Source organism: Bradyrhizobium sp. 6(2017), assembly GCF_011058295.2.
GTDB lineage: Bacteria > Pseudomonadota > Alphaproteobacteria > Rhizobiales > Xanthobacteraceae > Bradyrhizobium > Bradyrhizobium septentrionale.
Map to the genome: position 1 here is coordinate 6368377 of NZ_CP049289.2, position 57139 is coordinate 6425515.

Consider the following 57139-nt stretch of genomic DNA (forward strand, 5'->3'; position numbering starts at 1 on the left):
GGCATGTCGTTCGTGCTGACCAACTTCTCGCAGGTGTCGCAGGGCGCGCGGGTGAAGCCGGTGCCGCCGATCATCACCGGCGGCTACACGCTGCACGAAGGCCCGGCCGGCTTTGCCGTGCAGCTCTCCAACGTCCAGATCATGGTCGTGCTCGCCACCATCGTGGTGCTCGCGCTGTTCACCTGGCTGGTCTCGCGCACCCGGCTCGGACGCGACATGCGCGCCTGTGAGCAGGACCAGACCATGGCCGCGCTGCTCGGCGTCGACGTCGACCGCACCATCTCGATGACCTTCGTGATCGGCGCCGCGCTCGCCGCCGTCGCCGGCATGATGTACCTGCTCTATTACGGCCTGGTCGATTTCTTCATGGGCTTCGTCGCCGGCATCAAGGCGTTCACCGCCGCCGTGCTCGGCGGCATCGGCTCGCTGCCGGGCGCGATGCTCGGCGGGCTCGCGATCGGCCTGATCGAGACGATGTGGTCGGCCTATTTCTCGGTGGAGTACAAGGACGTCGCTGCGTTCTCGATCCTGATCGTGGTGCTGATCTTCATGCCGACCGGCCTGCTTGGCCGTCCCGAAGTCGAAAAAGTCTGACAGGCACTTCGTGAGCGCGACCTCAGCCCGCCCATCGCCCGCCGCGCAGCCCTCGGGCAGCGCCTTCATTCTCAAGAAAGCCCTGATCAGCGCCGCCGTCGCGCTGGTGCTGTTCTCGCTGATGATCGGCGTGCGCACCGAGGCCGGACCGCAAGGCGGCCTGATCTACTGGACACGGTTCGGCGACCTCGCCGCCATGGTCGGCACCGTGTTCGGCGGCAGCATCATCGTCGAGCTGCTGCGGCAATGGTGGGGGCCGATCGACAAGGACCGCATCGTGCCGAAACCGGTGCAGAGCGCGATGGCGTTCGCCGGACGATGGCTCGCCCCGGCGCTGCTGGTGTTCGCCTTCCTGGTGCCCGTCATCTTCTACAACCAGCGCTACATTCTCGACCTTTCGATCCTGGTCCTGACCTATGTGATGCTGGGATGGGGATTGAACGTCGTGGTCGGCCTCGCCGGCCTGCTCGATCTCGGCTATGTCGCCTTCTATGCGGTCGGCGCCTATTCCTACGCCCTGCTGGCCACCAATTTCGGATTGTCGTTCTGGGTCTGCCTGCCGCTTGCCGGCATCCTGGCGGCCTTCTGGGGCGTGCTGCTCGGCTTCCCGGTGCTGCGGCTGCGCGGCGATTATCTCGCGATTGTGACGCTCGCCTTCGGCGAGATCATCCGGCTGGTCATCATCAACTGGCAGAGCCTGACCGGCGGCCCCAACGGCGTCTCGGGGATTCCGCGCCCGACCATGTTCGGCATTCCGCTGACGCCGGGCGATGACGGGCTCGCCGCCAGGCTCGGCATCGAGTTCTCGCCGACCCACCGCCTCGTCTTCCTGTTCTATCTGATCCTGGCGATGGCACTGCTCACCAACTGGGTGACGATCCGGCTGCGACGGCTGCCGATCGGCCGCGCCTGGGAGGCGCTGCGCGAGGACGAGGTCGCCTGCCGCGCGCTCGGCATCAACACCACGACCACCAAGCTGACGGCTTTCGCAACGGGAGCGATGTTCGGCGGCCTCGCCGGCGCGTTCTTCGCCACGCGGCAGGGCTTCATCAGTCCCGAATCCTTCACCTTCCAGGAATCGGCGCTGGTGCTGGCGATCGTCGTGCTCGGCGGCATGGGCTCGCAGCTCGGCGTCGCGCTCGCCGCGCTGACCATGATCGGCGGCTTCGAGCTGTTCCGCGGGTTCGATCAATACCGCATGCTGGTGTTCGGCATCGCCATGGTGGTGCTGATGATCTGGCGACCGCGCGGGCTGATCGGCCACCGCGCGCCGACCGTGTTCCTGGAGCGCAACCAGGCGATCTCGTCCGACCTCGTCAAGGAGGGCCACGGATGAGCGCCGACCACATCCTCACCGTCGACCGCCTGATGATGCGCTTCGGCGGCATCGTCGCGGTCAACGAACTCTCCTTCTCGGCCGAGCGGCGCAAGATCACCGCGCTGATCGGGCCGAACGGCGCCGGCAAGACCACCGTGTTCAACTGCATCACCGGTTTCTACCGGCCGAGCGGCGGCACAATCCGCCTCACCCATGACGACGGCCGCACCATCCAGCTCGAGCGGCTGAACGATTTCCGCATCTCCAAGCAGGCCAAGGTGGCGCGCACCTTCCAGAACATCCGGCTGTTTCCCGGCATGACCGCGCTGGAAAACCTGATGGTCGCCCAGCACAACGCGCTGATGCGCGCCTCGGGCCTGACCCTGCTCGGCCTGCTCGGCCTGCCGTCCTGGCGCGAGGCCGAGCAGCGCGCCATCGAACTGGCGCGGACCTGGCTCGACCGCGTCGGGCTGCTCGACCGCGCCGACGATGCCGCGGGCAATTTGCCGTATGGCGACCAGCGGCGGCTCGAGATCGCGCGCGCGATGTGCACCGAGCCTGCGCTGCTCTGCCTCGACGAGCCGGCGGCGGGACTGAACGCGCGCGAGAGCGGCGGGCTCAACGAGCTCCTGCTGTCGATCCGCAACGAACAGGGCACCTCGATCCTCCTGATCGAGCACGACATGTCGGTGGTGATGGAGATCTCCGACCACGTCGTGGTCATGGACTACGGCGTCAAGATCGCCGAGGGCACGCCGCAGGCCGTGCGCGACGACCCCAAGGTGATCGCCGCCTACCTCGGCGCCGACGAGGAAGAGGCGATCGCCGTGATGGAGAGCGGCACGTGAGCGCGGCACCGGCAACCACACCCCTGCTCGCGGTGCGCGGTGTGCGTGCGGCGTACGGCAAGATCGAGGCGCTGAAGGGCGTCGACATCGAGATCAATGCCGGCGAGATCGTCGCGCTGATCGGTGCCAATGGCGCCGGCAAGTCGACGCTAATGATGACGATCTTCGGCCGGCCGCGCGCCCGCGCCGGGCGGATCGAATTCGACGGCCACGACATCACCGGCGTGCCGACCCACGAGATCGCGCGGCTGCGCATCGCGCAATCGCCCGAGGGCCGGCGAATCTTTCCGCGCATGAGCGTCGCGGAAAACCTGCAGATGGGCGCCGATGCCACCGAATGCAGCGACGCCGAACGCGCGGGCGGCCTGGAGCGCGTGTTTGCGCTGTTCCCGCGGCTGAAGGAGCGCGTCGCGCAGCGCGGCGGCACGCTGTCGGGCGGCGAGCAGCAGATGCTGGCGATCGGCCGCGCCCTGATGAGCCGGCCGCGGCTGTTGATGCTGGACGAGCCCTCGCTCGGCCTCGCGCCGCTGATCGCGCGGCAAATCTTCGACGCGATCCGCACGCTGAACCGGCAGGACGGCCTCACCGTGCTGATCGTCGAGCAGAACGCCAACCATGCGCTGAAGCTCGCCCATCGCGGCTATGTCATGGTCAACGGCCTGATCACGCTGGCCGGAACCGGCGCCGAATTGCTGCAGCGCCCGGAAATCCGCGCCGCCTATCTGGAAGGCGGCCGCCGCAGCTAGCGCCGCCCCGAGCAGCAAGATGCGGCGGATGCAGCGTCGATTTGCCTGAAAATTGCCGGTGACTTCGCCGCGAAATCAGCCGAGAATGCCCGCGGTTTTGAGGCCCGGCGTGCCGGGCTCTTCCGCTAGAGGCAACGACCACGAGGGACGTCTCATGAAATCACTGAAGCTGATCGGCCTGGCATTGGGCGCTTCGTTCGCATTATCAGCGAGCGCGTTCGCGCAAGACATCACGATCGCAGTCGCGGGCCCGATGACGGGCTCCGAATCCGCTTTCGGCCGGCAGATGAAGAACGGCGCCGAGCAGGCGGTCGCCGACATCAACGCCGCCGGCGGCGTGCTCGGCAAGAAGCTCGCGCTGGAAACCGACGACGACGCCTGCGATCCGAAGCAGGCGCGCTCGATCGCGGAAAAGATCGGCTCTTCGAAGATCCCGTTCGTGGCCGGCCACTTCTGCTCGTCGTCCTCGATCCCGGCCTCCGAGGCTTATGCCGACGCCAACGTGCTGCAGATCACCCCGGCCTCGACCAACCCGCTGTTCACCGAGCGCAAGCTCTGGAACGTGGCGCGCGTCTGCGGGCGTGACGACCAGCAGGGCATCGTCGCCGCCGAGTACATCGCGAAGGCCTACAAGGGCAAGAACATCGCGATCCTGAACGACAAGACCACCTACGGCAAAGGCCTCGCCGACGAGACCAAGAAGGCGCTCAACAAGGCCGGCATCACCGAGAAGGTCAACGAGTCCTACAACAAGGGCGACAAGGACTTCAACGCGATCGTCTCGCGACTGAAGCGCGACAACATCGATCTGGTCTATGTCGGCGGCTACCATCAGGAAGCCGGCCTGATCCTGCGCCAGATGCGTGACCAGGGCCTGCAGGCGGTGCTGATGGCGGGCGACGCCATGAACGACAAGGAGTTCGCCTCGATCGCCGGCCCGGCCGCTGAAGGCACGCTGTTCACCTTCGGTCCCGACCCGCGCAACAAGCCGACCGCGAAGGCGATCGTCGAGAAGTTCAAGGCCAAGAACATCGATCCCGAAGGCTACACGCTCTACACCTACGCGGCGATGCAGGTCTGGACCCAGGCTGCGGCCAAGGCCAAGACCACCGACGCCAAGAAGGTGATGGAGACCATCAAGGCCGGCGAGTGGGACACCGTGCTCGGCAAGATGGCCTTCGACGCCAAGGGCGACATCAAGGCGATCGACTACGTCGTCTACAAGTGGGACGCCAAGGGCAACTATACCGAGATCAATCCGAAAGGCTCCTGAGCTTCTCGGATCTGATTTGAATCCGAGAACAACGCCCCGGTTCGCCGGGGCGTTTTTTTTGACCTGAGGCCTGCAAGTCTTACCGCAAGTCGCCGCTAGCGCGTGCACCGACGCGGTTGATGCATCCGCGGCGGCTGCTATACCGGATCGATCGGACAGCAGGCGGACGGACCTATCGTGAAAAACCTTCTCACCGATATTGCCGGCGTCAGCGTCGGCCATGCCGACGACGCGGTGATCGCTTCCGGCGTCACCGCCATCCTGTTCGAACGGCCGGCGGTGGCCTCGATCGATGTCCGCGGCGGCGGGCCCGGCACCCGAGAGGACGCCCTCCTTTCGCCCCATAACGTCGTCGAGGCGATCGACGCCATCACGCTGTCGGGCGGCTCCGCGCTCGGGCTCGATGCCGCCGGCGGCGTGCAGGCCTGGCTCGCCGAGCGCGGCCGCGGCTTTCGCGTCCGCGACGCGGCGATCCCGATCGTGCCCGGCGCGATCTGCTTCGATCTGCTCAACGGCGGCAACAAGGCGTGGGGACGCTTTCCGCCCTATCGCGATCTCGGCTACGCGGCGGCGAACGCCGCCTCTGACACCTTCGAGCTCGGCAGCGTCGGCGCCGGCATGGGCGCGACCACCGCCAATCTAAAGGGCGGCCTCGGCTCGGCGTCTGACGTGACCGACGACGGCGTCAAGGTCGCGGCGCTCGCGGTGGTCAACGCGGTCGGCAGCGTGACGGTCGGCGGCGGCCCGTGGTTCTGGGCGGCGCCGTTCGAGATCGACGGCGAGTTCGGCGGGCGCGGCCTGCCGTCCTCGTTCACGCAGGACATGCTGAAGGTGCGGCTGAAAGGCGGCGCGGACGCGACCGCTGCCGAGAACACCACACTGGTCGTGGTCGTGACCGATGCGCAGCTGACCAAGCCGCAGGCGCGGCGCCTTGCGATGATCGCGCAGACCGGCATGGCGCGCGCGATCTATCCGGTGCACGCCCCGCTCGATGGCGATGTGGTGTTTGCCGCCGCGACCGGCGCCAAGCCGATCGATCCGCTGTTCGGGCTGACCAAGCTCGGCGCGATCGCGGCCAACACGGTGGCGCGCGCGATCGCCCGCGGTATCCATTCAGCCACCGCCCTGCCCTTCCCCGGCGCGTTGCCGAGCTGGCGGAACCGGTTCGGTTAGGCGCTGACCGACACGCTCGAGGAAGCCTGCGCGGAGATCGCCTGCGACTGGCGCTGGATCAGCTGCTCGATGAAATTGTAGGACGAGGTCGCGCTGCTGCTGGCGGAGGACGAGGTCGTGCTGCTGGTGCTGGAGGCCGCCGCCGGCGATGTCATCGACACCTTCGAGCCGTCGGCATAGGTCATTGTGGTGGTGGTCGAGCCGTCGCTGTTGGTCACCGACGTCGAGGTTGCGCCGTCGAGCGCCTGCATCAAGGGATCGGAGCTCGATCCGCTGCTGGAGCCGGATCCGTCGGTCGCGCCGCCGGCCGCGTGATGGTGATGATGGCCGCCGCCCTTGTGGCCCTGCAACGCCTGCGACATCTCGTCGAGGCTGACGCTGCCGTCGCCATTGGCATCGAGCTTGGCGAACACGTCGTCGGCCTGTGCGGTGTTGGTGCCGCCGGCGCCGAGCGCATTTTCGAATTCCGTCTTGGTGATCTGGCCGTTGCCGTCGGCATCGATCTGCGAGAACAGGTCCTGCAGCGCGTCCGACCGGCTGGTCGGGGTCGTGCTGGTGGAGGACGTGGTCTGCGACTGGCTCTGCGCGGCGAGCAGCGCGCTCATCGTCTCCGCCGAAATCTGCGTCGAGCCGGAGCCCGATGCGGTGCTGGTACTCGTGCTGGTCGAAGTCGAGGTGCTGGTCGCGGGCGCGAACAGGCCGGTCGACGGACTTCCCGGACTCGTGCTGCCCGTCTGCGTCGTCGATTTCGACGACATCAGCGAGCTCAAAAGATCGAGGGCCGACGATGCAGCCCCAATGGCAAACAGCATGGCAATACTCCAACAAAGCCGCGCATGGCGCGTTCGAACGCTTAATCAGTCGGTGAGCAAGGGGCGTGCCATGGCAAAAACCCAATAAAACCAGGCCTTGGCGCACCGATGCGGGTTCCGCGCACCCGGCAAGAGCTGCCGCCTGGGGCAGATTTTTCCGGCTGGCGAACGCCGACCGCTCGCATTGCCCGCCACGCGTCCGCATGTTAGGCGGGATCACCCGTCGCCCCCTGAAGTCTTTCGGAACTGCGCTATGACTCAGTCATTCACCCCGCGTCCCCTCGTTATCGCGCCGTCGATCCTGGCGTCGGATTTCTCAAAGCTCGGCGAGGAGGTCCGCGCCGTCGACCAGGCCGGCGCCGACTGGATCCATCTCGACGTGATGGACGGGCACTTTGTTCCCAACATCTCGTATGGCCCCGACGTCATCAAGGCGATGCGGCCGCACACCAAGAAGATCTTCGACGCCCATCTGATGATCTCGCCCTGCGACCCCTATCTCGAGGCCTTCGCCAAGGCGGGCTGCGACCACATCACCGTCCATGCCGAGGCCGGCCCGCATCTGCATCGCTCGCTGCAGGCGATCCGCGCGCTGGGCAAGAAGGCCGGCGTCTCGCTCAATCCGGGCACGCCGCCGAGCGCGATCGAATATGTGCTCGACCTGATCGACCTCGTGCTTGTCATGTCGGTCAATCCCGGCTTCGGCGGCCAGGCCTTCATCCGCTCGGCGATCGGCAAGATCTCTGACGTCAGGGCGATGACGGCCGGCCGGCCGATCGACATCGAGGTCGATGGCGGCGTTGCGCCCGACGTCGCGGGTCAGCTCGCCGCCGCCGGCGCCAACGCCTTTGTCGCGGGCTCCGCGGTGTTCAAGGGCGGCACGGTCGAGGCCTACAAGACCAACATCGCCGCGATCCGCAACGCCGCAGCAGCGGCGCGCGGCGAAGCGATCTGATCAGCTGCGGCCGCGACTTCGCTTCACCTCTCCCCATCGGGGAGAGGTCGGATTGCGCCTGGCGATGCGAAGCATCGTCCAATGCAATCCGGGTGAGGGCTCTTGTTCTCTCGATAGACCGTAACTCCTCACCCGATTTGCTGCGCAAATCGACCTCTCCCAAGGGAGAGGTAAGCCTTCGATGCCGTTCCAGCTCAGCCTAATCGCAACGCGATTAGAACAACGCGGGCGGCGTGACCGCGGCATCCGCCGCGTCGTCGCCCGCATCCGTCGCCGGCGCCAGCCGCGACGGCCGCACCACCGTCACAGTGCACGGCGCTTCGGCGGCGACCTTGGCGGAGACGCTGCCGAGCAGCGCGCGCCGCATCGAGGTCTGCCGCGCGCCGATGATGATGTGATCGACCAGATTGACATCAGCGAATTCCAGGATGGCGGCCGCCGGATCGATCGCCTCCAGCACATGCACGGTCAGCCTGTTGTCCTCGAGCCCGAACGGCCGCGCCCAGTGCTGTAGCGCCACCAGGCGGTCGATATGCTTGTTCTGGCCCTGCTCGTCATGGGTGCGGTCGATCGCGAGGCGATTGAGCTTCAGCACGTTGACGCAGGCGAGCCGCGCCGACGGCGACGTCGACAGCACCCGCTCGGCGGTGACCCGGATGGTGTCGTTCAGCGTCTCCGCCCCCTCCCCGAGATCGAGCGCGACGGCAACGATCGGGCTCGAGGCGAGTTGCGCTGCGACATCGGACTTCGGCTGCGGCGGCACCGCGCCGAGATTGAAGCGGCGGCGCCAGACCGTGCTAAGTGGATCGCGGTTCAACCGCTGCGCCCGCGCCGTCAGCTTGACCTGCTCGGGATGGCCGAGATCGAAGGCAAGCTGCGCCGCAGTCGGATTGCGCGCGGCCGGGTCGATCTCGAGACAGCGCAGCACGATCTCCTGCAGCCACGGCGGATAATCGGGCCGGAGCTTGCGCGGCGGCGTGGGATCGCGCCACAGCCGACGGCGCATGCCGCGCAGGCTCTCGGTCTCGCCGAACGGGCGGACGCCGGTGGTGAAGAAATAGAGCAGCACGCCGAGCGAAAACAGGTCGCTGCGCGGATCGTCGCGCACCCCGAGCAAACGCTCCGGCGCCATGTAGGGCGCGGTGCCGTAAGGCAGCCGAAACTCCTCCTGCAGCAGGTCGGGCAGATGGTTGTGATGCGAGAGACCGAAATCGATCAGCACCGCCTCGCCGCGCTCGCGGAACATGATGCTGCTCGGCTTGATGTCGTGATGGATGACGTTCTGCCGGTGCAGGCTGGCGAGTGCGGTCGCGACCTTGACGCCGATCACCCTCGCCTCCTCATACGGCAGCGGCAGATCGCCGAGCCGCTTGTAGAGCGTTTGCCCTGGGATGCGCTCCATCACCACATAGGCTTGGCGCTCGAAGTCGCCGGTGCCGAAACAGGCCGGCACGTGCAGCCCGGACAGCCGCGGCAGGATCATCTGCTCCATCTCGAAGCTGACGATTGCGGCCGGATCCTCGCCCTCCGAGGTGAGCGGCACCTTCATCAGGAGCGGCACGTTGATGCCGGGATGGGTCACGCTCCACAGCGTCGCCATGCCGCCGCGGTGCACGCGCTCGCCGATGGTGAAGCCATCGATCTCGGCGCCCGGCCGCATCATCCGCGCCGCCATGTCAGTCACCGGCCGATCGGCAGACGGTCGGCCAGCCAGTGCGGCAGGCCGCTCGCCTTGATCCGCGCGGAGGCGGTCGCGACGTCGTAGGGCACCCGCAGATAGGTGAGCTCGCGGCTCGCGGTGTCGAACATCGCAAACGCCGCCGCGGGATCACCGTCGCGGGGCTGGCCGACCGAGCCGAGCACCGCGAGCCAGCGCCGCCCGGTCAGCAATTGCACCGGGACGCCCGAGGTCGGGACGAAGCTCGTCATCTTCGCGGTCGACGACATCGAGTAGAGGCCGGGACGATGGATGTGGCCGCAGAAGGTGATCTGCAGCTCGGTCGCCATCATGCTGCGCGCGGCATCCGAGGTGTCGCGGACATAGCGCCACTTCGCGGGGTCGGAGGCTTCCGAGTGCACGTAGAGGTGGTTGTCCTCCTCGCGGCTGATCGGCAGGCCCGCCAGGAAGGCCTTCTGGGAGGCGCTGAGCCGCTCGCGGGTCCAGTCGATGGCGGCCTGCGCATCGGCATTCATGCTGTCGCTCGGGGTGCCGATCGCATTGTCATGATTGCCGCGCACCGCGATCGCGCCGCGGGCCGCGAGGTCCATCACGGTGTCGACGGCCCATTCGGGGTCGGCGCCATAGCCGACGATATCGCCGAGGCAGATCAGCCGCTCGGCGCCGCGCGCACGCGCGGCCTCCAGGCAGGCCGCGAAGGCCTGCCGGTTGGCATGAATATCGGCAAACAGTGCAAGCCGCATTGTTGATCCTCGTCCGATATCAAGCACATGCGGCCCCGGGCTCGCAATCGGGCCGAAGGCATCTGACGTTCAGGGGATATGGGAAGAAGCGCTGGCTAGTGCTTGCAGGCCTGAAGGCCCTTCAGCAGCAAGCTGATCAGGGCGTCGATCCGCGACGGGCATTCGGGCTTGGCCCATTCCTCGGCATGCGCCGGGTGATGGTAGCGGACGGTGGCGTCGAACACGGCACGCGCCGTGGCCTTGACGTCGTCGATCTCGAACACGCCCTGCGCGACGCCGTCGGACAGGATTTTTGCGACCAGATCGACCTGCTTGTCTTTGTAAGACTCAACCACCTCGCGCGCCTCCTGGGCGAGCGCGAGATAGGTCGCAAACATCTCGGGATCGTCGCAGACCTTCTTCTGCTTGATCGCGAACATGGTGCGCAGCCACTGCTCCAGCCGCTCCGGCGCCGGGCCTGAGGCGGCCGCGAGCTTGCAGAGGGGTTCGTTGGCGCGGTCGAGCCAGCGTTTGGCGACCGCGTCGCGGAGCGAGGCTTTGCTGGGGAAATGGCGGTAGACGCTGCCGTGGCTGACATCCAGCGCACGGGCAACGTCGACAACGGTGGCCTTGGCGAGCCCGAAGCGTCTCAAAACATCCTCGGTTGCTTCGAGGATCCGCTCGGGGGTCAAAACCACCGCCTCGGTCATGCGTTTACCGTCTGGTTATCGCTGTCCTGGCCGCGGCTGAACTTGGCGGCCTGGGCGGCCAAGTGGCGGGCGACGCGAAGATTGAGCCACTGTTGAATCTGGGCGGTCAATTGAAAGATTTCTATCGTCATGGAGGTAGTCCTTCGAGGTAGTCAAATTACGAACGGCTCTCCCGGCCAAACGCCGGAACAACCACTGGGCGCCCTCCTCCCTTGGGCTGTTGAGTATATACACCATCCCGCTGACAGATTTCAATATCTGTCAGACAGTATCCTGAGGATGACAGCTATGCGCAGGACGCGCCCGCTGCGGGACATGCTGGTCGGACCTGGGGGCGGACTTGGGGGCAGGAATCGAAAGGGGCCGCTTCACGCAGCGGCCCCTTTGCCGGGAAAAATGGCTTCGGGATAAAATCTAGCCCCGGTTATCCACAGACTACACGGTTCAGGGAATTGAGGAATTCCGGATGATTACTGTCCACCCCGCTGACTGATTATTGGCGATCCCTATTTTTGTGCCACTCCTCCGAATGGTGCGCGTCCGCCTATTGCTGCTCGTCCTTGGCCGGCATCCGGGGCGGCGGCAGTGGCGTAAAGACCGCCCCCTGCGCGCCCGCCGGCGGCGGCACGAAGGTCCCCGTCGTGGAATCGCCGCCCGTGGTCTCCAGGATCGTCTTCGGCGTGATGTACTCCCTGACGAGGTCCATGATGGTGCCGTCGCCGCCGCCGAAATCGGCCGCCCGTCCGCCCTGCGGATGACCAGCCTTGATCTCGTTCTCGGCGGTGTGGGTCTGCTCGGCCAATGCATCGCTGTAGGGAATGCGGAAGGCGCGCGGCACCGCGCTCGGCCGGTTGTCCTCGTCGAGCTCCTCGACCCAGAGATAGATCGAGCCCGGGTCGCCCTCCAGCGAATGCGGCTCCACGATCCGCGAATACAGCAGCTTGAAGTTTGCCGGCAATCTTTCGGCAGACGCCCAGCCGAGCAGGCCGCGCATGCCGCCGAAGCAGACGAAATAGAACGCGCTGGTCACGACGATGACGAACGCCTTCAGCGACCAGTGCAGCCGCGCATAGACCAGCACGATCAAGAGCAGCGCGCCGATCACCGCATAGGCGACCGCAAGCGTGAGGATGATTGACTGCAGGCTATTCACGGCCGATCACCCTGACGCCGGTTTTCGGATCGACATCGGCGCCGTTGCGCCAGCTGCTGCGGAAGGTCTCGAGCAACGATTTCGGCCGCCGGTCGACGTTGATCACCTTGCCTTCGGCATCGAGACGAAACCGCACCGCGGTCTTCTCGTCGCCGGTGTGATCGACGGTCAGCTTGTCGTCGAAGATCACCTGCGCGGTCGGATTGAGCTTCTGCACCTTGACATTGGCCTGCACCGGCTCGCCGGTCGTCGCCACGAAATGCGAGATGTTGACGGTGTATTCGCCGGCGACGATGCCGCGCAGCGTGACGATCTCCTCGCGGATCGGCGAGGCGATCTTCTTGCCGTTGACGATGATGAAATCGTTGGCGCCGCCGCGATCGTCGCGGTCGAGCGTCAGGAAACCGGCCTCGCGATGCCGGTACCAGGCGATGTTGCCGGCCGGGTCCTGTACGAACAGGTCGAGATCGTCAGGATGATTGTCCGGCCAGTCCATCGTGATGATGAACTCGGCCTTGGATTCGATCTTGCCTTCCTTGGAGTCCGGCGACACTGCGAGCAGCGCCAGGAAGAACAGGAAGGCGATCACCTGCAGCGCCTTGAACAGCATGACGCCGAGCGGATCGAACGGCTCCTCACGCGGATAGAGGCCGAACTCATCCATCATGTCGGCGTTCCAAGGCGACGCTCCAGGGCCGGGGTGACGTGCGTCTCGGTCAGCACGACGGCATCGGAAAACACCCGCTGGGTCGCGGAATCGAGCATGTAGTACTGGATCCGGACCAGGATCGATCCGATCAGCCCGGCCAGCGTCGTGTACATCGCGACCGCCATGCCGTCGCTCATCAGGCCCATCGAGGATTTCATCGCGACCTTGTCGGCAGCATCGAGCGAGGCGATCGGCGCCAGCATGATGATGAAGCCGATGATGGTGCCGAGCAGGCCGAGCTTCATCAGCGTGTCGGAGACAAAGGCGCCGAAGCCGTTGGAACCGCGCAGGCGGTCGGCCAGCGTCCGCAGCAGCAGGGTCTGGTCGATGCGGCCTTTGGCTTGGGCCTCGGCCTTCTGCACCAGGCTTTTGATGTGATCGGTGACGAGGCCACCGGGCAGGCCGCGCGCGTCTGACACAAGCGCCCTGGCGCCGTCGGGCGCCGCGAGGATCGCGCGGCAGCCGCGCGCCACCTCGCCTTCCCGCGCGATCGCCCGTGTCCGCCAGAAGCAATGGATGCAGGTGAGGATGTAGAGCACGGCGATGACGCTGGAAATGTAGGTGCGGTCGGACGACACCATCAGGCGGATCAGCCCGTAGCGCCACAGCAGGAAGGCGGCGAACACCGAAAGGCCGGTGAAGATCATCCAGAGCAGCAGGACGCTGCGCTCCGCGGCGTCCGTGCCGGCCGACGCGGCCGCAGCTTCGACCTTGGCATCCATGCTGCGCTCGCTCCCTGTGGCGACTGTTCCATGAGGCTCTGCGGCGGCCTCATTTGCCGTTAGAGCAGAGCCGGCCGGTGCCGTCCAAAGACATCTGCCCAAGTTTCGTCGGGCAAATTTCCCGACCTGCATAGCTTCGCATGCTTGCGATTGGCGGGGAATACCGGTGCTGTTAGCATCACTCTCTCGTTTGAGCATGACCTCCGCGCAAACGCGTTCCGCGTTTGTCGCGAGGGAAACCGGCTCACGCTTTTCCGGATCATGTTCCGGCCGTGGAGTGATCGCATGCGCCTCGTGCTTCAACTGGTCGCCCGCCTGCTCGTCATCGTCGCGCTGTGCCTCGGCGCCGCGACCGTCTGGGCCACGATCGACGCCTATCGCAGCGTCGATCGCGCCACCGTGGCGTCCGCCGAGCGGGTCTCGCAGGCGCTCGAAGCGCTGTATTGGCGCGAATTGCTGCTGCGCAGCAACCGGATGCGCGAACAATTGCTGCCGGCGCCGGACTGGCGCACCATCGAAACCATGGGCCTGATCGCGCCCGGGATCTGCGTGCAATTCGAACCGGCCGGCGCCTTCGAGAAGCCGCTCTGCGGCCAGAGCAAGGGGATCGGCAAGGCGCCGCCGCGCTGGTTCGCAGCCACGGTGCAGACGGTGCTCGGCGATCACGCCACCATCGAGCGGCCGATCAGCGCCCGCACCGCGACCGCGGGAACCGTCCGCGCGACCTCCGATCCGGACGCCGCCACCGCCCTCGCCTGGCAGCACATCCTCGACAACATCCATGTCGCGCTCTTGATGGCGCTCGCCATCGCGCTGCTCGCCTCGCTTGCGATCGCGCACACGCTGGCGCCCGCCCACGCGATCGTGTCAGCGCTGCGGCGCATGGCGGATGGCGAGTACCGCACCCCGCTGCCGCGCGTCCGCTCGATGGATCTCGCGATGATCGGACGCGCCGTCGGCGATCTCGGCGACCGCCTCGCAGAGGCCGAGGAGGAACGCACGGTGCTGACGCGGCGGCTGCTCGAAATCCGCAACGACGAACGCCGCACGCTGGCGCGCGAGCTGCACGACGAGTTCGGCCAGAACCTCACCGCGATCCTGGCCTTCGCCAACACGATCGAGGCAAGCGCCGGGGACAAGTACGCCGCCGGCACCGAAATTGCGCAGGACGCGCGGATGATCTCGCAGGCGACGCGGCGCATCATGGCCTGCCTGCGCGACACGCTGAACCGGTTGCGCCATCCGCCGGCCGAGGAGCTTGGGCTGGAGGCAAGCCTGGTCGATCTGGTTGACAGCTGGCGGTCGCGCGCCGCGACGCAGCCGCTGATCCAGCTCGACATGCAGGGCGACCTTGGCGATATCAGCAGCACGGTCGCGGCCACCGCCTATCGGGTCGCGCAGGAATGCCTGACCAATGCGCTGCGCCACAGCGACGCGCGCGAGATCGTGTTGCGGATCGAGCGGCGGACCGGAACCGAGAATGCGCTGCTGGTGCGGGTCGAGGACGATGGCGGCGGCGATGCCGCCAAGGTGGCGCAGTCGGCGGGCTTCGGCCTCACCGGCGTCAGCGAGCGCGTCGCAGCGCTCGGCGGTTCGCTGTCGATCGCGCGCGCCAGCCGCGGCCTCTCCGTCGCCGCCACAATCCCGCTTGCCGCCTGAGATGACGACCACGAAGACGATAGAAGCGAAGACTAGGGGCATCTCGATCCTCTTGGTCGACGATCACCCTGTCGTCCGCCAGGGCTACCGGCGCGTGCTCGAGCATCAGGACGATTTCCGCGTGGTCGCCGAGGCCGACAACGCCGCCAATGCCTACCGAGAGTTCAAGTCGCACACGCCCGACGTCGTGGTGATGGACATCTCGATGCCGGGCGCCAGCGGGCTGGAAGCGATCCGCAACATCCGCGCCCGCGACGCTGATGCCCGCATCCTCGTCTTCAGCATGCACAGCGAGGCGGCGCAGGTGAAGGCGGCATTCGGCGCCGGCGCCAGCGGCTTCGTCACCAAGGGCAGCGAGCCGGCCGAGCTGATCGCGGCGATCCGCTCGGTGGCGCGCGGCGAGCACGCCATGAGCGACGACGTCGCGCGGGTGCTGGCGCTGGAAAGCCTGGTGCCGACCAGATCCGCGCTCGACCAGCTCGGCGAGCGGGAGATCGAGATCCTCCGGCAGCTCGCGGCCGGCAACACCAAGGAGCAGATCGCGGCCAACCTCAACCTCAGCACCAAGACCGTGCAGAACTACCACTACCTGATCAAGGCCAAGACCGGCCTGCGGACCGACGCCCAGCTGGTCCGCCTCGCCGTCGAGTGCGGCCTGGCGAACCTGTAGCGGGCCGCTCCCTCGCCAGATTCGCTGCGTATCTCCCGCTTGCAGAGGGAGGGAAGGCAGGTCCGTCGCGGCAACCACTTCGCCAGCAGCCGTTTCGGCCCGGTTTTCCCCTCCAAAGGCCCGAACGGGTGGCCTCCTGGGGCCCGATTTGCTAAAGCACGGCGTAAAAAACAATTCGGCCGGGAGCAGCCTTTGCCCCCCGCCCCGCTTCGGAGTTTTCGATGATCCCCCGCTATACCCGCCCGGAAATGGCCTCCATCTGGGAGCCGCAGACGCGTTTCAAGATCTGGTTCGAGATCGAGGCGCATGCCGCGGACGCCCTGGCCGAGCTCGGCGTGATCCCCCGGGAGGCCGCCAGGACGATCTGGGCCAAGGGCAAGGACGCCACCTTTGACGTCGCGCGGATCGACGAGATCGAGCGTGAGACCAAGCACGACGTCATCGCCTTCCTGACCCATCTCGCCGAGATCGTCGGTCCCGAGGCCCGCTTCGTGCACCAGGGCATGACCTCCTCCGACGTGCTCGACACCTGCCTCAACGTCCAGCTCAAGCGCGCCGCCGACCTCTTGATCGCCGATCTCGACCGCGTACTGGCGGCGCTGAAGACCCGCGCCTTCGAGCACAAGATGACGCCGACCATCGGCCGCTCCCACGGCATCCATGCCGAGCCGGTCACCTTCGGCCTCAAGCTCGCCTATGCCCATGCCGAGTTCGCACGCGCCCGCGCCCGCCTGGTCGCCGCGCGCGACGAGATCTCGACCTGCGCAATTTCGGGCGCGGTCGGCACCTTCGCCCAGATCGATCCGCGGGTCGAACAGCACGTTGCGAAGGCGATGGGCCTGCGGCCGGAGCCGGTCTCGACGCAAGTCATCCCGCGCGACCGCCACGCGATGTATTTTGCCACCCTCGGCGTGATCGCCGCCTCGGTCGAGCGGCTCGCGGTGGAGGTGCGCCATCTGCAGCGCACCGAGGTGCTGGAAGCGGAGGAATTCTTCTCCGAGGGCCAGAAGGGCTCCTCGGCGATGCCGCACAAGCGCAACCCGGTGCTGTCGGAAAACCTCTCCGGCCTGTCGCGCATGGTGCGCGCCTATGTGACGCCGGCGCTGGAGAACGTCGCGCTGTGGCACGAGCGCGATATCTCGCATTCCTCGGCCGAGCGCATGATGGGACCCGATGCCACCGTCACGCTCGACTTCGCGCTGGTCCGTCTTGCCGGCCTGATCGAGAAGCTCCTGGTCTATCCGCAGAACATGCAGAAGAACCTCGACCGGCTCGGCGGCCTCGTGCATTCGCAGCGCGTGCTGATCGCGCTGACCCAGAAGGGCGCCAGCCGCGAGGACGCCTACAAATTCGTGCAGCGCAACGCGATGCCGGTGTGGCGCGGCGAAGGCGATTTCCAGACGCTGCTGAAGCAAGACCCCGACGTGAAGAAATACATGACCGATGCCGAGATCGAGGAGAAGTTCGACCTCGGCTATCACCTCAAGCATGTCGACACGATCTTCAGGCGGGTGTTCGGCGAGAGCTGAAGACCTTCTCCGTCATTCCGGGGCACGCGCACCGCGCGTGAAATCTCGCGCCCCAATCTCGAGATTCCGGGTTCGATGCTGCGCATCGCCCCGGAATGACAGTCGCTTTTGCGTGACAAAGCGGCGGGTTACGCTACGCTGACCCCGCCCTACGAATGACAAGAAACGGACGGTCCCCATGCCCATCGTCAACCGCGTTGCCGCCCTCTCGGATGAAATGGCCGCCTGGCGCCATGACTTCCACGAGAACCCTGAACTGCTTTACGAGGTCCACCGCACCGCCGGCATCGTCGCCGACAGACTGCGCGAGTTCGGCTGCGACGAGGTGGTGACGGGGATCGGGCGCACCGGCGTGGTCGGCGTGATCCGCGGCCGCAAGTCCAATTCGGGCAAGACCATCGGGCTGCGCGCCGACATGGACGCGCTGCCGATCGCGGAGGCCTCGGGCGTCGCCTACGCCTCGAAGATTCCCGGCAAGATGCACGCCTGCGGCCATGACGGCCACACCGCGATGCTGCTGGGCGCCGCAAAATATCTCACCGAGACGCGCAATTTCGACGGCACCGCGGTCGTGATCTTCCAGCCCGCCGAGGAAGGCGGCGCCGGCGGCAAGGCAATGGTCGACGACGGGCTGATGACCCGCTGGGGCATCCAGGAGGTCTATGGCCTGCACAACATGCCCGGCCTGCCCGAGGGTTATTTCGCGACCACGCCGGGCCCGATGCTGGCCTCGTCGGACACGCTGAAAATCGTCGTGCACGGCAAGGGCGGCCACGCCGGCGCCGCGCCGCACGAGGCGGTCGACAGCGTGCTGATCGGCGCCCAGATCATCAATGCGCTGCAGTCGATCGTGTCGCGCAATGTCGATCCGCTGAAATCCGCGGTCATCTCGATCACGATGTTCGAAGCCGGCACCGCATTCAACGTGATCCCGGAGACCGTGACGCTGGGCGGCACCGTGCGCACGCTCGATCCGGGAGTGCGCGATCTGGTCGAGCGCCGGATCGGCGAGGTCGCCTCCAGCATCGCCCGCGCCTATGGCGGATCGGCCGAGACCGACTATGGGCGCATGTATCCGGTGACGCTGAACCATGCGCGCGAGGCCGGCGTCGCCGCCGAGGTCGCCCGCGACGTGGTCGGCGCCGACCGCGTCAACGACAATCTGGTGCCGGTGATGGGCGCCGAGGATTTTGCCTTCATGCTGGAGGCGCGCCCCGGCGCGTTCATGTTCCTCGGCATGGGCGATGGCCCGATGTGCCACCACCCGGCCTACAAGTTCAACGACAACATTCTCGGCCACGGCGCGTCCTACTGGGTCCGGCTGGTCGAGAAGCAGATGCCGGCGGGATGAGGTCGCCCGCCGATCGTTACTCGCGCGACTTGATCTGGGGATGCTCGATCGTCACCGACGCGCTGCCGCCGTTGTTGGCGTAGAACGTGCCGTAGACCGACGGCAAGCCCCAAACCGCGTCGTTGACGAAGATGAAAACCTCGCCATCGCTGCGCGGCCTGAACCTGGCCTCGTAGAGCGAGCTCCGCCCGGGATCGACCGGCTTGATATCGAGGACATGCTCCTCTCCGCCCTTGGCCCCGATCCGGATCACCGGAGCGAACCAGCTTGCAAAGACGACCCGGCGGAACGGCAGCCCGAAATACATCGGCCAGGACATCTTGCTGAAGCCGAAGCCGCGAGGATCGGTCGCGATCGTCTGGTCGCTCCAGCCCTCCTTCACGTCGATCGTGATGCGGTAATCCTCGTCCCGCACCACCGCGACCTTCGTCGGCATGCAGATCTCGCTGGTCGCAAAGTTGACCTGGCCGGAGCCCGCCCCGGCGCCTCCGCTGCCGACGCAAAATGCTCCAAAGGAATCGGCCACGCGGAACGCGGTCTGGCTGGCCAATGCCAGCAAGATCAGCAGGATCAGGGCGGCGAACAGCGACGGCAGGCCCTGGTGTTTGGACCAATAGAAGAAGATCCTGTAGGCTGGCTGGGTGCGTATCGCGTAAGCGACCGTATCGAAAGCGCCGGGAGTCACGGAGCGCGACATCCAGATCATCCGCATGACGTCGCGAATTCTTGTTTGCAGCCAACCGCTGACGAATAGCAGAACCGCCACAGTGACCCCGCCCAGTACGAGAAAGCCTGGTGCGGCGTTGTAGGCTGTCAGCCACGGAGCGACCATCGACGGCAAAAACGCGCCTGCAAGCGCAATCAGCGGCCGCAGCAGAACCAGCGGCGTATCCGCGCCGAGCGTCGGATGATCGAGCAACGGCACGGCCGCCAGGGCCACGGATGCGAACACTGTCAGGAAATAGACGATGCGCCGCAGCCAAACCATATTCCAGACCGTGTGGGTCTGCAGCTGATGACGCGGCGGCTCCGGATCGCCCGGATCATTCGCTGCGAAGAGATCACCCGCCTTGTCAGTGACCTGATAGGCGGCGGGCAGCATGACCGGCACGTAGCCGTCGGTCCCGACGCTGAATGGCGGCGCGGGAGTCGGCTTTGCGGTCGCCTCGATCCGTTGAAACACGGCTTTGTGGATGATGGGGTCCGGCTGCCACAGATAGGGCGTGCCCGGCTCCAGATCCTTCATGACCGCCTTCTGTTCGACGCGGCGCTCCGGATCACGGTTGATCAATTCACCGAGCATGTACTCGATATCGCCGCTGAACGACGGCTTGTACGGCAAGGCGGTGCTGAGTTCGTGCACGTTGCGCGGCTTGTAGCGATAATAGCCGGCGAGCCCGTGGCGTGAATCGTTCAGCTTGTCGAAACGGTCGGCCATCGATCGCACAAGCTCGAGCTGAGGCGGATTGTACAGCAGCCCGAACGGCGCGGCGCGGTCCAGCATCCAGCTGAGCGTGAAATACGACAGGCCATCTTGCGGATACCCGCCGCCGATATCGGCGTGAACGCCGACGAACCAGACCTGGCTGAGCCGGCGATTGTCGATCGGCGTCAACCTGCCGCGCCATTCGTCCGTAACGTCCGCGCTCCACCCCTGCTGCATGTCACGCAGCTTTTGGGTGTCGAAATTGCGCACATAACGCTCGTCCCAAAGCACAGGCCTGAATGCGTCTCGCTCATCCTCGAGCGCAAGCGCGTGACAGGCGCGGTGGATCTTCGAGCTCATGAAGCGATCGGGCATCGACAGTGGCCAGTACCAATAGTCGATCGCACTGACGATCTCCTCGATCGGCCCGCCATATGCATCGACCGTGTCCCACAGACCCAGGAAGTGGATTTGCGGGACACCGACCTGATCATCTTTTTCGTATTGCGGAATGCCCCGCAGATGACGATAGATCCTGATGCAGCCGTCGCGCAGGTTGCGCAGCGGCGTGACCAGCCCCTTCGTGATGCTGAACCGCCTCCGGTAACCCCGGTAGGCGTCGGTCGCGTAACGCGCGAGCGCAATCTCGTCGCCATGATACGGGACAAGACCTTCATTCGCGATCAGGCCTGCGACAACGCGCATGGTGAAGGCGCCCCGGCTGAAGCCGAAGCCGTAGATGCGGTCACCCGGCACATAGTTGCGGCAGCAGAAGCTGTAGATATCGATGACGTTCCGCTTCAACCCGAAGCCGAAAATGCCGCCCAGGATCGCGAACAGCTTGAACGAGGATGTCCCGATGCCGTTGTCGTAATAGGCAATCTGCCGCTGCGCGTCCGACAGGTCGAGCGTCTGGAACATTCGCCAGACATTGGTCTTCAGGACTTTGGCGGAGCTGTTTCCCGTTCCGTCGGAAAGGAGGACAATATTCTTTGGCATGGATGCCTTGCCTGAAAAACTGGAAAAGCAGCATGCTTGCCTGAAATTGCTTTTCAGGCAAGGTACAATCACAGAGAGCAGATAGGGAAATCCGCTGGAAAATCTCTCCAGCGTGGCAAACCAGGCGATCGCCGAGCAAGACTGCGGCGTCTCTCGTCAGCGCGGCTGCTGTTGCGTTGTGCAGTGAATTCCGCCGCCGCCGGCGGCGATGCCGTCGATGTTGAGCTGGATGATCTCCCGGTCCGGAAACAGCGCGCGCAACGTGTCGCGCGCGTTGCGGTCCGCGGTCGCGTCACCGAATTCGGGAGCGATCACGGCGCCGTTGCAAACGTAGAAATTGATGTATCCGGCGGCGAAGTCCTTGTTGACCTTTGGCCGCACGGTCGACGGCCCCTGCAGCACCACGACCTCCAGGCGCCGGCCGTTCGCATCAACAGCGCCGCGCAGGAGTTCGAGGTGCCGCCTCGTCACCGCATGGTCAAACGACGACGGGTCGATCTCCAGTCCGGCCACGACAACGCCGGGACTGGCAAAACGTGCGTAGAAATCGGTATGCCCGTCGGTGATGTCCTTGCCGGCAATGCCGGGCAGCCAGATGATCTTCTCCAGCCCCAGCAGGCGAGACAATTCGGCCTCGCATTCGTCCCGGGATACACCCGGATTGCGATTTGGATTGAGGACGCAGCTCTCGGTGATGATGGCCGTCCCCTCGCCGTCGACTTCGATCCCGCCGCCTTCCAGCACCAGGCCGGCCTTGATGAACACAGCCTTTGCGGCCCGGGCCACGTTCGCGGCGACCTCGGCATCGAGCGCATGGCGTTGCTTGTTGCCCCAGCCGTTGAAGTTGAAACCGACGGCGCCGAGTTGGCCCGACGGATCCCTGACAAAAGCCGGCCCGGTATCGCGCATCCACACGTCATCGATCGCTTGAACGACGAGGCTGACCGAGGGGCCGCACAGCCGCGCGGCGATCTCCTGGTCCTCCTCGCGCACCAGCATGTTGACGCGTTCATAGGCCGCGATCGCCTTGGCAATGCCAGCGAGATTTTCCCGCGCGACCGGCAGCAGCTTGCCGCCCCAGATCGCGGCGCTGGCGCCAAAAGCCATCCAGGTCGCGGCATGCGGAGCGCCCTCGTCCGGCATCCGCCAGTTCGCATGATCCCGCGCCAATTGATCCACGAGCGTTCAGGCCGCGATGGCCATCCCTGTTTATCACAAGGTAGCGCAGTTAGCCCCGCACGCGTGGCCAATTTGGGACGCCCGGAGCCGCGGGGCTCTAGCGAGCGCCGTCCGCCTCACCCGCCCCCACCATCCGCGCCACGACGCGGTCGCGCCTGACGAAATGATGGAAAGCGACCGCCGCGAGGTGCAGCACGATCAGTGCGAGCAGCACATAGGCAAAGAAGATGTGGCGATCCTCATAGGCATCCGCCGCCGCCTTGTCGGGCGAGGTGATCTGGGGCACGTGAAACAGGCCGAAGAAATCAGAATAATTCTGCGCGCGGGCGCCGGAATGCGCCCAACCCAGCATCGCCACCAGGATGGTGACGGCATAGAGCGCGCCGTGACTGACGCGGGCGGCGATCCGCTGCCAGGAGGGCGTGTCGGCCGGCAGCGACGGCGACGGGTTGACGCCGCGCCAGACCAGCCTGAGCACCGTCAGCAGCAGCACCAGATAGCCGATGTCGGCATGGATCGACCGGTAGAAGAACTTGTCCGCCCGCGCCGGGATGTGGTTCATCCACCAGCCATAGGCCAGCATGCCGATGATGGTGATGCCCAGCACCCAGTGGAACGCGCGGGCAAGCGAGCCCCAGCTCGCTGTGGTATTGCGGATCATGGTGGATTGGTCCCCAGGCGGCCCCGTTTGGATTTCGCACGTCGCAGCAATAGCTTGCCGTGATACTTGCAGGTATCTGCCAAAGCCATATGAAATTCCCGCCCTTCACCGCCTTTTGTCGGCCCAACTCGCCGGATAGCCAAAAACAACTGAATGGTAACCCCGGTTCGGATAGAATTTCCGCGTGTCCAATCCCCCAACCATCCTTGTCTTCGATTCCGGCCTCGGCGGCCTCACCGTGCTGCGCGAGGTCGTCCGCGCCCGGCCCGACGCACATTACGTCTATGTCGCCGACGACGCGTTCTTCCCCTATGGCCACCACAGCGAGGACGAGATCGTCGCCCGCGTGGTGCCGCTGGTCGGCGAGCTGATCGAGGCCCATGCGCCCGATCTGGTCGTGATCGCCTGCAACACCGCGTCGACGCTGGTCATGTCGCATCTGCGCGATGCTTATCCCCTGCCCTTCGTCGGCACGGTGCCGGCGATCAAGCCGGCCTGCGCCTCGTCGAAAACCAGGCGCGTCTCGGTGCTCGGCACCAGGGGCACCGTGAAGCGGGAATATACCCGCAAGCTGATCTCGGACTTCGCGCAGGGCTGCGAGGTGACGCTGGTCGGCTCCGGCGAGCTCGCCTCGTTGGCGGAGGCTGCGCTGAGCGGCGAGAGGGTGCGCGACGAGGACATCGCGGCCGAGCTTGCGCCCTGCTTCGTCGGCGATGGAGGTAATGACCCCGCCCGCACCGACACTGTCGTGCTCGCCTGCACGCATTACCCGCTGCTGCTGGAGCGGCTGACCAGGCTCGCGCCCTGGCCCGTCGACTGGATCGATCCGGCGCCGGCGATCGCCCGCCGCGTCGCCGACCTGCTCGGCCCGGCCGGCTCGGAGAGCGACGAAGCCGGTGCCGAGATGATCTTCACCTCAAAGCGCCCGCACAGGCTGACAGAGGCGCTGACGCCATTCTTCGGCGGCCGCGTCCCGGCCTGATCCTTTTCGCGGTCACCATGTGCTGCTAGCTTCCCCTCGCCTCATCGAGGGAGCACTGCATTGACCTCAGCACCGCTGCCGCCGCTCAACCGCCTGCGCAAGGCGTGGCGCGACAAGCGCCCGACCTTCGGCGCGATCGCGACCATACCGAGCATCCAGACCGTACAGATCATGGCGCAGTCGCTGGACTGGATCATCGTCGATCTCGAGCACGGTCCGATCGATCTCGGCACCGCCCATGCGATGATCGTCGCCACCTCGGGCACACCCTGCGTGCCGATGGTGCGGATCGCCGCCAATGAGCCCTATCTCGCCAAGGCGCCGATGGACATCGGCGCGCTCGGCATCAATTTCCCGATGATCTGCAACCGCGGCGACGCCGACAAAGCCGTGCGCAGCGTGCGCTATCCGCCGAACGGCGACCGGCTCTGGGGGCCGTTCCATGCGCCGTTCCGCTGGGGCGTCTCGATGATCGACTACATGGCGACCGCCGACGACGACATGATCTGCATGATCACGATCGAGCATGTCGAGGCCGTCAACCGCATCGACGAGATCATGGCGACGCCGGGCGTCGACCTCGCGGTGATCGGCCCCGGTGATCTCGCCACCTCGATCAACAAGCGCGGCCAGATTGACGATCCCGAGGTGCAGGAGTTGATCAAACGCGCCGAGGCGGGCATCATGAAGAGCGGCGTGCCGATCGGCGGCGTCGCGCGCACCGCCGAGCAGGCCAATGCGATGATCGACCGCGGCTACCTCGCGCTCGCGCTCGGCTTTGACTGGTCGCTGTTCCAGCGCGGCATCGCCGCCGCGTTCGCCGGGATCAAGCGGTAAGAAAACGCTAGACTGTCGCGAGGTAAAGGCTCGGATCGAAATATTGCGTGGCCGGCGTTGCAGGCGCGATCGAGACCTCGGTCAGGAAGAAGTCGCTGACCTGCTGCAGCCATCGGGCCACGGAGCCGTCGGCATAGAGCCGTTTCCACTCCCGCGACGAGAACATCTTCTGCGCGGCCAGCGCCTCCTCGATATCGGCGATCGTGGCCTGCGGATAATGCTTCTTCTGCAACGCGCCGGCCACCGCCTTGCCGTTGCGCAGCATGTGGTCGTTGGCGTCGGCCCAGCCGCGGATGATCCGGGCGAACACGTCGCGGTTGGCGGCAAAATAATCCTGGCGGGCGACCCAGCCGCCGACGACGGCGGATTGCGGATAGTAGGCGGATGCGTCGACCAGCTTGACGGCGCCGGGCGCCTTTTCGCGCACCGTGATATTGAACGGAACCCACAGCGCGACGGCGGGCACTTCGCCTGCGATGAACGCGTTCACCGCCGCGGACATGCTGCTGTTTGCGATTTCGACGTCGGCCGGCGCGAGGCCGTTGGCGCGCAGCGCGCGATCGAGGAAAATGTGGGCGGTGGTCATCCTGGTAGTCGCAATGCGCTTGCCGCGCAGGTCGGCGAATGTCGTGACGCCCTTGTCCGGCCGCACCCAGAGCTGAGCGGTCGCGATCTCGATATCGTTGACAAGGAACGCGGTGTAACCGCCGCGCGGCAGCAGGCTCGAGATGACGCCGCCGGCCGAGAGCACGTCGAGCTTGCCGGCAGCCATCGCCTCTACCACCTCGAAACCGGTGTTGAACTCGACCAGATCGAAATCGATCCCTTCCCGGTCGAACGAGCCGCGGTCGAGCCCGGTGAGGATCTGGCCGTCGACGGCGACGACGTGGAGATAGCCGAGCCGCAGCCGGGCTCGCTCGCGCGCGATCGCAGGCGTCCCGAGCGCCGCGGCACCGAGCGCTGATCCGATGAGAAAGAGCCGTCGACTGGTCCTGCGAGACAATAGCCTGGCCCCGACCCGCATCTCAGTGCACCGGATGATCGAGCAGCGGTTGCGGGAAGATCCCACGCAGCCGTTCGGCGTGGTATTGCGCGACGCCGTCCCCGGGATATTCGGCCAGGAAGTCGGCAATGTGCAGCAGCGCGGTGGCGGGCTCGGCGCCGCGGATCGCAGCGTAGACGGCCTCCCAGCACGCGCAGAACGTCAGCTCGGAATCGCCGCGCGCGCCGCGGAGCTCGTAGACGGTGATCGCCTCGGCAAAGCCCTTCGGCCGGATCTGGTCGACGCTGCGGAACGCGAATTTGTGTTCGGCACGCGCCCGCACCGCGGCGCTGACCAGCACCTGCGTGCCATAATTCTTGTTGAGGCCTTCAAGCCGCGAGGCGAGATTGATGGTGGCGCCGAGCGCGGTGTAGTTCATGCGGTCGGCGGAGCCGACATTGCCGACCACGGCGTCGCCGAGATGCAGGCCGAACCGTGTGGTGTAGGCCGGCCAGCCCTCGCTGCGGAACGCCCGGTTGAGCTCGGCGTTGCGCTGCAGGCAGTCCAGCACGGCCTCGCAGGCGTGAATGACGTGATCTGGATCCTGGTCGGGCGCGTTCCACAGTGCCATCACGGCGTCGCCGATAAATTTGTCGATGGTGCCATGGTGTTTCATGATCGCCTCCGACATCGCGGCGAAATAGCGCGAGGTGAAGATCATGACCTGCGACGGATCGGCTTTCTCCGTCTTCGCGGTGAAGTCGGCGACGTCGGTGAACAGCACCGTGACCTCGCGCCTGACGCCGCCGAGCTGCAGCGAGGCGCCGGACGCCATCAGCTGGCGCACGATCGGCTGCGGAATGAAGCTGGAGAAATTTCGCACGACGGTGCGCATCGTGAACACCGAACGGCCGAGCTCGTCGAGCTCGCCGATCGCCGATCGCATCCGCGGCCGGTCGGCGAGCTGAAAGCGCTGGATCTCGTCGGTCTGCCGCGCCAGCTCGCGCAGCGAGCGGGCGAGCAGCGAGCCGAGCCAGAATGCGAACGGCAGCATCGCGGCCACAAAGCCGAGCGCGATGGCGAACAGCGCGCGTCGCTCCGAGATGATCTGGGCAAAGAATTCATCGAGCGGGGCGACCACCGCAAGGCGGATGTTGGCCGTCCCGGCGGTCTCGATGCGGTGGAAGGCCGCCACCAAAGTCCGCCCGTCGGCGTCGGTGAAGAACTGCTGCGCGCGTCCGTCGCTGCGCCAGGACTGGATCGCCGCGGACAGGCCGGGAAGCTTGAGGGCGTCGATCCGCGGCAGCGCGTCGCGGCGTTCGGCCATCAGATCGCGCATCTCGGGATGGCCTACGATCCGGTCGGCGTCGTTGAACAGAAAGGCCAGCCCGGATTTGCCGAGCTTTTGCCGGCTCAGCATCTCCTCGAGCCGGTTGAGCAGGAGGTCGGCGGCCACCACGCCGCGGCGGCCCTCCTTGAGCGGAATGCGCAGCGTGTAGCCGGGCTCGCCGGTCGCATAGAACACATACGGCCCGGTGAGCAGCGTCTTGCGATCCTTGAAGGCCTCGACATACCAGGGCCGCTGCCGCGGGTCATAGCTGTCCGGCCCCGCCACCTCGCCGACCTGGATCAGGTTCTCCGACAGGAACAGCGTCACCGGCGCGGCCGCAGCAGCACCGGTGCGGGCGATCACCACGACGCGATAGACCGCGTCGGCGTCGACATTCAGCGCCGCGCGGAATTGCGGTTTGGCGCGGTCGATGACGTCCATCTCCAGGAACGAGCCGTCTTCGTAGCCGACATAGAGATTGAAGATCTGCGGATTGTTGCGCAGCATCGAGGCCAGCAGGGCGTAGAGCCGGCTGTTGTCGGCGATGTCGGCCTCCTGGATCGCCGGCAGCCCGGCCAGGATATCGAGATTGTCGCGCACATTCTTGAACTGCGCGTCGATGCGGTCGGCGCCGAGCTGCCCCACCTTGTCGATGAAGGTGCTCGCGGCCATCTGCGTGATCGACGAGACCCGCCTGAAGCTGAGATAGACCAGCGTCAAGCCGACGACCAGCACGGCGGCGATGAACACCGCGATGATCGAGGTACGGAAACCGATCCGAACCGGCCTCCGGCTGGTCGCACGCACGTCACTCATCGGGCTTGTTGTCCGCCTCCCCTAGTACTTCCGAACGATCGGCTTCGCCGGCGCGGTTTCGGGTGGCGCTGGCGAGATCGCGAAGGTGACCCATGTGCTCCAGCCGCTCGGCCGGTTCTCCGTCGCGAGATCCTTGTAGCCCTTGAGGTTCAAGTAGCCTTGGTAGCCTTCGGACAGGTTCGGAAACAGGAATCCAACTTGCGGGCCGATGCCGACCGTCATGCCTCTGAAGCCTCCGAGGACCGCGCCTGGACCACTGTCGTCGGTCAGCTGCTGGAAGTAGTAGCCGACAGCGCCGATCTGGAACGTCTTGGTGAGGAATTTCGAGGCCGCCCAATCGATATGGAAGTCGATGCCGTTCTGGTACTGCAGATCCCGGTTAGAGGCGCTGTAGGTCAGGCCGGCGACGACGGAGAACTCGTTGCCGGCCTTGGGGTCGAAATAGGTGTAGCCGGCGCCGGCATCGATGGCGGCGAAGCCGAGACTCAGGTTGGCAAGGCGATTCGCATCGTAGGTGCCGCTCGGGATGTTGCCGGTGACGTAGACCATCTCGTTGTGGACGCCCTGGTTCCATTTGAGCGTCCCCTGATAAAACACGTCGGCGAAGGTGGTGCGGTTGTCGGTCCGGACGCCCGAGACGGTGTTGCCGAGCGGGCCCGTCAGCGTGGCGCCGACGCCGACGCCGACGTTGCCCGGCGCGCCGAGGATCGTGAGCGCCGCCTGGCCACCGAGCACCGGCAACGCCGAGGTGTAGGTGATGCCCTGGACCAGGGCGTCGGCATGATCGGTGAGGCCGACGGCCACCGCGCCACGGCCGCCGCCGGGAAGCACGAAGTTGGCCCCTCGGCCGCCGCTCGACTGCAGATGCAGGTAGATCGTGGCATAGGACCATCCCGGCACCGCTGGCGCGGCGGCAAGACTTCCGAATGCGCCGGGAAGCCAGAAGCTCAATCCACCGGCATCGGCCAACGCTGTGCGCGGCATCGTCGCCAGCGCCAGTGTGCCAACAATGCCGAGTACGGCGCACCCGTGATGTTTGACCATCGTCATCCCGACCTCCCCACTTCGTTCACCACAGCGTAGCGGATTCGCGTGCGCCTCAGCTCACCGCCTTCGCCTCCGGGAATTTCCACTTCCCATTCAGGATCTCCGGGTGCGGCCGGTAGAGCCGGACCGTGTAGTTCCATCCCTTCATGATCGGCAGGCAGTTCGGCAGCTTGCCGTCGCAGCCGCCGAACTGAATCGCGATCGAACCATCAGCGGATTTCTTCGCCGTGATGTTGTTCAGCGTATACGCATCGTAGGGATTCTTCTCGAAGTATCCTTTCGCGTTGTAGACGCTGATCGACCAGAACGCGTCGACGGGAACGTCCCTGACGGTCAGCTTGTAGACCGTGGTGCCGTCGTTCCTGGCCGGCGTGATGCTGAGATAGGACGCGTCCTTGTCGGGGTTGCCGCCCCAGCCGGCAGCGGTTGCGATCAAGTGCCTGACAGGGTCGACCTGCCCCTTGGGTCCGAACGCGTGCGCAAAGCCGCCCGTATAGTCGTTCAACGCCAGAAGCGCATCGCGGATGCCCTTCTGGCTGGCCTGGTCCCAGCTCGGCAGTTCGAGCTTGCCGGGTGCCTTCTGGTCGACCTTGATGGCATCCTGCAGCGCATGCACTTGCGCGAGGTCCTTCGGATCGTTCGGATCGACCAGCGTACGAATCCCGGCCACCACGTAGCGCGTGCCGACATTCTCGCGCGTCAATTTGCGTTTTCCGGCGCCGTAATACACCGCGGGCACGTAGTGATCCTCGTTGATCACTTGCAGCGACATGAAGCGTTTGCCGGGATCCGGCATCGTGACCGTCACCGGACCTGCGTCGAGGTCGAACACGCCAGATGTATAGAGCGTGTCGCGATTGAGCCGGATGACGGACTGCTTGTCGATGCTGGCCGGCTCGCGGCGGTGGCTGAGCTTGCCAAGGCCGGCGTCCTTGACGAGGTTGTTCATGTAGAGATCGGACTCGGCACGGGCGAAATTATCAACTGTCACCGGGACCGGCGCTTGTGCGAATGCAGACGAAACCGCAAGGCAGGAACCGGCAACCATCGTAAGCAAGAAACTGACCTTCATGGGAATGCTCCGTTGCTGATTCTGACGCGTCATCGCGTTGACCCGCCAACCGTGGCGGCGAGACGCTCGACGTCAGGCAGTTTCCAGCTGTGATCAAACAGCGCTTTCGTTGGCGCATAGGCACGGAACATCAGCTCGAACTTGCGCGCCGGATCGGTCGGCACCCAGTTGGCCTCCTTGCCCACCGGCGCGGCCGGGGCGAAATAGACATCGACCGAACCGTCGGCGTTCCTCTGCATGTCGGCGATCTGGGACGAGCGGCTGGCGCGTGACATATTCTTGATCAGCGCGTGGGTCTGCCGATCGTACGCGGTGACGGACCAGTATTGCTCGACCGGCGCATTGGGCGGCACCGTCAGGCGGTAGGTCCCGCCCCCCTCGAACGCCCGCCCATCCTTATCCCTGATCGAGATCAGGTAGAACTGGCCGGCCCCAAGCCGCTTGATCCCTATGTAGGCATAGCTGTAGGCCATACCGCGACTATCGATCGGATATACGTCTGGATCGGCGTAACCTTCTTGAGCCGCCTTGACGATGTCGGCCGGAGCCGGGAGTGTCCAGCGGCTCGTCTCGGAGAAGAACGGCGGGAGTCCGGCGTCGTACTTCGCCTCGAGCAGAGCACCAGCTTCGCGCGCAGCCGACGTCAGCAAGGCCCTGGTAGCGTCGCTTGGACTGAACGGCTTGCCCTTTTCGATGCCGACCGTCTTGAGCGGATCGATCATCGCCCGGTCGCGCTGCAGCCACGGCTCGTTCTGCACGATCCGATCGAGATGCTCGAAGAAGCTCGCGTCATAGCGGATCGTCGAGTCGTAACCAATGTCCTTGACGTCGGTGAACACGGTCGGCGGAGGGTTGTCCGCCTGCGCCAACGGATAGATCTTCAGCTGCTTGCCGTATGCGATCGACCTGACGACGTCGTCGGCGCCATGGCTCCGAAGGTTCGAGCGCAGCAACATGTAACCACCGAACGTGTCGGATTGCAGCGCGATGTAGCCGTCGGGCGCCTTGCCCGTGTATCCCGGCGGCAGGATCAGATATTTTCCACCTTTGCCCTTGTCCGCACCAAGCAGCCCGGCGTCTTCCAGCGGCATTTGCCAGACTGTGACGATATTGCCGTTGAACGAGCCATTGGCATCACCCGATGGCAGATCGAGCACGACCGGACCATCCTTGGTGTTGAAGAACACCATGAAATAGAGGGCATCGGGATTGGGCGTCAGTGTCTGATTGTGCCAATCCAGCGGTCGCCCCCAATAGATGGCTTGTCCGACCTTCCCGGCAGTCTTGCTTAGCATTTCCTGAAGCATGAGATCGTAGTTCACTGCAGGCATCGCCCAGATCACAGCTTCAACTGCGCGGCGGTGAACATTGCGTGCAGCGATATCGTCGCCCGTTTGGGCTTGCGCGGCCACGATCGAGAGCATGAGCGCAACTCCTGCCGTGAGCAAACGTCTCATGATGATCTCCCTCTCAAAACGGATTGACGTAGTTGACGATCGCGACCTGGCGCAGGATCACGCGGCGCACGACGTGGGTCGGCTTCAAATGGTCGGTGTAGATTGCGGCCGTGCCGGCCGATCCGGCCGGCAAGCGGTTGGCGAACGCGGCATCGTCGAGCTTGACGCGCACTACGAAGGGAACGGCCTCGATTGCTTTCGGCGTAACGGCGGTGCCCGAGGTCTGGACCTGACCGGTCGCCACCGCCTGCAGCACGCTCTCGACCTTCCCCGCGTAAATCTGCCCGGGCGCGAACTTGAAGGTCGCCTCGACCTCCTGCCCCGGCGCGACGTAGCGCGCGTCGATCTGGTTGATCTCGACGCCGATGATCGTGTCCGAGGTGTCGATGAACGCCATCACGGGCGACAGCGGCAGGTTCGCCACCCGCGCGCCCTTGCGCAGCGCGAGGTTGGTGACGTAGCCGTCGGCCGGCGCGCGGACCACCGTCTTGTCGCTGTTCCACTGCGCGGCCTCGAGCTGGCCGCCGAGCTGGTCGACCTCGGACTGGCGCTGCTCGACATCGAAGCCACGCCCGGCGTCGCGCTCGTAGAGCGTCGTCATCTGGGCGAGCCGCGTCCTGGATAGCTTGAGCTGCGCCTCGATCGCCTTGACCTGTGCGTCGTACGGCGTCGGATCGATCTTGAAGAGAATGTCGCCCGCCTTCAGCGGTGTGTTGGCGACGACGGGCACCTCGGTCACCTCACCCGCGACGTTGGGCACGATCGACACCGCGTTGCGCACGACCAGAACCGAACCCTGCGGCGCGCCCCAGCCCATCGGCACCAGCAGGCCGAACAGCAGGAGCACCAGCACGATGAAGGGCGACGCCTTCCAGAACAGGTTGAAGCGCACGATCCTGAAGTGCACCAGCAGGAACAGCAGCACCAGATAGGTGTTGAAGATCGCGACACCCATCACGCGTCTCCCGCCCGGCGCGGCGCCGGCACGTCGACATAGGCCCAGACGAAAGCCACCGGCCACAGTGCAAAGCCGCAGGTCAAGGTGATCCAGCCGGCGACGGTCACGGCCTGCGCATAAGGGTGATTGCGGGATTTCGCGATATGCCCGGGCAGCCAGCCCGCGATGCAGAACACGCCGATCGCACTCGCGACAAGGATAAGCAGCACGATCCAGGCGAAGATGTCGTAGCCGCTCATGGTTCGATCCTATTGCATCTTCACCAGAGGCGGCGGGAAGTAAGTCCCGTTCGCCACGCCACCGATCGGTCCATAGAAGCGGAATGTCAGACGATAACCTGAGCCTTTCGGCGTCGGCAGCCAGTTGCCATCGGGTGCGTTGGCAGGCTTCTCGGCGGCAAAATACAGCGTGAGCGAGCCGTCGTCGGCGTATTCCGGCTTGGTCTCGCGGTTCAGCAGGTAGCGCTCTCTCGGATTCGGCAGCACGCGGTAATGCACGGGATCGACTGCGATCACCGACCAGAAGTATTTCGCAAGGGACTGCGGCAACTCGCCCTTCGGAAAGGTCATGGTATAGCTGCTGTTGCCGGAGAGCGTTGCGCCGGTGCCGTCCGTGCCGGCGCGGTAATAAAGGACCTCGGGCATCACGTTGGCCCAGATGCCGCCAAAGGTGACCAGCGTACGAGCGATGAAGTCGATGTTGTAATTGCCGACCACCGCGGGGCGCGCCCAGCCGTTGTAGATCACGCCGTGCCCGATGGTGTTGCCGAACTTTGCGTATTCAGGATAGGTCTGCTCGCGCACGACCTTGGCGACTCTCTCGCGCTCGGCCTGGTCCTTGATCGCCTTGCCGATCGCCCGCGCATCCGCGGCCTGTTTCTCCAGGCCCGGGTTGAGGTCGGGTTCGCTGTCGAGCGCGATATCGGCATAGTCGAAGAGTTCGACGCCGGGCAGCTTGTCGAGGTCGAAGATCGGCGTCTTCGGAATGTCGGGCAGTTTCGGTGAACCGGTGGCGCGGAACGCAAAGGCGTGCTGGAGGCGGACCGCATCGTCCCAATTGTCTCCCAGCTCGACCCGCAGCAGCACGCGCGCATATTTGACCGGCAGATCAACACGTCTGACATCGGCAGGAAGTGTCACATTGGCGCCTCGCAGACAGACCGCGAACTCGCCATCCGGCTTGTTTGGAAAGAGCCGCTCATTGATGTTGGCGAGCGTCTCGTCCCATCCGTTAAGGAATTGCACCGTATAGTAGCGATCGACGATCTTCGGCACGGTGACGATCGTGCAACTCGTCTCGTCCACTGCGACCCAGGCTTCCGAATAGGCGACGTCGAGATTCGGATTGGGCCAGTCCACCGCGCCGGGCTTGCGGTGCCGCAGTTCGTTCCATTTGAAGCCTTCCTGAAAATCGAGCTGTTGCTGCCGCAACACGAGGATGCGCGTGAACAGGTAAATCCAGGAATCGCTGATCTCCTGATCCGATGGCGTTCCGGCGCGGTTCGGCGCCTGGGCGACGGCGACGCCGGCCAGGCAGGACATTGCAAGCGCGACAACCAGTGCTGTTTTCATCTGAACATCCTCAAGGGCTGTCCGGAAACATGGTCTTCCAGTCCTGCTTCATGTCGACCACGGTCCAGCCACCGGCCGCAGCTGCATCGAGCGCCTTGTCGAGCTTGCCGATCTTCGATTGCCGGTCGTAGGCGTATTCGCGCTCAGCATCGGTGTGGTGCACGATGCCGGCGAAACGCGTGCCCTGCCCCGCCGCGGTCCATTGCAGCATTTGCAGATCGCCATCCGAATTGCCGAAGGCGAAGATCGGGCGGCGCCCGATGAAGCGGTTGATACCGACCGGCTTGCCCGGGCCGTCATCGATGAACTCGACCTTGGCTTCCTTCATCAGCACGGACTTGCCGTCAGCACCGATCTGGAATTTCACCACGCCCGAAGAGCCGACCACCTGCTCCGGCGGAATGCCGTAGACCCGCTCCGTCCACGGCCGCATGAACTCGATGCCGCCGCCGGAGACGATAAAGGTCTTGAAGCCGTTGGCCCTGAGGTAGGCGAGCAGCTCCAGCATCGGCTGGTAGACGAGACTGTCGTAGGGACGTTTGAAGCGCGGATGCCTCGCGGTCGCGAGCCAGTCGCGGACAGATTGCGCGAACACATCCGTGGTCATGCCGGTATGCGTGACCGCCAGGATCTGCAGCACCCCCTTCTCTCCAGTGGCGGCAAGCGCCTTGGTATCCTTCTCCAGAAGGGCCTTGAAGGGTTGCCGCGTCTTCCAGTTCGGATGCTCCGGCGCCATTGCCATGACGCGGTCGAACGCGAAGGCGAGCTGGAAATAGATCGGCTGCTCGGTCCACAGCGTGCCGTCATTGTCGAAGGTGGCGATGCGCTCGGCCGGCGGCACGAAATCCGCTCCGCCTTGCGTCGTTACGCGCACGACGAAATCGGTGATCGCCTTCTTCGCCGCGCCGTCGTTCCAGGACGGCAGCGGGTCGGTCTGGGCACGGGCACCGACAACGCTGCACAGCACGAGAGCGACGAGCGCCGCAACGGCCGCTCGTCGGTTCAGTCCTGTGCATCCAGCCATCACTGCAATCCGCAACGGATTTCCCCTACCGCCTCTCGTTGAGCTTCATGCCTATTGGGTCACCTCGAAGCTCTTCTGCATCTTCTCGACCAACTGGTCGATGCTGAAGCTCGATGGCCGCTGGCTCGGAGGATAATCCTTGAAAGTCGCGAGAAAGTCTCCGACGACCGCCGAGGACGCCAGGAACGCGCCGGCAGCGTCCGACATGAACCAGTCGTAGTAAGTGTTCGAGGTGACGTCCGCACGTTCGTACGGATCGGAACGCAGATTGAAGAATTTCGGCACCCGCAGCTTGGTGAACGGCTCCGCCCAGATCCGCATGGTGCCGTTGACGCGCTGCTCTTCGAACACCGCTTTCCAGTTCTCATAACGCATCGCCACGACATCGCCGTCGTCGTTGAAGTAGATGAATTCCTTGCGGGCGCCGCGATCCTGCTGGCCGGTGAGATATGGAAGCTGGTTGTAACCGTCGAGGTGAACCTTGAAGGTCTTGCCACCGACGTTATAGCCGTTGAGCAGCTTCTGCTTGATCTCAGTGTCGCCGGCCGCGGCCATGAGTGTGGGGAACCAGTCGAGTCCGCTGATCATTTCGTTCGAGACCGAACCCGGCTGGATTCGTCCCGGCCAGCGGATCATGCAGGGCACGCGGAACGCGCCTTCCCAGTTGGTGTTCTTCTCGCTGCGGAACGGCGTCGTGCCGGCGTCCGGCCAGGAGTTCTGATGCGGGCCGTTGTCGGTCGTGTAGAGAACGATCGTATCATTGGCGACGCCGAGATCGTCCAGGGCCTTGAGGATCGTGCCGATCGTCGCATCGTGCTCGATCATCCCATCGGCATATTCGGTCCGTGAAGTCAGGCCCGGCTTGTCGCGATGCTCCGCCCGCACATGGGTACGGAAATGCATGCGGGTGGAGTTGAACCAGCAGAAGAACGGCGTGTTCGCCTGAACCTGACGCCGCATGAAATCGACCGCTGCGGTCGAGGTCTCGTCATCGATGGTTTCCATGCGCTTCTTCGTGAGCGGCCCGGTGTCCTCGATGGTCTGCTTGCCGACCCTGCCCCAGCGTGGCTGCTCGGTCGGGTCGTCGCGCTCGGATGCCTTGCAGCGCAGTACGCCGCGTGGTCCGAACTTGTCGAAGAAGCCGGGGTCTTTCGGGTAGAACCAGTTCTCGGGGTCTTCTTCGGCGTTGAGGTGATAAAGGTTGCCGTAGAACTCGTCGAAGCCGTGCACCGTCGGCAAATATTCGTTGCGGTCGCCAAGGTGGTTCTTGCCGAACTGGCCGGTGGCGTAGCCCAGCGGCTTGAGCACTTGGGCGATCGTGACGTCCCTGGCCTGCAGGCCAACGGTCGCACCCGGGACGCCAACCTTCGAGAGGCCGGTTCGCAACGTGCATTGGCCGGTGATGAAGGATGATCGCCCTGCCGTGCAGCTTTGCTCGGCATAATAGTCGGTAAACATCATGCCTTCTTTGGCAACGCGATCGATATTCGGCGTGCGATAGCCCATCAGGCCGAATGAATAGGCGCTCAGGTTGGTCTGGCCGATATCATCGCCGAAGATGATGAGAATATTCGGCTTGCGCCCCGAGGCCGCCGCAGCGGCCGGACTTGCGGCCGGCGCCGGGGCAGCCTTCTGCGCCTGTGCCAGCGCGTCCGATGTCAACGCCGCGGCTGCGACCAGTGAGGATGTACCGAGCAGCAGATTTCGGCGATTGATCGCCTGTTCCGCTTCGGTCTGGCTCTTGCTCCTGGTTTCTTTGCTCATTCGACACTCCTTACTTTTCAGAAGGCCGTTGCGACGGTCGAGAACAGCAGGCCGGCTCACCGAAGGATGAGCCGGGTGCGCAGAGTTAGCGATTTTGCAGTTGCTGCTGGATGATCCGGTTCAGTCCGGCGCGGACCTTGTCGACATCCATTCCTTCGGTTAGCGCCTTCTTCTGCTTGATCCCATCCATCATGCCTTCCAGGATGTTGGCGGGATTGAAGCTCGGCGGGAAGGCGCGCGGCGGAAACTCCTTGAACGTCGCGACGAACTGGAACACCTCATCCATCATGCCGTAGGCGCTGCCGACATGATTCAGATTCCAGTCCCAGAAGGTGTTGGAGGTGATGTCGGCGCGCTCGAAGGGGTCCTGCATCAGGTTGAAGATCTTCTGCAGGCGGAGCGTGGTGAAGGGTTCGGCCCACAGCCCCATCGTCCCTTCCTTGCGCTGCTCGGAGAAGACGTATTTGTAGTCGCCCTGCCGGAAGCACACCAACAAGCCGTCATCGTCCGAGTAGAAAAACTTGTCGCGCGCGCTCTTGGTGCCGTTGTTGTTGGCGGCGGTCCCGCTGACGTTGCGGAGGAACGCCGACTGGTCGTAGCCGTCGAGATGGACTTTGTAGCTGGTGCCGTTCGCGGTGTAGCCGGATTTAAGCTTGTTGACGATGTCGGGTTCGCCGGCGATCGAACACAACGTTGGGATCCAGTCGTTGTGGCTCATGAGTTCGTTGCTGACCGTACCGGGCTTGATCACACCGGGCCAGCGGACAAGGCAAGGCACGCGGAAAGCGCCCTCCCAATTGGTGTTCTTCTCGGAGCGGAACCAGGTCATGGCACCGTCGGGCCAGGTATTCATGTGGGGCCCGTTGTCGCTCGAATAGACGACAATGGTGTCGTTCGCGATTCCCAGATCGTCCAGCGCCTTGAGCAGTGAGCCGACGGTGTCGTCGTGCTCCATCATACCGTCGACGTACTCGCTGTCGCCGTGGGTGTAGCGGCCCCGGTGGTCGGCGCGGACGTGCGTGCGCAGATGCATGCGCGTCGCGTTGAACCAGCAGAAGAACGGCTTGCCGGCCGCCTGCTGCCGCTTGATGAAATCGATCGCCGCCGCGGACGTTTCGTCGTCGACCGTCTCCATGCGCTTCTTGGTCAGTGCGCCGGTGTCCTCGATGGTCTGCTTGCCGATCTTGCCGAACCGCGGATCGACCGTGGGATCGTCACGATCCGTCGCCTTGCAGCGCAGCACGCCGCGCGGGCCAAACTTGGCGCGGTAGGCCGGATCCTTGGGATAGTCGGGCAGCTCCGGCTCTTCCTCGGCATTGAGATGGTAGAGGTTGCCGAAGAACTCGTCGAAGCCGTTCACAGTCGGCAGCGATTCGTTGCGGTCGCCGACGTGATTCTTGCCAAACTGGCCGGTGGCATAGCCGAGATTCTTGAGCAGACCGCCGACTGAGGGATCGAGCTGGCTCATCCCCATTGGCGCACCGGGAAAGCCGACCTTGGTCAGACCGGAACGAATACCATGCTGGCCGGTGAGAAACGCTGCGCGGCCGGCCGTGCAGGACTGCTCGCCGTAATAATGCTGCATCTTGAGGCCTTCGCGCGCAATGCGATCGATGCTTGGCGTCTCGTATCCCATCAAGCCATTCGAATAGGCACTGATGTTCGCGATGCCGATGTCGTCACCCCAGATCACCAGGATATTCGGCTTGCGGCCCGAGGTCGCCGCAGGGGCCGGACTTGCAGCCGGCGCCGGGGCAGCCTTCTGCGCCTGCGCCAACGCATCGGACGTCAATGTCGCCGCGGCCACCAGGGTGGATGTACCCAGCAACAGATTGCGACGGTCGATAGCCTTGTCGGCCTGTTTCTTGTTCTCGGCGTCGTTACTCATAAGAAACTCCTTACATTGCAAAGGCCTTCACTACGTCGGGTGAGAAACGGCAGCGGATACCCGCACCACGCAGCGAAAGCCGACATGGCTGGTCGAGGTATCGACCGGTTCGGCATGGCGTGCAGCCGGGCGATAGCGGCGGCAGTAGTTCGGCGCACAGAGATGCGAGCCGCCCTTCAGGACCTTGCGGGGAATCCTGATCGCCGGCTGGGCGGGGTCGTAGCTCGCGCTCTCGCGGCCGCCGCGCGGGTTCTGCGGGATACAGCAGGGTTTCGCGGCGTCGGCCTCATGGCGGGCGGACCACCAGTCGGCGGTCCACTCCCAGACATTGCCGATCATGTCGTGGACGCCATAACCGTTCGGCGGAAACGCGGTCACCGGCGAGGTTCGGTCAAAACCGTCCTCGCAGAGATTCTGCAGCGGGAAATTGCCCTGCCAGGTGTTGGCCATGTGCTTGCCGCCGGGCGTCAAGGCATTGCCCCAGGCATATTCCTCATCCTCGAGCCCGCCGCGTGCCGCGAACTCCCACTCCGCTTCGGTCGGCAGCTCCTTGCCGGCCCATTTGGCGTAGGCGAGCGCATCGGCATAGGCGACGTGGACCACCGGATGGCTCCCGAGCACGTTGATGTTGCTGCGCGGGCCATAGGGGCGGCGCCAGTTCGCGCCCCGCAGGAACGTCCACCATTGGCTCCAGTCGCGCAGCGTGTGGACGCGGCGCGGCGGAGAAAACACCAGAGAGCCGGCATAAAGCATATGCGGCAGCGCACCCGGATATTGCGCGGGATCGGGCGGCCGCTCGGCGAACGTGATGTGGCCGGTTTCCCGCACGAAGTCGCGGAATTGGGCGTTGGTCACCGGCGTGCGGTCGATCCAGAAGCCATCGACCGACGCGCGATGCGACGGCGCCTCCTCGGGATAATGCTGGTCCGAGCCCATGCGGAACGTGCCGCCGGGAATCCAGACCATGTCGTCGGTCTGCATGCGGTCGTCCGGCTCTGCTTCAGCGGAAGCGATCTCGGCCCGGGACATGGCGATACACCTGTTCGCGCACTACCGTGGCCAGAACCCCTGTGTTCTCGATGGGTCGGTGACTCCGATAAGCGCTCCGCGGAAGATCTTGCCGAAGATGGCAGGCTTGAAGATCGCAGGATCGGCTTCTCGGTGATCGAACGTCGTGCTCGATTGCATTGTCGCGCCCTTCCATTTTTTGATGCTGCACTTTTCGGCAGCGTTGATTACGTCAGGCCTTCTTCCCTTCCTCCTCTGTTGTTCTCCGTGCGCGCGTCCACACGCGCAGCCGCTCCTGCGGCGCGTGATCCATCCCGCCGGACGTTGTCACGAGCTGTTTCGCTTTGAGATCAAACGATAGCGCAACGCGTCATGCGTGTGATGTGCACTTTGTGCCAATCTCAACCCCAAGGCGTGCAGCCTTAACGAACGATGTGCCAATTCCATCAATCCGATGCCGCCGGCATCATTGCCTTCTCGGAAAAACAAACGAAAATTTGCACGCCTGCGAATCCGCGCCACGATCTCGCCGCGGACATCAAACCAGCCTTGGCGCGTTGTCGCGGGGGCAGTTCCTGTCCTGACTTCAAGCACTTGGTCTCGGCAGATCAATCGCGCTCCAGTTATGAACCTGAAAATAAGCGAGCACCCTCTCGGTCAGCACCAGCGACCTCGGCTTCAAAAGACTCCATGGCGCCGCCAAAGGCTCGCATGTCGCGGTCACGCAGCTTGAGCGCGGCAGGCTGCGCGGCACATTGTCTCACGCGAATTGAACGGCCTGCACGAACCGGAACTCGGCCCGCTGCGGGTACGGCGCAACGAGCCGGCGTCGCCCGAAATCGCGATCACTGAGTTGCCCGACGTGGCAAGCCCTTCGTCAAAAATATTTCTGTTTATCGGCACACCCAACTCAGTGTATAGATTTGCCCGTCTCACCCGATCGAGGGGCGCTTGCGCATCGTCACGGGTGTTGCGGTGAGACGCGGTGGACGCTGAGGTCACGACCGACGAAGCGTGATTGATGCGGACGGCGAAATCGTGTGGTCCTGACGCCCTAGCGGCAGGTGTCTCGTCGCAAGATGCGAAAGCGTTTTGCGAAGGCGGTGACAAGCAAGCCCAGTCTCACCGGGGAGAGCACGTATAAGCCGTAAAACCATCGCGCAGGGAAAGCCGGAGTTCCCGGTTACACCTGTGGTCCTACCTCCCGTGCTTTTTGTTGCACGGGACCCATGGGTGCGATCGGCACCCGGCTTTCCCTGCGCCCTCTGATAATCGAGGGCGGACAAATGCTGCAAAAACTCGGGTGCTTGGCGCCGCGAGATGAGCGGACCTATCCGAACGTCGCAGGCGCGCATCACACTTCGCAGGCTTTCCGCCGCGATTCCGCGCTGCTAGGCTTTGGCGCCTTGGGAGGAAATGCATGTTCAGAAAATTGATGATTGGTCTCACCGTGATTGCCTTTGCCGGTGCCGGCGCTGCTGTTGCGCAGCAGAGCGGCATCAAGCGCACGCCGCTGCAGAAGGTCGATTTCCCGGCGGGCTACAACACGGTGACCGCGATCGCCGAGGTTCCGGCCGGGGGTGCATCGGGGCGTCACAGTCATCCCGGTGCTGAAACCGGCTAGGTGCTCGAAGGCGAGCTCGAACTTGTGATCGACGGCCAGCCGCCGTTGAAAGTGAAGGCGGGCGATTCCTACCAGATCCCGGAAGGTGCGGTGCACGACGCCAAAACCTCCGGCGACAAGCCGCTCAAGGTGCTCGGGTACGTGGTCAAGGCCGGCGAGCCCCTGGCAAAACCGGCGCCGTGAGCTGAACCAATTGGCCTACCGCCAGTTGGTTCATCTGAGCTTCAGGTACGGCGAGCGACAATTTGCGCTCGCCGATATTGATATTTTGCCGGTTTACAGGGACTTGCTGGCCTGGGCGATCGGGCTGAATTTCGGGCGGCAGCGCGCCAATTTCTGCGGCAGCTTCGGCGTGACCTCGGTCGCGGCCTATGGCCCGGGCGAATTGCACGCGTTGAGCCCGGGCCCGTTCCTGCTGAGCTATGGCGTGATCAAGCCGGACCACACCGTCGATGTGGTGCTGCGCTGGGACCATCTGGTCTGCGACGCGGCCCTGATCGCCCGGACCCTGGCCCGGCTCGAGCAGGTGCTGAGCAGTGTGATTGCAGCGGAATTGGGCGCGATCCGGCCGGAAACCGGCGCCCGGCCGGTCCGGGCGGCGGCAAACCGCCCGGGAGGGACGAAAATGGCCGATTTTGGCGTCGATTCGACCCAAATCGCCCCGCGTTTTGTTTGACAGACCCGGACTTTCTCCTTAAGACCACCCTTGCTCGCGGGCCGGTTTCGGCCCGCGATGCGTTTCGCGACCCGTGGTTCTCCCCGAGCTTTCGAGGCGGACCTGTCGGTACGGGCCTTTTGGCCGGTACACAGGAGGGCGCGTCTCCTCAAACCTGAAACTGACAAAACGCCGGGCGCGACGTAGCGACGGCTGTACAAAGAGGACGCGATGACAAAGCGCAGTGAGGCGAAGTACAAGATCGATCGCCGCATGGGCCAGAATATCTGGGGCCGCCCGAAGAGCCCCGTGAACCGCCGCGAATACGGCCCCGGCCAGCACGGCCAGCGCCGCAAGGGCAAGCTCTCCGACTTCGGCGTGCAGCTCCGCGCCAAGCAGAAGCTCAAGGGTTATTACGCCAACATTTCCGAGCGCCAGTTCCACGGCATCTATGTCGAAGCCAGCCGCCTCAAGGGCGACACCGGCGAGAACCTGATCGGCCTGCTGGAGCGCCGTCTCGACACCGTGGTCTATCGCGCCAAGTTCGTCGCCACGATGTTCGCCGCGCGCCAGTTCATCAACCACGGCCACGTCAAGGTGAACGGCCGCAAGGTCAACATCGGCAGCTACAAGCTGAAGGTCGGCGACAGCATCGAGGTCAAGGAAGCCTCCAAGCAGCTCACCCCGGTGCTGGAAGCCGCCCAGCTGCCCGAGCGCGACGTGCCCGACTTCCTCGAGGTCGATCACGGCAAGATGACCGCGAAGTTCGCCCGCATCCCGGCGCTCGGCGACGTGCCGTTCCCGGTGCAGATGGAGCCGCATCTGATCGTCGAATTCTATTCGCGCTGATCACGGCACGCATGCGAGATCCGAAAGGCCCCGGTTTTGCCGGGGCCTTTTTGTTTGGCTAAAGTCAGCGCACATCGACCGAGAGAACCATCATGCACTACACCCCTGCCCCGCCCGATCCGAAGGCGCCGCCCGTCCGCATCAACCTGCTGTCGGACACCCAGACCAGGCCGACGCCGGCGATGCGCGAGGCGATGGCGAAGGCTGTGGTCGGCGACGAGCAGGTCGGCGACGATCCGACCACCAATGAGCTCTGCGCCCGCGTCGCCGATCTGCTCGGCAAGGAGGCCGCCGTGTTCATGCCGTCGGGCACGATGTGCAACGTCGCGGCGACGCTGGCCTATTGCCGCCCCGGCGACGAGATCCTGGCGCACGCCACCGCGCACATCATCGCACGCGAGGGCGGCGCGCATGCGGCGCTCGGCGGCTTCCAGATCACGCAGCTCCCGGGCGATGACGGCCAGTTCACGCCGGACACCTTCCGCGCCGCGCTGCATCCGCGCACCCGCTACCAGCCGTCGCAGGTGCTCGTCAGCGTCGAGCAGACCGCCAATATCGGCGGCGGCACGATCTGGAAGAAGGCCGCGCTTGACGAGGTCGTGCGTATCGCCAAGGCCCATGGGCTCGTCACCCATATGGACGGCGCGCGGCTGCTGAACGCCACCGTGGCCTCGGGCATCTCGCCGCGCGACATGACCGCGGGCTGGGATTCCGCCTGGATCGATTTCTCCAAGGGCCTCGGCGCACCGATCGGCGGCGTGATCGCCGGCAGCCGCGCCTTCATCGACGACGTCTGGCGCTGGAAGCAGCGGCTCGGCGGCTCGATGCGGCAGTCCGGCGTTTGTGCGGCCGCCTGCATCCATGCACTCGATCACCACGTCGACCGCCTCGCCGACGACCATGCCAATGCGCGGGCGCTGGCGCGCGGGCTGTCGCAGATCAACGGCATCGCCGTGCAGGCGCCCGAGACCAACCTCGTCTTCTTCAAGCCCGATGGCGCCGGCGTATCAGGCGACAAAATGGTCGCCGAGCTGCGCAAACGCGGCGTGACGCTGGCGATGATGGACGGCCGGATCAGGGCCTGTACGCATCTCGACGTGTCGGCTGCGATGATCGAGGAAATGATGGGCCACGTCAGGGATATCGTGCGCGCAGCATAGTTCCCGTAGCCCGGATGGAGTGCATCGATATCCGGGCTACCAAACTACGGCAGCCGCTTTCCGACGTAATCAGTGCCTTCCTGGTGAAGCGTCACTTGCATTGCCGCGTTCTGACCGTCCGTGTCGAATGACAACACGGCATCGACAACCTTGAAAAAGAACTCGCGATCGCTGGTGGCGAAGATCTCGCGCCGCTGCTGCCCTGTCGCCTCGCTGAACAGGCGGTCTCCCTCCCTTGTAACGTGGATCGAAAATTCGGGCGTGAACCGATAGGTCCCGACCACACGGTCCAGCGCCTGCGGGCTCACCGCGGTGAGCTTCCCGACCCTGGCCTGACGATCCGGCCAGTGGTACTCGGCTGCGATGCTGCGCAGGATCTCGCCGACGAGGATCTGACCGCCCCAGCCATTGGTCATGACAACAGCGCCATCGCCATTCTCGAAAATGACCATGGTGTCGATGAAGCCCTCGTTCACCCCGTTGTGCCAGAATTGCCGATTGGGCGCCGAGCCGCGAACCAGCCAGCCCATCCCACGTCGTCCTGTCCCCGGGGGTAGCCCGTCGGCACTGCCCAGAACCGGCGCGAGCATCTCGGCCGTCATCGATTGCGACAGAACGGGATTGCTCCGACCGGCCAGCGAATCCAGCATGGCGAGCAGGAGACGGGCGAGATCGCTCGGCGTCGTCCATAATCCCGCCGCGGCCAGTTCGGGATAGACATGCGCCCCGCCGGGCACCGGCGTGCCGTCCGGCCGGTACGGCGTGGCGGCCATCGGCAAACGATCCGCAGGCAATGGCTGCGCGAAGCTGGAATGCGTCATGGCGAGCGGCTTGAAGACAAACTCATCGAGCAGCGCAGGAAACGGCCGTCCCGTCACGTCGATGAGCAATTGCTGAACGATGGTGTAACCGCCGCCCGAATATTCAGTCTGCTTGCCGGGTTCGTGCTCGACCCGAACGGGCGCAGTGTTCGCAGGCGGCCTGCCATCGAGGATCTCGACAAGCGAGGGGACCGGCTGGCCGGCCTGATAGCCCGGGTAGAAGGACACGTTCGTCCCGGCCGTATGGCTCAGCAGCCGCCGAACCGTCACCCGGGATTGGGGATACGGATAGTCCGGAATCTTCCAGCCCTTGAGCGCGACGTTGACGTCGGCATCGAGATCGAGCTTGCCGGCCTGAGCCAGCGCTAGCGCGGCAATGGCCGTCGTCGGCTTGCTGATTGAAGCCGCCTGGAACAGCGTTTCCGGCACCACGGGCGGACCGCCGATGGCGACGGTGCCAAAACCGCGCGCCCATTCGATGGCGCCGCCGTGAATCACCGCGATGCTGACACCGGGAACATGCAGCTCGTTCATGCGGTCCGACAATGTCATCGGCGCATCGCCGTCGACGACAATCGCCGTCCTCAGGCCGTTTACGACGTGGTCGATCCGCTGCATGACGTCAGCATCATTCCGGCGCAGAGCTTCTTCGGCCAGAACGGGCCGACACGCGGTCACCGCGGCAAGCGTGACGGCCACCGGGATGAGCTTGCGGAAGGTGAATGTCATTGCCTGCATGACCACCTCCGCCCACCGCCTCTAGCGCCCCATCGCCTGGTAGATCAGCGTCTTCAGCTCCTGCTGGATCCGGCCGCGCTGTGACGGCGTCTGCACCATGAAGATTCCGAACAGATCGTCCGCGGGATCGATGAAGAAGAACGTGCCGCCGACACCGTCCCAGCGATATTCGCCCAGCGGCCATGACGTGTTGGGCGGCACCGAGGTGCGGACCGCGAAGCCGAGGCCGAAGCCGGAGTTCGGACCCGGGTAGTAGTTCTTGTCGCGCACGACCCCGGTCTCCGGACCGATATGGTCCGACGCCATCAGCGCGATGGTCTCCGGCTTCAGATAGCGGCGGCCGTCATAGCTGCCGCCGTTCAAGAGCATCTGCGAAAAGCGCGCATAGTCGCCGATGGTGCCGACCATGCCGCCGCCGCCGGATTCCCAGCGCAGCGGCTTGCGCGGGTCGCGAACCTCGGCCACCGGACTGATGGTGCGATCCTTCGGCATCGGCTCGGCGATCAGCGGCCATTTCGCGTGGTCGGCGACATAGAATGCGGTCTCGTTCATTCCGAGCGGGCCGAGCAGCCGCTCCTTCTCGACCTGAAACAGGGATTTCCCTGTGATCACCTCGATGATGCGGCCGAGCACGTCGGTGGAATGGCCATAGTCCCATTGCGTGCCGGGTTGTTCGGCAAGCGGCAGCGCCGCGAGCCGCGCCACGAACTCGGCATTGTCGGGATCGTTGTTGAACAGGCCGGCATCGGCGTAGGTCGTGTTCACCACACCGCCACCGTAATAGCCGTAGGGCAGGCCGGCGGTGTGGCGCATCAGGTCCTCGATGGTGACGGGACGCTTGAGCGGCGCCAGCGTCATCGTCGCCTTGCCCTCATCGCCGCGCTTTTCCACGCCGACCTTCATGCCGGCAAAGGCCGGGATGTATTTCGATACGGGATCGCTGAGAGCGAGCTTGCCTTCCTCGACCAGCATCATCGCGATGACAGTGGTGATCGGCTTCGACATCGAATAGAGGCGGAAGATGGTATCCGCGCTCATCGAGAGCTCGGTGGCGACGTCGCGAACCCCGAACTTCTCGTAATAGACCGGCTTGCCGTGCTGCTGCAGCAGCAGGATCGCGCCGGGAATCTTGCCGGTTACGATCTCGTTCCTGACATAGTCGGAGACCTTGGCGAGGCGTTCCGGCGAGAAGCTGTGCGCGGCCGGCCCCGCGGAGCCGGCCTTCGCATCCGTTGCGACGAACGCGACCGCGAGTGCCGCGACGACTGCGCGGCACCCACGCATGTAAGAGCATGACCGATTGAATCGGGTCATGCTCTTGTTCCTTTGTTTTGATGCGTTTTCTTCACGCGAACCGGTATCCACTTCGCTCGAAAACGCTCTAGTTTTCCATGGCTTCATAGACGAGCAGCTTCAGCGTCCGCTGGACGCGCTGGCGCTCGGTCGGCGTCTGCTCCAGGAGGATGAAGAAGAAGTCCTGTTTGCGGTCGATGACGAAATAGCAGCCGCTGGCGCCATCCCATTTCAGTTCGCCGAGATCGCCGGGCGGCGGCGGCTTGGCGTTGCCGGGATCGGTGCGCACCCCGATCCCGAGCCCGAAACCGAAGCCGTCGCCGGGGAAGTAGAAAACGTCGCGCCCGACGCCGGAGCCCGGGCCGACCTGGTCGGTCGTCAGCTGCTTGAACGTCTCGGGCTTCAGAATGGTCTTGCCGTCGAAGGTGCCGCCATTGAGCAGCATCTGCGCGAAGCGCGAATAGTCCGCCATGGTCGAGACCATGCCGCCGCTGGCTGACTCCCATTTCTTGACCTTGGTCGGATCGTTGACCCGGCCGACCCGGAAATCGCTGTCGTTCGGCAGCGGCTCGGCCATCAGCTTCTGCTTCTCGGGATCGGTGACGAAGAAGCGGGTGTCGTTCATGCCGAGCGGATCGAGCAGCTTCTCGCGCTCGATCGTCAGCAGCGGTTTGCCGGTGACCACTTCCATCACGCGCGCCAGAATGTCGGTGGAATGGCCGTATTGCCAGAGCGCGCCGGGCTGGTTGTGCAGCGGCAGCTTGGCGATCCGCTCGGCGAATTCGGCGAGGTCGAAATCGCCGCCATAGATGTTGGCTTCCTTGTAGGCCTTGCGGACCAGGCTATCGCCATAGAAGCCGTAAGTGATGCCGGAGGTGTGCCGCATCAGGTCGAGGATCGTGATCGGCCGCTCCAGCGGCACCAGCTCGAGCGTCTTGGTGCCGTCCTCGGCCTTCTTCTCGACGCCGACCTTCACATTGGCAAAGGACGGGATGTATTTCGAGACGGGATCGTCGAGCTTGTACTTGCCCTCTTCCAGAAGCTGCATCGACACCACGGCGGTGATCGCCTTGGTCATCGAAGCCAAACGGAAGATGGTCTTGTCCGTGATCGGCGCCTTGCTGATCACGTCCTGCACGCCGAAGGACTCGTGATAGACGGGCTTGCCGTGCTGCTGGATCAGGACGATGGCGCCGGGAATCTTCCCGGTCGCGACCTCGTTCTTGAAGAACTCGCCGATCTTGGCGAGCTTGTCGGGATTGAAATGCGCACCCGCCGGAATCTCATAGGTGCCTTCGGCGCGGGCCAGCGGCACCGCAAGCAACAGCGCGGCGGCCGCGGCCGCACACGTCAAACGAAATGAATGCATTCTATCTATCCCTCCCCGAAAATCACGGGGAAGTGTAGCGGCGGTATCATCAGGCACAAGGGCTACCGAAGGTGTCCAGGACCTTCTGATGAAGCTCGCCGCTCTGGGCCGAGAAGCAGCAGAAGATCACATGCGTGAGGTCGGGTGCCGCCGCCAGGGTATCGACGACGGCCCTGACTGCGGTACCGGCGGCGCGGTCCGGCGGGAAGTGATAGACGCCGGTCGAGATGGCAGGAAATGCGACCGAGCCGAGACGGTTGGCGTGGCAAAGCTCGATGCCGCGGCGATAGCAGGATGCGAGCAGCGCGTCCTCGTTTTGGGTGCCGCCATTCCACACCGGGCCGACCGCATGGATGACGTGCTTGGCAGGCAGCCGATACCCTTTGGTGATCTTGGCATCACCGGTCTTGCAGCCATGGAGCGTGCGGCATTCGGCGAGCAGCTCCGGGCCCGCGGCGCGATGGATCGCGCCGTCGACGCCGCCGCCACCGAGCAGCGACGAATTGGCCGCGTTGACGATGGCGTCAACGCGCAGGGTCGTGATGTCGGTAACGATGACGTCGAGCCGCGCCTTGCCGACCTGGCGCGCGGTCAAGGTCAGGCAGCCACGTCGACCGGGATGCCCTTGTCGGCAAACAGCTGCTGCAATTCACCGGCCTGGAACATCTCGCGGATGATGTCGCAACCACCGACGAACTCGCCCTTCACATAGAGCTGCGGAATCGTCGGCCAGTTCGAATAGACCTTGATGCCGTCGCGCAGCTCGGCCGATTCGAGAACGTTGAGGCCCTTATAGCCGACACCGATGTGGTCGAGGATCTGCACGACCTGACCGGAAAACCCGCACTGCGGGAATTGCGGCGTGCCCTTCATGAACAGCACGACGTCGTTCGCCTTCACTTCGTTGTCGATGAATTGCTCGATGCTCATTTTCGCTTCCTTCGGCGGCGGCGCTCTCAAGCCCTGACGGGCCGGCCCGCCCTTCTAACCCGTGACCTCCCATATATGTAGCCCAAACCATTGTGCATCCAAAGCAAAATGGCCGGAAATCTGGCATGCGGCGGGAGCCGGGCGGCGCCCCAAAGGTGCCGGGATTACCTGACGGCCCCAATATCATCATGGAGGAGGCTTTTTTCCCGTAACGGAGCCCCTATCTAGGACGAACTGTCCGTCTGGAACCAGTTTGCCGAAGCAACGTTCTCCCCTTGAATCGGAGACCATCGTTGACGAAACCAGCCTCTGCCGCGGCCGCCATTCCCGGCGCCCCCCCGTCATTGCCCTCCGAATCCGGGTCGTCAGCCCAGCGCCTGGTGGACGCCTATCGCGCGGTCCGCGACGAGACCGAGCGCCGGGCCGCGCCGCTGTCCGCGGAAGACCAGCTGATCCAGTCGATGCCGGATGCGAGCCCCGCCAAGTGGCACCGCGCCCATACGACCTGGTTCTTCGAGCAGTTTCTGCTCGGCGAGCACGTCAAGGGCTACACGCCCTTCCATCCGGACTACGCCTATCTGTTCAATTCCTATTACGTCAGCGCCGGCCCCCGGCACGCCCGCCATCAGCGCGGCCATCTGACCCGCCCGACCGCCGACGAAGTCACCGCCTACCGCCGCCATGTCGACGCCGAAGTGGTGAAATTCTTCCAGACCGCCGCAGCGGACAAGCTCGAGGCGCTGGTGCCGCTGGTCGAGGTCGGCCTCAATCACGAGCAGCAGCATCAGGAGCTGATGGTCACCGACATCCTGCATGCCTTCGCCCAGAACCCGATCCCGCCGGCCTATGATCCGGCCTGGCGCTTCCCGGCGTCGCAGCGAGGCACTGAGGAATGGGTGACGCTCAACGAAGGCATCCACACCGTCGGCCACGCCGACGACAGCTTCCATTTCGACAATGAGAAGCCCGCGCATCGCGCGTTGGTCGGTCCGGTCAAGCTCGCCAAGAACCTCGTCAGCAATGCCGACTGGCTCGCCTTCATGAAGGACGGCGGCTATTCCACCGCCACACTTTGGCTGATGGACGGCTTCGGCGCCGTGAGCAACGAGGGCTGGCAGGCGCCCGGCCACTGGCGCCAGATCGACGGCGAATGGAAGATCATGACGCTGGGCGGCCTGCAGCCGATCGATCCGGCAGCGCCGGTTTGCCATGTCAGCTATTACGAGGCCGACGCCTTCGCCCGCTGGGCCGGCAAGCATCTGCCGACCGAGATGGAATGGGAGGTCGCCGCCCGCGCCGGCCTGCTCAACGATGCCTACGGCATCGTCTGGCAGTGGACCCGCAGCTCGTATTCGCCGTACCCGGGCTATCGCGCGATCGAGGGCGCGCTCGGCGAATACAACGGCAAGTTCATGGTCAACCAGCTGGTGCTGCGCGGCTCGTCGCTGGCGACGCCATCAGGTCATAGCCGCGTCACCTACCGCAACTTCTTCTATCCGCACCATCGCTGGCAATTCACGGGGTTACGCCTCGCCGACTATGCCTGATTGAGTCCTGTCGACATCAATATCGCGCCGGTAAGCGCGTTCGGGAGAGTATCATGAATGTGCATGCCGCCGCTTTGGCAAAAGCGTATCCGTTCGACGAAGCGACCTCGGCGTTTGCCGGCGACGTGATCGGCGATCTCGCCCGTCACCCGAAGCGGCTGTCGCCGAAATATTTCTACGACGCCACCGGCTCGGAGCTGTTCGAGCAGATCACGGTGCTGCCGGAATATTATCCGACGCGCACCGAGCTCGGCATCCTGCGCGACCGCGGCGACGAGATCGCCGCGATCATTCCGGACGGCGCGGCGCTGGTCGAGTTCGGCGCCGGCGCGACCACCAAGGTGCGCCTGCTGCTCGAGCACTGCGAATTCGGCGCTTACGTGCCAGTCGATATCTCCGGCGATTTCCTCAAGGCCCAGGCCGACGGGTTGCGCAAGGATTTCCCCGGTCTCGGCATCTATCCGGTCGCGGCTGATTTCACCACGCCGTTCGCGCTGCCCGAGGCCGTCGCCGGCATGCCGAAGGTCGGCTTCTTCCCGGGCTCGACGCTCGGCAATTTCGAGCCGAGCGAGGCCTTGGCATTCCTGCGCAGCGCGCGAAAGATCCTCGGCCACGGCGCGCAGATGATCATCGGCGTCGACCTCGAGAAGGACGAGCGCGTGCTGTACGACGCCTATAACGACGCGGCCGGCGTCACCGCGCGCTTCAACCTCAATGTGCTGGTTCGCATCAACCGCGAGCTCGGCGGCAATTTCGACCTCTCGGGCTTCACCCACCGCTCGATCTACAACCGCGACCGCCATCGCATCGAGATGCACCTGATCAGCCGCAAGGCGCAGACCGTGCGCATCCTCGGCAACACCTTCGCGTTCCGTCCCGGCGAGAGCATTCACACCGAGAACAGCTATAAATACTCGCTCGAGCGTTTCACCGCGCTGGCCCGCAGCGCCGGCTGGACGGTGCGCAACAGCTGGACCGACGCCAACACGATGTTCTCGGTGCACGCACTGGTCGCGGATTAGCCAGGACCAGAAGCGAGGGGATGGGGCAACGACCATGGGCAGGCGCGCGCTGCAGATCGCAACGGGCTTGCTCGCCCTCGTCCCGATCCTGACCGGCATCATCACGATGCTCGGCGTCAGCGATCCGCTCTACGCCTCGTCGGGCGTTCCGGCGCTGCCGGTGCTGGACAGCAATCTGCGCTTTTTCGGCGGCGTCTGGCTCGGTCTCGGCCTCGCGCTGATCTGGCTGGTGCCACGCATTGAGAGCGAGAGCGTGCTGTTCCGCGTGGTCTGGGGCGGCATCTTCCTCGGCGGCGTCGGCCGGCTGCTGTCGATCGTGATGGTCGGCGCCCCGCCGATCCCGTTCACCGGCTTCACCGCGCTCGAATTGATCGGCGCGCCGCTGTTCGTCTACTGGCAGCACCTCGTGGCGACCGCCGCCCGCAGGTAGTGCGGACCGCGCCCCTACTCTTCACCTTCCGTCGACCGCAGCGAGATCGACTCCCACGCCGCGACCACGATCATGATCGTGGTGGTGACGAGCGAGAGCAGCAGCGGCGACATTTCGTGAGCAAAATAGGCTGTGATCGCCAGCGCGATGAGGCCGACGCCGTGCGAGAGCTGCAGGAAGTTGCGGATCACGAATTTGAACAGGATGGTGCCGACCAGAAACAGCGCGGCACCACCGACCGAGCTCACGATGGTCTTCAGATCGGAATGGCCGCCAGGGTGCTTCAGCACCAGCTCGTCGGCGACCGCGGTGAGGATGATGCCGCCGACGATCGGCATGTGCAGATAGGTGTAGGCGATCCGCGCCACGCGGCCGGACTGCTCGGATTTCGAGATCATCTCCGAGCCGGCCTCGGCGCCCTTGTGGAAATAGATCCACCACATCGCGATGCTGCCGACCAGCGCCGAGATGAACGCGGCGACGTTCTCCGGCGTCCAGGTCAATTCGGCGAAGGTCGCGCCATCGACCACGATGGCCTCGCCGAGTGCGATGATGATGAAGCCGGCGCAGCGCTCGGCCATGTGGCCGCCCTCGACCGACCAGGCCTCCATCGAGGAGAAGCCGAGCCCCGGGGTCCAGAAGCGGGCGGCCGGCGCGACATATTCGATTGTCAGCGCCGCGATCCACAGCCACATCCGCGTCTCGTGCTCGGCGAAGCCGCCGAGAACCCAGAGCACGGCCGAGCAGGACAGCCAGGTCAGGATGCGGATCGCGTTATGGCGCACCGCCGTCCGCTGCCGCGGCGTCACCAGCAGCCAGAACGCGGTGCGGCCGACCTGCATTGCCGCATAGGTGCCTGCAAACCACAGCCCGCGCCCCTCGAAGGCGGTCGGTATCGAGGTCGACAGCAACAGCCCGCCGAGCATCAGCACGAACAGCAGCAGGCGGACCGGCGTCAGGTCGGGATTGAGCCAGTTGGTGACCCAGGTGGTGTAGACCCACACCCACCACACCGCGAGAAACAGCAGCGTGACCCGCACCGCGCCCAAAGGGGTGAAGTGGTGCAGCAGCGTATGCGACAGCTGCGTGACGGCGAAGACGAAGACGAGGTCGAAGAACAGCTCGGCATTGGTGACGCGGCTGGGCTGGTTCGGCACGATGACGCGAAACATCGCGCCGCGCGGATTATCTGCCATCGCTTGGGGCCCCCGCCCGGTTGCCGGGGACTAGCCTTCCGGCACGCCGGTCTGCAGGGCCAACGCGTGCAGCACGCCGCCCATCTGGCCCTTCAGCGACTGGTAGACGATCTGGTGCTGCTGGACACGGGACTTGCCGCGGAATGACTCGGATATGACAGTGGCCGCATAGTGGTCGCCGTCGCCGGCCAGATCGCGGATCGTCACCTCGGCATCGGGGATCGCTGCCTTGATCATCGATTCGATATCACGGGCGTCCATCGGCATCCCAGTCCACCTCCGTCAGGTCGTTCGAATCAGGCCGACTCGGCCAGGATAAAACCCAAGATAAACCTAAGACAAAACCCAAGATAAAACCTAGCGCTTGGGGTCTTCTAGGTCATCCCGGGCACACTATATTCCCATTCCCAGCGATTTAAACCTGCATCAATCGGTCACAAGCCATCACGCCGAAATGACCAGAAGAGGCGCAGAATCATGAAGCTCCCCGGCCCCGACCATCCGATCACGATCACGCCCAATGCCAAGCGCGTCCGCGTCACCGCCGACGGCGTCGTGATCGCCGAGACGACCCATGCGCTGACCTTGAAGGAAGCAAGCTATCCTGCCGTGCAATATGTCCCCCGGCAGGACGCCAACATGGAGCTGTTGACCCGCACCGAGCGGACCACGCATTGCCCCTATAAGGGCGATGCGAGCTATTTCAGCATCAAGGCCAATGGCAAGACGCTGGACAACGCGATCTGGACCTATGAGGAGCCGTTCCCGGCCATGACCGAGATAACAGGCCATCTGGCGTTCTATCCGGACAAGGTGAAGATCGAGGAAGTGGCTTAAGGCCGTCTCGGCTGCCGCAAGCGCCTCGCGCCACCCCGGCCTGAAAAACGTAAATGCCCGGGCCAGGCCCGGGCATGACGACGAGAGTGTTCAGCCGGATCGCCGCTAGGCTCTGAAGATCGTGAGCCCGAGGATCAGGAGCACCAGGAAGATCACGACGAATACGTAGAACAGGAAGCGGGCGATGTCGGCGGACGCGGCGGAAATGCCGGTGAAGCCCAGCAAGCCCGCGATGATCGATACAACAAGGAAGATCAGCGCCCATTTCAGAAGTGTCATTGCTTGCTCCTTAAAGCCGCGGGCCCGCGCGTCCGCCGGTCCTCCCGGCAACGCCCGCTACCGACCACAGTTCCAAAAACGAAGCAGATTCGCTGAAATGACCGACCTCGACGTCCCCCAATCGCGACGATTGGGCCTTGCTGAATCGAGTTTCCGATTGCAACATCAGGGGGCGGACCCGGCTGGGGGCACCATGAAATCGATTGCTCACGCGGCTCCGGCCGTCGACATCCAGGCAGCACCGAAGCTCCACAAGCGTAACGTCGCGTTGGACCGCGCGCGCACCTTCCTGACCCTGGTCGTGCTGCTGCATCACGCGGTGATCCCCTACACCCATTTCGGGCACACCGACCCGACATCCTGGATCGGCTTCGACTGCGTGGTGCTCGCCACCGACAGCTTCTTCATGGCGATGTTCTTCTTCCTGTCGGGGCTGTTCGTCTGGCCGGGGCTCGGCCGCAAGCCGTGGCTGATCTTCCTGCGCGACCGGCTGCTGCGGCTCGGCCTGCCGTTCGTGATCTGCGCGGTCACCGTGATTCCGATCGCCTACTACGCGATCGCGCTACGCGCGACGCCGGAGGTGACCTTCTCCGAATTCTGGCGGAAGACCATGACGTTCGGGCCGTGGCCGAGCGGCCCGATCTGGTTCGTCTACGTCTTGATGACCTTCGACCTGACGGCGAGCCTGCTGTACCGGGTGTCGCCGCATCTGCTCGATCCCATCAACCGTCTCTCGATCATGGGATTCGAACGTCCGTCGAAGTTCTGGCTGTTCCTCGTCGTCGTCAGTGCCGCCGCCTACCTGCCCATGCTGGTCCATTACGGCCAGAACTACTGGTTCGAGCTCGGACCGTTCTCGGTGCAGGCGAGCCGCCTGCTGCTCTATGCGTCCTATTTCTTCATTGGAGCGGGGATCGGGGCGGCCAACTTCGAGAACGGCGTGCTCGGCGCGCACGGACGGCTGACCGAGCGGCGCTGGTTCTGGACGGGCATCACGGTGATTCCCTACTGCATGATGTGGGTCATGATCTACATCAAGCGCGAGATCATCGGTAACCCCGATCCGCTGCCGGGCTGGTATCTCGCGATCTACGGCACATTCTTCGTGCTGTTCTCAGCCTCGATCCTGTTCGCGATCCTGGCCTACTTCCTGCAATCGAAAGACGGCGGGCCGACGCTGCTCGACCGCATGCAGGGCGATGCCTACGGCATGTTCCTGGTGCACTATCCGATCGTGCTCTGGCTGAACTACTGGCTGTTCGATATGGATCTGCCGGCGATCGCCAAGGCCGCGATCGTGTTCTTCGCTACCGTGGCGCTGAGCTGGGCCGCCACGGCCGCGCTGCGCAAGCTGCCGAGCGCGAATTACGTGCTGTAGCGACGGTTATTGCGTGATCGCGTCATGACCTCGCTCGTTGGTGCGCGGCCGGCGCGCACTCGCCGCGGACCCAGTGCGTTGCAGCGGGCCGGTTGTGAACCGGAATTTGCGCGCAACCTGCCTTTGGTCACATGCCGCCGGGCGATTCTCGTTTATGCTCGCCGGGCTGATTGACCTCAGGGAGTCCCAGGGATGAACGACCCTCAAGTTGGATGGATCGCCGCCATCATCGTCGGCGGATTGGCCGGCTGGCTCGCCGAGATGTTCATGAAGACCGGAACCGGCATCGTCATGAACATCATCCTCGGCATCGTCGGCGCCGCGCTGGCGAACTGGCTGTTGGGTCTGCTCGGCGTGTCGCTCGGCGGAGGATGGCTCAGCTATCTCATCGCCGGCTTCATCGGCGCCTGCGTGATCATCTTTGCCTGGCGCGCGATCCGCGGTGCGACCTAAAGCATGATCCGGAAAAGTGCGAAGCGGTTTTCCGGAAAGATCATGCTTGAACAACGAGCTGAAGCGTGATCCGAAGCGATCGCGCTTGAACGAGAAATAGCGCGATGATGGCTTCATCGCGCTATTGAGGTCTTGTTCGCTTGACGTTGCAGCGCCTGGTCCGCCCGGATCAGGCGGCCGTGCTGTGCATGTAGTTCGGCAGCCAGTGCTCGAACGCGCGCGACAGGTTCTCGACCGAGACCTGCGGCTCGCCGGCGACGGCAATGGCATCGCCGCCCGTGGTGCCGATGCGCGCGCAGGGCACGCCGGCGCCCTTCATCTTCGCCAGCACGAGGCCCGCGTCGGCCGCAGGCACCGTGACGATGTAGCGGGCCTGATCCTCGCCGAACCAGTAGGCATGCGGGACGATCGATGTCGGCGCCGCGAGGAGCTGCGCGCCGATGCCGCTTGCGATCGCCATTTCGCCGAGCGCGATCAAGAGCCCGCCGTCGGAGACGTCATGCACCGCGGTCGCGGTACCGGCGCGGATCATGCCGCGCACCACATCGCCATTGCGCTTCTCGGTGGCGAGATCGACCGGCGGCGGAGCGCCCTCCTCGCGGCCGCAGACGTCGCGCAGATAGACCGACTGGCCGAGCCAGCCTTGGGTGTCGCCGACCAGGAGGATCGCCTCGCCGGCCGCCTTGAACGCCAGGGTCGCCGACTTGGTGAAGTCGTCGAGCAGACCGACGCCGCCGATCGAGGGCGTCGGCAGGATGCCGCGACCGTTGGTCTCGTTGTAGAGCGAGACGTTGCCGGAGACGACCGGGAAGTCCAGCGCGCGGCAGGCTTCCGCAATGCCCTTCAGGCAGCCGACGAACTGGCCCATGATCTCGGGCCGCTCAGGATTGCCGAAATTGAGATTGTCGGTGATCGCGAGCGGCCGGCCGCCGACC

54 protein-coding genes and 2 pseudogenes (2 of these 56 running past the window's edge) are annotated in these 57139 nt (G+C 64.7%); 23 read left to right on the plus strand and 33 right to left on the minus strand.

The features are described from left to right. From G6P99_RS30120 to G6P99_RS30145, 6 genes are all read left to right on the plus strand, one after another. On the plus strand, positions 1–594 hold the 3' portion of the coding sequence (locus tag G6P99_RS30120; RefSeq protein WP_029081618.1) for an ABC transporter permease subunit. Its footprint begins 324 nt before the window's first position; only the last 594 of its 918 coding nucleotides appear in the window; its start codon lies off the left edge, out of view; its stop codon occupies positions 592–594. 10 nt (positions 595–604) lie between these two features. Further along, positions 605–1930 (plus strand): high-affinity branched-chain amino acid ABC transporter permease LivM, encoded by a 1326-nt coding sequence (gene livM, locus G6P99_RS30125; RefSeq protein ID WP_029081619.1) that lies wholly within the window; start codon positions 605–607, stop codon positions 1928–1930. Further along, the gene (locus G6P99_RS30130) at positions 1927–2760 is read left to right on the plus strand and encodes an ABC transporter ATP-binding protein (RefSeq protein WP_029081620.1); all 834 of its coding nucleotides are present in this window, start codon (positions 1927–1929) and stop codon (positions 2758–2760) included. Before livM ends, G6P99_RS30130 begins: the two co-directional genes overlap by 4 nt. Then, positions 2757–3506 carry an ABC transporter ATP-binding protein gene (locus tag G6P99_RS30135; RefSeq protein WP_029081621.1) on the plus strand — a complete coding sequence of 250 codons (750 nt, stop codon included), beginning with the start codon at positions 2757–2759 and terminating at the stop codon, positions 3504–3506. Before G6P99_RS30130 ends, G6P99_RS30135 begins: the two co-directional genes overlap by 4 nt. Positions 3507–3660: 154 nt before the next feature. Next, positions 3661–4779, plus strand: coding sequence for a branched-chain amino acid ABC transporter substrate-binding protein (locus tag G6P99_RS30140; protein WP_029081622.1), 1119 nt, complete (start codon positions 3661–3663; stop codon positions 4777–4779). Positions 4780–4956: 177 nt separating this feature from the next. Next, a complete protein-coding gene (locus G6P99_RS30145) occupies positions 4957–5952 on the plus strand; it encodes a P1 family peptidase (RefSeq protein WP_165124430.1) in 996 nt (331 codons plus the stop codon). On the opposite strand, the gene G6P99_RS30150 is transcribed toward G6P99_RS30145, so the two are convergent. Further along, on the minus strand, positions 5949–6764 hold the full coding sequence (locus tag G6P99_RS30150) for an EF-hand domain-containing protein (protein ID WP_029081624.1): 816 nt from the start codon (positions 6762–6764) through the stop codon (positions 5949–5951). The two genes, G6P99_RS30145 and G6P99_RS30150, sit on opposite strands and share 4 nt — an antisense overlap. A 253-nt stretch (positions 6765–7017) precedes the next feature. On the opposite strand from G6P99_RS30150, the gene rpe reads away from it, so the two are divergent. Then, positions 7018–7719: a ribulose-phosphate 3-epimerase gene (gene rpe, locus G6P99_RS30155; RefSeq protein WP_029081625.1), complete on the plus strand. Its 702-nt coding sequence runs from the start codon at positions 7018–7020 to the stop codon at positions 7717–7719. Positions 7720–7933: 214 nt separating this feature from the next. On the opposite strand, the gene G6P99_RS30160 is transcribed toward rpe, so the two are convergent. From G6P99_RS30160 to G6P99_RS30190, 7 genes are all read right to left on the minus strand, one after another. After that, positions 7934–9394: a serine/threonine protein kinase gene (locus tag G6P99_RS30160; RefSeq protein ID WP_029081626.1), complete on the minus strand. Its 1461-nt coding sequence runs from the start codon at positions 9392–9394 to the stop codon at positions 7934–7936. Positions 9395–9399: 5 nt separating this feature from the next. Then, a complete protein-coding gene (locus G6P99_RS30165; protein WP_165124433.1) occupies positions 9400–10140 on the minus strand; it encodes a metallophosphoesterase family protein in 741 nt (246 codons plus the stop codon). 95 nt (positions 10141–10235) lie between these two features. After that, the gene (locus G6P99_RS30170; RefSeq protein WP_029081628.1) at positions 10236–10829 is read right to left on the minus strand and encodes a TetR family transcriptional regulator; all 594 of its coding nucleotides are present in this window, start codon (positions 10827–10829) and stop codon (positions 10236–10238) included. Next, entirely contained in the window at positions 10826–10960 is a 135-nt protein-coding gene (locus tag G6P99_RS30175) for a hypothetical protein (protein ID WP_256375171.1), read from the minus strand. Before G6P99_RS30175 ends, G6P99_RS30170 begins: the two co-directional genes overlap by 4 nt. A gap of 413 nt (positions 10961–11373) precedes the next feature. Then, positions 11374–11982, minus strand: coding sequence for a hypothetical protein (locus G6P99_RS30180; RefSeq protein WP_165124436.1), 609 nt, complete (start codon positions 11980–11982; stop codon positions 11374–11376). After that, complete coding sequence (locus G6P99_RS30185) at positions 11975–12649, minus strand: hypothetical protein (RefSeq protein ID WP_029081630.1); 675 nt, start codon at positions 12647–12649, stop codon at positions 11975–11977. Before G6P99_RS30185 ends, G6P99_RS30180 begins: the two co-directional genes overlap by 8 nt. Further along, positions 12646–13413, minus strand: coding sequence for a MotA/TolQ/ExbB proton channel family protein (locus G6P99_RS30190; protein ID WP_165124439.1), 768 nt, complete (start codon positions 13411–13413; stop codon positions 12646–12648). The genes G6P99_RS30185 and G6P99_RS30190 overlap by 4 nt, the downstream gene beginning before the upstream one ends. A gap of 285 nt (positions 13414–13698) precedes the next feature. On the opposite strand from G6P99_RS30190, the gene G6P99_RS30195 reads away from it, so the two are divergent. From G6P99_RS30195 to G6P99_RS30210, 4 genes are all read left to right on the plus strand, one after another. Further along, complete coding sequence (locus G6P99_RS30195; protein WP_029081632.1) at positions 13699–15072, plus strand: sensor histidine kinase; 1374 nt, start codon at positions 13699–13701, stop codon at positions 15070–15072. A gap of 1 nt (position 15073) precedes the next feature. Next, on the plus strand, positions 15074–15742 hold the full coding sequence (locus G6P99_RS30200; RefSeq protein WP_051346334.1) for a response regulator: 669 nt from the start codon (positions 15074–15076) through the stop codon (positions 15740–15742). A 221-nt stretch (positions 15743–15963) separates the two neighbouring features. Further along, positions 15964–17271 (plus strand): adenylosuccinate lyase, encoded by a 1308-nt coding sequence (gene purB / locus G6P99_RS30205; RefSeq protein WP_029081634.1) that lies wholly within the window; start codon positions 15964–15966, stop codon positions 17269–17271. A 178-nt stretch (positions 17272–17449) separates the two neighbouring features. Further along, positions 17450–18622: a M20 aminoacylase family protein gene (locus G6P99_RS30210; RefSeq protein ID WP_029081635.1), complete on the plus strand. Its 1173-nt coding sequence runs from the start codon at positions 17450–17452 to the stop codon at positions 18620–18622. Between the two features lie 16 nt (positions 18623–18638). Here G6P99_RS30210 and G6P99_RS30215 read toward each other — a convergent pair whose 3' ends face one another. The 3 genes from G6P99_RS30215 to G6P99_RS30225 form a co-directional block, all read right to left on the minus strand. Further along, positions 18639–21047, minus strand: coding sequence for a DUF2235 domain-containing protein (locus G6P99_RS30215; protein WP_165124442.1), 2409 nt, complete (start codon positions 21045–21047; stop codon positions 18639–18641). A gap of 156 nt (positions 21048–21203) precedes the next feature. Beyond that, positions 21204–22190, minus strand: coding sequence for an agmatine deiminase family protein (locus G6P99_RS30220; RefSeq protein ID WP_051346339.1), 987 nt, complete (start codon positions 22188–22190; stop codon positions 21204–21206). A gap of 133 nt (positions 22191–22323) precedes the next feature. Continuing rightward, the gene (locus G6P99_RS30225; protein WP_029081637.1) at positions 22324–22887 is read right to left on the minus strand and encodes a cytochrome b; all 564 of its coding nucleotides are present in this window, start codon (positions 22885–22887) and stop codon (positions 22324–22326) included. Between the two features lie 184 nt (positions 22888–23071). Here G6P99_RS30225 and murI point away from each other — a divergent pair, with 184 nt between their 5' ends. Both murI and G6P99_RS30235 read left to right on the plus strand, forming a co-directional pair. Beyond that, positions 23072–23869, plus strand: coding sequence for a glutamate racemase (murI, locus tag G6P99_RS30230; RefSeq protein ID WP_029081638.1), 798 nt, complete (start codon positions 23072–23074; stop codon positions 23867–23869). Between the two features lie 60 nt (positions 23870–23929). Then, complete coding sequence (locus G6P99_RS30235) at positions 23930–24706, plus strand: HpcH/HpaI aldolase family protein (protein WP_165124445.1); 777 nt, start codon at positions 23930–23932, stop codon at positions 24704–24706. A gap of 7 nt (positions 24707–24713) precedes the next feature. Here G6P99_RS30235 and G6P99_RS30240 read toward each other — a convergent pair whose 3' ends face one another. The 13 genes from G6P99_RS30240 to G6P99_RS30300 form a co-directional block, all read right to left on the minus strand. Beyond that, the gene (locus G6P99_RS30240; protein ID WP_246709659.1) at positions 24714–25709 is read right to left on the minus strand and encodes an ABC transporter substrate-binding protein; all 996 of its coding nucleotides are present in this window, start codon (positions 25707–25709) and stop codon (positions 24714–24716) included. 22 nt (positions 25710–25731) lie between these two features. Beyond that, on the minus strand, positions 25732–27834 hold the full coding sequence (locus tag G6P99_RS30245) for an adenylate/guanylate cyclase domain-containing protein (protein ID WP_029081642.1): 2103 nt from the start codon (positions 27832–27834) through the stop codon (positions 25732–25734). A gap of 21 nt (positions 27835–27855) precedes the next feature. Continuing rightward, entirely contained in the window at positions 27856–28884 is a 1029-nt protein-coding gene (locus G6P99_RS30250) for a SphA family protein (protein WP_165124451.1), read from the minus strand. A gap of 49 nt (positions 28885–28933) precedes the next feature. Next, positions 28934–29953 carry a DUF1254 domain-containing protein gene (locus G6P99_RS30255; protein WP_165124454.1) on the minus strand — a complete coding sequence of 340 codons (1020 nt, stop codon included), beginning with the start codon at positions 29951–29953 and terminating at the stop codon, positions 28934–28936. A 29-nt stretch (positions 29954–29982) separates the two neighbouring features. Continuing rightward, a complete protein-coding gene (locus G6P99_RS30260; RefSeq protein ID WP_029081644.1) occupies positions 29983–31410 on the minus strand; it encodes a DUF1254 domain-containing protein in 1428 nt (475 codons plus the stop codon). Between the two features lie 13 nt (positions 31411–31423). After that, on the minus strand, positions 31424–32365 hold the full coding sequence (locus G6P99_RS30265; protein WP_029081645.1) for an HlyD family secretion protein: 942 nt from the start codon (positions 32363–32365) through the stop codon (positions 31424–31426). Next, positions 32365–32607, minus strand: coding sequence for a DUF3302 domain-containing protein (locus tag G6P99_RS30270; RefSeq protein ID WP_029081646.1), 243 nt, complete (start codon positions 32605–32607; stop codon positions 32365–32367). Before G6P99_RS30270 ends, G6P99_RS30265 begins: the two co-directional genes overlap by 1 nt. A gap of 9 nt (positions 32608–32616) precedes the next feature. After that, complete coding sequence (locus G6P99_RS30275) at positions 32617–33939, minus strand: DUF1214 domain-containing protein (protein ID WP_165124457.1); 1323 nt, start codon at positions 33937–33939, stop codon at positions 32617–32619. 10 nt (positions 33940–33949) lie between these two features. Then, positions 33950–34963: an HAD family hydrolase gene (locus G6P99_RS30280; RefSeq protein ID WP_165124460.1), complete on the minus strand. Its 1014-nt coding sequence runs from the start codon at positions 34961–34963 to the stop codon at positions 33950–33952. Positions 34964–35014: 51 nt separating this feature from the next. Further along, positions 35015–36727, minus strand: a complete 1713-nt coding sequence (locus G6P99_RS30285; RefSeq protein ID WP_165124463.1) for an arylsulfatase — start codon at positions 36725–36727, stop codon at positions 35015–35017. An 85-nt stretch (positions 36728–36812) separates the two neighbouring features. Further along, positions 36813–38615, minus strand: coding sequence for an arylsulfatase (locus tag G6P99_RS30290; RefSeq protein ID WP_029081649.1), 1803 nt, complete (start codon positions 38613–38615; stop codon positions 36813–36815). A gap of 30 nt (positions 38616–38645) precedes the next feature. Then, complete coding sequence (locus G6P99_RS30295; RefSeq protein WP_165124466.1) at positions 38646–39644, minus strand: formylglycine-generating enzyme family protein; 999 nt, start codon at positions 39642–39644, stop codon at positions 38646–38648. 306 nt (positions 39645–39950) lie between these two features. Next, entirely contained in the window at positions 39951–40217 is a 267-nt protein-coding gene (locus G6P99_RS30300; protein WP_156928637.1) for a hypothetical protein, read from the minus strand. An 826-nt stretch (positions 40218–41043) separates the two neighbouring features. On the opposite strand from G6P99_RS30300, the pseudogene G6P99_RS30305 reads away from it, so the two are divergent. From G6P99_RS30305 to G6P99_RS30320, 4 genes and pseudogenes are all read left to right on the plus strand, one after another. Further along, positions 41044–41430: pseudogene (locus G6P99_RS30305) on the plus strand (cupin domain-containing protein). An 85-nt stretch (positions 41431–41515) separates the two neighbouring features. Further along, positions 41516–41845 (plus strand): annotated as a pseudogene (locus tag G6P99_RS30310) (acyltransferase); the annotation flags it as partial. A 288-nt stretch (positions 41846–42133) separates the two neighbouring features. Then, entirely contained in the window at positions 42134–42751 is a 618-nt protein-coding gene (rpsD, locus tag G6P99_RS30315; RefSeq protein ID WP_029081651.1) for a 30S ribosomal protein S4, read from the plus strand. A 92-nt stretch (positions 42752–42843) separates the two neighbouring features. Beyond that, on the plus strand, positions 42844–43911 hold the full coding sequence (locus G6P99_RS30320) for a threonine aldolase family protein (protein ID WP_165124469.1): 1068 nt from the start codon (positions 42844–42846) through the stop codon (positions 43909–43911). A 44-nt stretch (positions 43912–43955) separates the two neighbouring features. Here G6P99_RS30320 and G6P99_RS30325 read toward each other — a convergent pair whose 3' ends face one another. The 5 genes from G6P99_RS30325 to grxD all read right to left on the minus strand — a co-directional run bounded on the left by G6P99_RS30325 (position 43956) and on the right by grxD (position 49062). Continuing rightward, a complete protein-coding gene (locus tag G6P99_RS30325) occupies positions 43956–45470 on the minus strand; it encodes a serine hydrolase (RefSeq protein WP_156928638.1) in 1515 nt (504 codons plus the stop codon). 21 nt (positions 45471–45491) lie between these two features. After that, the gene (locus G6P99_RS30330; protein ID WP_029081653.1) at positions 45492–46754 is read right to left on the minus strand and encodes a serine hydrolase domain-containing protein; all 1263 of its coding nucleotides are present in this window, start codon (positions 46752–46754) and stop codon (positions 45492–45494) included. A gap of 97 nt (positions 46755–46851) precedes the next feature. Then, on the minus strand, positions 46852–48132 hold the full coding sequence (locus G6P99_RS30335) for a serine hydrolase domain-containing protein (RefSeq protein ID WP_035976975.1): 1281 nt from the start codon (positions 48130–48132) through the stop codon (positions 46852–46854). A 49-nt stretch (positions 48133–48181) separates the two neighbouring features. Continuing rightward, a complete protein-coding gene (locus G6P99_RS30340) occupies positions 48182–48733 on the minus strand; it encodes an O-acetyl-ADP-ribose deacetylase (RefSeq protein ID WP_029081655.1) in 552 nt (183 codons plus the stop codon). Beyond that, the gene (gene grxD, locus G6P99_RS30345) at positions 48730–49062 is read right to left on the minus strand and encodes a Grx4 family monothiol glutaredoxin (RefSeq protein WP_029081656.1); all 333 of its coding nucleotides are present in this window, start codon (positions 49060–49062) and stop codon (positions 48730–48732) included. The genes G6P99_RS30340 and grxD overlap by 4 nt, the downstream gene beginning before the upstream one ends. A 293-nt stretch (positions 49063–49355) precedes the next feature. Here grxD and egtB point away from each other — a divergent pair, with 293 nt between their 5' ends. From egtB to G6P99_RS30360, 3 genes are read left to right on the plus strand one after another with little or no spacing between them, the layout of a single operon-like run. After that, positions 49356–50609 (plus strand): ergothioneine biosynthesis protein EgtB, encoded by a 1254-nt coding sequence (gene egtB, locus G6P99_RS30350; protein ID WP_205751519.1) that lies wholly within the window; start codon positions 49356–49358, stop codon positions 50607–50609. A gap of 53 nt (positions 50610–50662) precedes the next feature. Next, on the plus strand, positions 50663–51631 hold the full coding sequence (egtD, locus tag G6P99_RS30355) for an L-histidine N(alpha)-methyltransferase (protein WP_029081658.1): 969 nt from the start codon (positions 50663–50665) through the stop codon (positions 51629–51631). 34 nt (positions 51632–51665) lie between these two features. Next, positions 51666–52061, plus strand: coding sequence for a DUF4345 domain-containing protein (locus G6P99_RS30360; RefSeq protein ID WP_165124472.1), 396 nt, complete (start codon positions 51666–51668; stop codon positions 52059–52061). 14 nt (positions 52062–52075) lie between these two features. Here the strand turns inward: G6P99_RS30360 and G6P99_RS30365 are convergent, their stop codons facing one another. Beyond that, positions 52076–53257, minus strand: coding sequence for a low temperature requirement protein A (locus tag G6P99_RS30365; RefSeq protein WP_165124475.1), 1182 nt, complete (start codon positions 53255–53257; stop codon positions 52076–52078). A gap of 30 nt (positions 53258–53287) precedes the next feature. Further along, on the minus strand, positions 53288–53524 hold the full coding sequence (locus G6P99_RS30370; RefSeq protein ID WP_016843470.1) for a BolA family protein: 237 nt from the start codon (positions 53522–53524) through the stop codon (positions 53288–53290). Between the two features lie 210 nt (positions 53525–53734). Between G6P99_RS30370 and G6P99_RS30375 the strand changes: the two genes are divergently transcribed. Next, on the plus strand, positions 53735–54094 hold the full coding sequence (locus tag G6P99_RS30375; RefSeq protein WP_029083836.1) for a DUF427 domain-containing protein: 360 nt from the start codon (positions 53735–53737) through the stop codon (positions 54092–54094). Between the two features lie 105 nt (positions 54095–54199). On the opposite strand, the gene G6P99_RS30380 is transcribed toward G6P99_RS30375, so the two are convergent. Then, positions 54200–54373 (minus strand): DUF1328 domain-containing protein, encoded by a 174-nt coding sequence (locus tag G6P99_RS30380; RefSeq protein ID WP_029083837.1) that lies wholly within the window; start codon positions 54371–54373, stop codon positions 54200–54202. A 193-nt stretch (positions 54374–54566) separates the two neighbouring features. Between G6P99_RS30380 and G6P99_RS30385 the strand changes: the two genes are divergently transcribed. Then, a complete protein-coding gene (locus G6P99_RS30385) occupies positions 54567–55751 on the plus strand; it encodes an acyltransferase family protein (protein ID WP_029083838.1) in 1185 nt (394 codons plus the stop codon). Positions 55752–55943: 192 nt separating this feature from the next. After that, positions 55944–56204 (plus strand): GlsB/YeaQ/YmgE family stress response membrane protein, encoded by a 261-nt coding sequence (locus G6P99_RS30390; RefSeq protein ID WP_029083839.1) that lies wholly within the window; start codon positions 55944–55946, stop codon positions 56202–56204. A gap of 169 nt (positions 56205–56373) precedes the next feature. Here G6P99_RS30390 and purL read toward each other — a convergent pair whose 3' ends face one another. After that, positions 56374–57139, minus strand: the 3' portion of a protein-coding gene (gene purL, locus G6P99_RS30395; protein ID WP_165124478.1) for a phosphoribosylformylglycinamidine synthase subunit PurL. Its footprint extends 1454 nt past the window's final position; 766 of the gene's 2220 nt are visible here — the last part of the coding sequence; its start codon lies off the right edge, out of view; its stop codon occupies positions 56374–56376.

Bases quoted from the DNA above. Each gene is read 5' to 3' on its own strand.
- grxD (WP_029081656.1), bottom strand. From the start codon at position 49,062: ATGAGCATCGAGCAATTCATCGACAACGAAGTGAAGGCGAACGACGTC.
- rpsD (WP_029081651.1), top strand. From the start codon at position 42,134: ATGACAAAGCGCAGTGAGGCGAAGTACAAGATCGATCGCCGCATGGGC.
- G6P99_RS30200 (WP_051346334.1), top strand. From the start codon at position 15,074: ATGACGACCACGAAGACGATAGAAGCGAAGACTAGGGGCATCTCGATC.
- G6P99_RS30165 (WP_165124433.1), bottom strand. From the start codon at position 10,140: ATGCGGCTTGCACTGTTTGCCGATATTCATGCCAACCGGCAGGCCTTC.
- rpe (WP_029081625.1), top strand. From the start codon at position 7,018: ATGACTCAGTCATTCACCCCGCGTCCCCTCGTTATCGCGCCGTCGATC.
- G6P99_RS30250 (WP_165124451.1), bottom strand. From the start codon at position 28,884: ATGACGATGGTCAAACATCACGGGTGCGCCGTACTCGGCATTGTTGGC.
- G6P99_RS30270 (WP_029081646.1), bottom strand. From the start codon at position 32,607: ATGAGCGGCTACGACATCTTCGCCTGGATCGTGCTGCTTATCCTTGTC.
- G6P99_RS30175 (WP_256375171.1), bottom strand. From the start codon at position 10,960: ATGACGATAGAAATCTTTCAATTGACCGCCCAGATTCAACAGTGGCTC.
- G6P99_RS30290 (WP_029081649.1), bottom strand. From the start codon at position 38,615: ATGAGTAACGACGCCGAGAACAAGAAACAGGCCGACAAGGCTATCGAC.
- G6P99_RS30295 (WP_165124466.1), bottom strand. From the start codon at position 39,644: ATGTCCCGGGCCGAGATCGCTTCCGCTGAAGCAGAGCCGGACGACCGC.
- G6P99_RS30210 (WP_029081635.1), top strand. From the start codon at position 17,450: ATGCCCATCGTCAACCGCGTTGCCGCCCTCTCGGATGAAATGGCCGCC.
- G6P99_RS30375 (WP_029083836.1), top strand. From the start codon at position 53,735: ATGAAGCTCCCCGGCCCCGACCATCCGATCACGATCACGCCCAATGCC.
- purB (WP_029081634.1), top strand. From the start codon at position 15,964: ATGATCCCCCGCTATACCCGCCCGGAAATGGCCTCCATCTGGGAGCCG.
- G6P99_RS30225 (WP_029081637.1), bottom strand. From the start codon at position 22,887: ATGATCCGCAATACCACAGCGAGCTGGGGCTCGCTTGCCCGCGCGTTC.
- G6P99_RS30185 (WP_029081630.1), bottom strand. From the start codon at position 12,649: ATGATGGATGAGTTCGGCCTCTATCCGCGTGAGGAGCCGTTCGATCCG.
- G6P99_RS30130 (WP_029081620.1), top strand. From the start codon at position 1,927: ATGAGCGCCGACCACATCCTCACCGTCGACCGCCTGATGATGCGCTTC.
- G6P99_RS30160 (WP_029081626.1), bottom strand. From the start codon at position 9,394: ATGGCGGCGCGGATGATGCGGCCGGGCGCCGAGATCGATGGCTTCACC.
- G6P99_RS30370 (WP_016843470.1), bottom strand. From the start codon at position 53,524: ATGCCGATGGACGCCCGTGATATCGAATCGATGATCAAGGCAGCGATC.
- G6P99_RS30265 (WP_029081645.1), bottom strand. From the start codon at position 32,365: ATGGGTGTCGCGATCTTCAACACCTATCTGGTGCTGCTGTTCCTGCTG.
- G6P99_RS30140 (WP_029081622.1), top strand. From the start codon at position 3,661: ATGAAATCACTGAAGCTGATCGGCCTGGCATTGGGCGCTTCGTTCGCA.
- G6P99_RS30190 (WP_165124439.1), bottom strand. From the start codon at position 13,413: ATGGATGCCAAGGTCGAAGCTGCGGCCGCGTCGGCCGGCACGGACGCC.
- G6P99_RS30245 (WP_029081642.1), bottom strand. From the start codon at position 27,834: ATGAGTGACGTGCGTGCGACCAGCCGGAGGCCGGTTCGGATCGGTTTC.
- G6P99_RS30335 (WP_035976975.1), bottom strand. From the start codon at position 48,132: ATGCATTCATTTCGTTTGACGTGTGCGGCCGCGGCCGCCGCGCTGTTG.
- G6P99_RS30325 (WP_156928638.1), bottom strand. From the start codon at position 45,470: ATGCAGGCAATGACATTCACCTTCCGCAAGCTCATCCCGGTGGCCGTC.
- G6P99_RS30215 (WP_165124442.1), bottom strand. From the start codon at position 21,047: ATGCCAAAGAATATTGTCCTCCTTTCCGACGGAACGGGAAACAGCTCC.
- G6P99_RS30365 (WP_165124475.1), bottom strand. From the start codon at position 53,257: ATGGCAGATAATCCGCGCGGCGCGATGTTTCGCGTCATCGTGCCGAAC.
- G6P99_RS30390 (WP_029083839.1), top strand. From the start codon at position 55,944: ATGAACGACCCTCAAGTTGGATGGATCGCCGCCATCATCGTCGGCGGA.
- G6P99_RS30275 (WP_165124457.1), bottom strand. From the start codon at position 33,939: ATGAAAACAGCACTGGTTGTCGCGCTTGCAATGTCCTGCCTGGCCGGC.
- G6P99_RS30260 (WP_029081644.1), bottom strand. From the start codon at position 31,410: ATGAGACGTTTGCTCACGGCAGGAGTTGCGCTCATGCTCTCGATCGTG.
- G6P99_RS30360 (WP_165124472.1), top strand. From the start codon at position 51,666: ATGGGCAGGCGCGCGCTGCAGATCGCAACGGGCTTGCTCGCCCTCGTC.
- G6P99_RS30170 (WP_029081628.1), bottom strand. From the start codon at position 10,829: ATGACCGAGGCGGTGGTTTTGACCCCCGAGCGGATCCTCGAAGCAACC.
- G6P99_RS30150 (WP_029081624.1), bottom strand. From the start codon at position 6,764: ATGCTGTTTGCCATTGGGGCTGCATCGTCGGCCCTCGATCTTTTGAGC.
- G6P99_RS30220 (WP_051346339.1), bottom strand. From the start codon at position 22,190: ATGCCGGACGAGGGCGCTCCGCATGCCGCGACCTGGATGGCTTTTGGC.
- G6P99_RS30380 (WP_029083837.1), bottom strand. From the start codon at position 54,373: ATGACACTTCTGAAATGGGCGCTGATCTTCCTTGTTGTATCGATCATC.
- G6P99_RS30280 (WP_165124460.1), bottom strand. From the start codon at position 34,963: ATGGCTGGATGCACAGGACTGAACCGACGAGCGGCCGTTGCGGCGCTC.
- egtD (WP_029081658.1), top strand. From the start codon at position 50,663: ATGAATGTGCATGCCGCCGCTTTGGCAAAAGCGTATCCGTTCGACGAA.
- G6P99_RS30255 (WP_165124454.1), bottom strand. From the start codon at position 29,953: ATGAAGGTCAGTTTCTTGCTTACGATGGTTGCCGGTTCCTGCCTTGCG.
- G6P99_RS30285 (WP_165124463.1), bottom strand. From the start codon at position 36,727: ATGAGCAAAGAAACCAGGAGCAAGAGCCAGACCGAAGCGGAACAGGCG.
- G6P99_RS30330 (WP_029081653.1), bottom strand. From the start codon at position 46,754: ATGCGTGGGTGCCGCGCAGTCGTCGCGGCACTCGCGGTCGCGTTCGTC.
- G6P99_RS30195 (WP_029081632.1), top strand. From the start codon at position 13,699: ATGCGCCTCGTGCTTCAACTGGTCGCCCGCCTGCTCGTCATCGTCGCG.
- G6P99_RS30385 (WP_029083838.1), top strand. From the start codon at position 54,567: ATGAAATCGATTGCTCACGCGGCTCCGGCCGTCGACATCCAGGCAGCA.
- G6P99_RS30320 (WP_165124469.1), top strand. From the start codon at position 42,844: ATGCACTACACCCCTGCCCCGCCCGATCCGAAGGCGCCGCCCGTCCGC.